The organism is Actinomadura sp. WMMA1423 (assembly GCF_006547145.1).
Lineage (GTDB): Bacteria > Actinomycetota > Actinomycetes > Streptosporangiales > Streptosporangiaceae > Spirillospora.
The window spans coordinates 2751567-2807583 of the sequence record NZ_CP041244.1 but is presented as its reverse complement, the minus strand read 5'-3'; the positions used below and the strand labels follow the sequence as shown (position 1 = coordinate 2807583).

Below are 56017 nucleotides of genomic sequence, written 5' to 3'. Positions count from 1 at the left end.
GCGGCCGACGCTGCCGCTGCTGAAGCCGGAGGAGGCGCGGTCCTACATCGGCACGGTCCGCTCCAAGGTGCTGGACACGCTGTCGTCGGTGCGCTTCGACACGCCGGATCCGCTGACGTCGGGCGGGTTCGTGTACGGGATGGTCGTCCAGCACGAGCACATGCACGACGAGACCATGCTGGCCACCCACCAGCTGCGTCGCGGTGCGCCCGCCCTGCTCGACCCCACGGCGGAACCGCTCCAGGTCCCCGGCGGCGGCGCCGGAGAAGGCGCCGACGAGGTGCTGATCGAGGCGGGCCCGTTCCAGATGGGCACGTCGGACGAACCGTGGGCGTACGACAACGAACGTCCCGTCCACATCGTCGACCTGCCCGCCTACTACATCGACGTGGAGCCGGTCACCAACGCCGCCTACACCGCGTTCATCGAGGCGGGCGGGTACGACGACCCGCGCTGGTGGCACCCGGCCGGATGGGAGTGGCGCAGCACCGGCGGCAAGCGCGCCCCCGCGTTCTGGGAGCGGGACGGCGGGCAGTGGCTGCGGCGCAGGTTCGGGCGGACCGAACCCGTCCCGCCCGGCGAACCCGTCCAGCACGTGTCCTGGTACGAGGCCGACGCCTACGCGCGGTGGGCCGGGAAGCGGCTGCCGACCGAGGCAGAGTGGGAGAAGGCCGCCCGCTGGGACCCCGACGCGGGACGGTCCCGCCGCTACCCGTGGGGTGACGTCTACGAGGAGGGCCGCGCCAACCTCGGGCAGCGCGCGCTCCACCCGTCTGAGACCGGCTCCTACGCGGCCGGTGCGTCGGCGTACGGGGTGAGGCGCCTCCTGGGGGACGTGTGGGAGTGGACGTCGTCGGACTTCCACGGCTACCCCGGCTTCCGCTCCTTCCCCTACAAGGAGTACTCGGAGGTCTTCTTCGGCCCCGACTACAAGGTGCTGAGGGGCGGGTCCTGGGCGACGCACCCGCTCGCCATACGCGGCTCGTTCCGCAACTGGGACTACCCCATCCGGCGGCAGATCTTCTCCGGGTTCCGCTGTGCCCGATCAGTGGCCCGGTCGGCGGCGGGGGAGGGCCGCTGAATGTGCCGCCACCTCGGCTACCTCGGGCCTGAGCGGACGCTGCACTCCCTCATCTACGAGGGGGAGCACTCCCTTGAGACCCAGTCGTACGCGCCGCGCATGACGCAGGGCGCCATCCTCAACGCCGACGGGTACGGCGTCGGCTGGTACCAGGACGGCGGGCCCGTCCGGTTCCGGCGCGCCCAGCCCATCTGGACCGACCAGTCGTTCCGCGAGGTCGCCGGGGCCGTCCGCGCGTCGTGCGCGGTCGCGGCCCTGCGGTCGGCGACCGTGGGGTTCCCCGTGGACGAGTCGTGCGCCCAGCCGTTCCGCGCCGGGCCCTGGCTGTTCAGCCACAACGGGAAGATCGAGGGCTACGGCGGCGTCGAGTCCAAGCTCCGCGAGCTGGGCGGGGACATCGCCGAGATACCCGACGCCCGCGCCCCGGTCGACTCGGCGCCGCTGTTCGCCCTCGCCGTGCGGAACTGGCGGGAGGGCGCGCCGCTCGGCGAGGGGCTCGCCGCCGTCGTCACCGCGATCACGGCGCTCGCCCCCGGCCGCTACAACCTGCTCGCCTCGGACGGGACGTCCCTGGCCGCCACGACCTGGGGTGACTCGCTGTTCGTCCGCGAGGCCGGGGACGCGGTCCAGATCGCGTCCGAGCCGCTGGACGGGGACGCCGCGTGGCGCCCCGTCCCCGACCGCTCGCTCGTCACCGCCGGACCCGCCACCGGCGTCCGCATCACCTCGCTCTGAGATCGCCCAGCTCCGAAGGAGAACCACGTGGACCGGTTCCTGACCGCCGACGACCTCGCCAAGACGCTCCGCCAGGACGTCCGGGCCGGGCTTTCCGGGACGCCCAAGACCCTGCCGCCCAAGTGGTTCTACGACGAGCGCGGCAGCGCGCTCTTCGAGGAGATCACGAAGCTGGAGGAGTACTACCCGACCCGCCGGGAGCGGGAGATCCTCGCCGCCCGGGCACCGGACGTCGCCGCCGTCACCGGCGCCCGGACGCTGCTGGAGCTCGGCGCGGGCTCGGGGGAGAAGACCCGGCTGCTGCTGGACGCGCTGGCCGGCACGCTGCGCACCTACGTGCCGGTGGACGTCAGCGGCGAGTTCCTGGAGCAGGCCGCGGCCGGGATCGCCGCCGACCACCCCGGTCTGGCCGTCCGGGCCGTCGCCGCCGACTACGAGCAGCACCTGCACCTGCTGCCCGGCGGCGGGCGGCGCCTCGTCGCCTTCCTCGGCGGGACGGTCGGCAACATGCCCCCCGCCGAGCGCATCGGGTTCCTCGGGGGCCTGCGCGCCACCATGGACGAGGGCGACTTCCTGCTGCTCGGCGCCGACCTGGTCAAGGACACCGGGCGGCTCGTGCGCGCCTACGACGACGCGGCGGGCGTCACCGCCGAGTTCAACCGCAACGTCCTGTCGGTCATCAACCGGGAGCTCGACGCCGACTTCGACCCGGAGGCGTTCGAGCACGTCGCGGTCTGGAACGAGGCCGAGGAGTGGATCGAGATGCGGCTGCGGTCGCTGCGCGCCCAGGACGTCCGCGTCGGCGGCCTCGACCTCGGCGTGTCGTTCGCGGAGGGGGAGGAGATGCGCACCGAGATCTCCGCCAAGTTCCGGCGGGAGCGGCTGGAGGCGGAGCTGGGCGCCGCCGGGATGGAGCTCGCCGAGTTCTGGACGGACGAGGCGGGCGACTTCTCCCTCACCCTCGCGCGGCCCGCGTCCCGCTGACGCGCCCCGGGCCGGGCCCGCACGGGCCCGGCCGGGCTCAGTCCTTGCGGGCGGGGTGGTCGAGGCCCACCCTCTTCAGGTCCGCCGCCAGGCGGGTCGCCACGTAGAGGTGGCCCGCCGGCGTCGGATGGGTGCGGTCCCTCTTGATGAGGCGGGGCGCGTTGCCCTCGCCGGTCAGCAGGTCGCCCGTGATCCACTGCTCGCCGATCGGGTCGACGAACGGGATGTCGAGCTGCCCGGCGAGGTTCTTCAGCGCGTCGCGGACGGCGACCGCGCCGGGGATCGGCGTCCCCGTCCCCCAGAGCGGGCCCACGATCACGAGGCGGGTGCCGGGCCAGCGCTGCCGCACGCGCTGGACCAGCACGTGCGCCGCCGCCGCGACCTGCGGCGCGGGGGTCCGCCAGTCGTTGTGGCCGCCGGACAGGACCAGCATGTCGGGCGCCGGGCGCCAGCCGAGCTGGCTCTCGAACAGGCCGAGGAAGTTGCGCGGGCCGCGGCCCGTCGCGACGTAGCCGGTGCCGGAGCGCCCGCCCACGACGACCTGCCAGCCGAGCAGCCGCGCGGTGGCGGAGGCGTAGGTCGACTCCGGCTCGACGCCGCGGTCGCCGACCGTGTAGCTGTCGCCGAGGAACATCACCACCGGCGGGGCCTTGCGCGCCCGGTCGCCGTCCGGGCCGTCCGCCGCGGCGGGCTTGTGCACCGAGCCCGCGAGCAGGGAGCAGCCCGTGAGCGTCGAGCAGGCGGCGAGCGACAGGACCGCCGCCAGGCCGAGGCACAGCATCCGGGTCGCCGCGCCGCGTCGGGCGCGGCGAGATGTCATGGAGTACCACCAATGAATCAGGGGGACGCCTCCGTATCCTACTGACCTCGCACCCGTGACGCGGGCACTCCGCGACCATGTCGTCACCGTGCCGTCACCGTGCCGCGGCCGATCGTGGCCTTCCCTCCATCCCCCGTTCACCCCGCGGATCGGACCGGGCCACCTGGCGACGGGAGGGTGCCGCGGTGACTGGACGGGAACGGCTTCGCGAACTCGATCTGCTGCGCTTCACAGCCGCGCTGGCGGTGGTGCTCTACCACTTCACGGGATTCGGCGGCGCCGGGGCGTGGCCGTCGCCCTCGCAGGAGGTGTTCCCCGAGCTCGCGCCGGTCACCCGGTTCGGCTACCTCGGCGTCGACCTGTTCTTCGTCATCAGCGGGTTCGTGATCCTGATGAGCGCGTGGGGGCGCGGCCCCGGGGAGTTCGGCATCTCCCGGCTCGTCCGGCTGATGCCCGCGTACTGGGTGAGCGTGCTGCTGGGCGCCGCCGTCTACGCGGTGTTCCGGATGGGGAACGGCGTCCCCGGCCTCGTCATCCCGAACCTGACGATGCTCCAGGGCGGGCTCGGCTTGCGGAACGTGGACGCCGTCTACTGGACGCTCTGGGTCGAACTGCACTTCTACGTGCTCGCCGCCGTCCTCGCGGGCATCGGGATCACCTACCGCTCCTGCCTGATCTTCATGGCGGCCTGGATGCTCGGCGGGCTCTTCGCCGACGAGGCCGACAACAAGCTGCTCCAGGTGATGCTGGTCCCGACCTGGAGCTGCTACTTCATCGCGGGGATGGCGCTGTTCATGATCCACCGGTTCGGGCCGACGCTGCTGCTCTGGGGGTACGTGGCCGCGTCCTACCTGGTGGCGCTGCACTGGGGGGCCTGGCGCGCGGAGCACGTCTTCAGGGGCGCCGACGAGACCGTGGTCAGTGTCGTGATCACCTGCATCTTCGCGGTGATGATCCTTGTCGCGACCGGGCGGCTGAGCCGGCTGCGCTGGCGGGGCCTGACCGTCCTCGGGGCGCTCACCTACCCGCTCTACCTCGTCCACTCCCAGCTCGCCCTCCCCCTGCTGGACGCGGTGTACCCGGCGCTCGACCGGTGGACGGCGCTGGCGGTGGTGGTCGGGACGTCGCTGCTGGCCGCCTACGCGGTGCACCGCCTCGTCGAACGTCCGGGCGCGGCGTGGATGCGGGCCCGGCTCAAGGCGTCGCTGGCGCCCATGCGGCTGCCTGAAAGCCTTACATTTGTCGCTCATGGCGACAGGGGTGGACGGGGCGGTCCTGGCCTCGACGGCGGTGAGCCTCGCGATCGCGCCCCGGTGGACGCGGCGCGAACCTGACCCCCCGCCCGCCTCCACGCGCCGCTGGGCTCGACCAGAGACGTTCCTCTGCCTCGTGGTGGGGCTCGTCTACCTGAACCAAGTGCTCTTCAACGTGTACATGCTGCGCGTCCACGGCGGGGACGCCTCGTTCATCGCGAAGTACCTTCCCGAGGGGTATTTCGCGCTCGAAGACGGCGCGGCCATGCGCGGTCTCGCGGAGCACTTCCCGATGCCCGGACTGCTGGCGCCGTCCCTGCTGCGCGTCCAGGCGTTCTTCGAACTGCCCTTCGCGCTGCTGGCGTACATGACGGTGCTGCGGTGGCTGGACCGCGGCCTCTACCGGCGCATGGCGCGATCGTGGCCGGTGTGGGCCGCGTCCCTCTCCTACACGCTCGTCTTCTGCATGGTCGAGTGGGAACTGCGCAACCCCTACACGATGGACGACATCGCGGTCCGGGTCTGCTCGGCCGTGGTGACGCCGTTGGTGCTTCGATGGCTGGCAGGGCAGGAGGACGGTTCCTCAGAGGACGTGTCGTTCGCGCAGATGCTTCTCTTCGCCGCCTCTGTGTGGGGGTTGGGCCAACTCGTGTTGGCCGTCTACGACACCGCTCTCCTGTACAACCTCGGTCATCTGGGCGGGCGCCTACCGGGGGCGGCGGTCGCCCTGGCTGTCATCGCGGGTGCGCGCTGGGCGTCCTCCCGCCTGAGACCAGGCGAAGCGGGGGTCGCCCTGGCATCGGTCGTCAGCGGCCTGCGCTGGGGCCTGCTCCTCTTCTTCGTCCCGGCGCTCGCCGTCCGCTACGGGGTGAACTTCGGCACCCCCCTCGTGGCGGGGGCGGCCGGGCTGCTGGTCTGCGCGACCGCCGCCGCGTGCGCCCTGCGCAGCGCGCTCGCCGGCGCGGGGGCGACGCGCATCGCCTTCTGGGCCCTCCAGGTGGCGGCGGCGCTCCTCGCCGGCGCCGCGGCCGGGTACGCCGCGGTCCACCTGGTCACGGACGCCTACTACGAGGCCGGGCTGCTCAGGGGAGCCGTCTCCTGCTTCGCCGTCGCCATCGCCGTCTGCGCGCTGAGCGACCGCTTTTTCGTCCGATGGCGGGATACATCCGAGACGGTGTGACACATCCGATATCGCATGCGCTGAGGGAGTATGAGCGTCCGGCCGCTGGGAGCGGGCTACGGCCGGGCGCGCCGCCTCTGGCGGGCCCGTCGCCCCCGGTCGGGCCCGCCAGAGCATTTCGGGCCGGCAGAGCATTTCGGGCCGGCAGAGCATTTCGGGCCGGCAGAGCATTTCGGGCCGGCAGAGCATTTCGGGCCGGCAGAGCATCTCAGGCCGGCAGAGGACTTCAGACCGGTTCGTCCGGCGACTGGAGTTCGTCGGTGTAGCTGACCGGCAGACGGCGCATCACGCCCGACTCGTCGACCGAGTACTGGCCGAGCCGCCACAGCGGCGGCGAGTAGGCGTGGATCGAGACGCTGGCGTCCTCCACCCCCGTGAGCCGGTGGATGTGCTCGGGACCGAAGCAGAACGACGCGCCCTCCCGTACGACGGTCCGCAGGGGCTCGCCGCCCATGCGCGGATTGTTCTCCTCGATGGCTCCGGCGACGACGCGCACCGCCCCCGAGGAGACGTCGTGGTCGTGCCAGCCGGTGTCGTTCTGGGGCGTCCAGCACAGCAGCCAGACGTCGACGTGCTCGTCCCTGTGGAGGGAGGCGTAGTGGCGGCGCCCCTCCGGGAACGCGACGTGCGGCCGCCACAGGCCGGGGCGCTCGGCCAGGTCGTCGACCAGCTCCCGCAGCTCCCTCTTGTCGAGGGGGCGGCCGGGCAGGCGCTCCAGGCCGCTGGGGCGGGGCAGGACCTCGGAAGACACGGGTTCGCTCCTCTCCGAAACCGTCGGCGGGCACGGTCCGCTGCACCCGTGACCCGGGGCGAACCGGCAGGCCAGGGCTTCTGAACCGCATCAGTTAACCGTTTCAGTGAACCGCTTCAGTGACGATCTCGTCAAGGTGTGGTGCGGTGCTTTGTCGGCGGCGGCCTCTAGGGTTGGAGGGATGTCGGAGAAGCGCAAGCGCGCGACCATCCGCGAAGTGGCGCAGGCGACGGGGCTGTCGCCCGCGGCCGTGTCGTACGCGCTGCGCGGCATCCAGACCTCGGAGGAGACGCAGGAGCGCGTCCGCGCCGCGGCGCGGGAGCTGGGCTACGAGGCCCACCCGATCGCGCGGGCGCTGGCCAGCGGCCGCACCGACCAGGTCGGCCTGCTGTGCGGCTCCCTCGAGGACTACTGGCAGCAGTCCCTCGCCGTCGGCATCGGCCGGGCGCTGCTCGCCCGCGGCCGCTACGCCCTGATCGTGGACGCCGGCGGCGACCCCGAGCGGGAGCTGGCCCTCGCCCGGCGGCTGCGCGACCAGCGGGTGGACGGCCTGATCGTCCAGCCGCTCGACCCGTCGGCCGCGCTGTGGTCGGAGCTGGCGGCGGCGGTCCCCGTCGTGTCCATCGGCGACGTCCTGCACGGCGGGCAGGCGCAGGGCGAGGTCGTGTTCGACAACCGGCGGGGCGTCACGCTCGCGCTGGAGCACCTGCGGGCGCTCGGGCACCAGCGCCTCACCGTGTTCACCCCCACCCTCGCAAGCACCCCCGACCGCCCCGCCGACGTCTACGTCAACGCCGAGGCCGAGCGGCTGGGCCTGCGCGTCGACGTGGTGGTCGTGCCGCAGTCCCTTCCCGAGTCCACCGAGGTCGCGCTGCGGGTGCTCGGCGGCCCCGACCGCCCCTCGGCCGTCTTCTGCTTCGCCGACTCCATCGCCTACGGCGTCTACGCCGCCACCCGCGAGCTGGGCCTCGCCGTCCCCGGCGACGTCGCCGTCTGCGGCTACGACAACCACCCGATGTCGGCGCTGCTGACCCCGCCGCTCACCAGCGTCGAGTGGGACATCGACGGCATCGTCCACTCCGCCGTCCGCCTCGTCGTGGACGTCATCGACGGCAAGCCGCGCAAGCGCCGCGTCGTCCGCGAACCGTCCCTGCGCGTCCGCGCCTCCACCGGCGAACCCCCGGCGGACGGGTAGCGACCGGCGCCCGCGCCACCGGTGTACCGAGGTCTCACGGGGACCGGGCCCACCGGCCTGCGTCCACCGGCGGGCTGAGATCACCGGCCGGGCTCAGGGGTGGAGGCGGGCCAGCTGGGGGAGGAGGTCGGCGGCGGCGGCGATGTCGGTGTCCAGCGGGCGGTCCTCGATCCGCGGGTCGAGCACGGCGCCCGCCAGGTCCCACGCCGAGCGCAGCGGCCCGCCGGACGGCGCCCGCCCCTGCATCCGCAGCGCGCGGACGGCCGCCACCAGCTCGCAGCCGAGGCCGAGCAGGTAGGCGGCCACCGCGTCGGTCGTCGCGCGCGCCGACTGGGTCGAGAAGCCCGCGTGCTCCTCGACGCCGCGCGACAGCACCGCGCTGCCGAGCGCCGCCGGGGTCGCCAGCCGCCGCACGTCCGCCAGGCACGAGTGCGCCACGTACTCCAGGATCATGATCCCGGACGAGGCCTCCGTCTCCCCCTGGAACGGGTAGAGGCCGGTGAACGACGGCTCGGCGAGCGTGCCGAGGCGGGCGGCGGCCAGCGCCATCGTCTGGAACAGGGCGGCGCGGGCCGCGTCCAGGGCGAGCCCGACGTAGGCGGTGTGGAAGTTGCCGTTGTGCCAGACCGCCCGGCCGGGGACGTCCACCAGCGGGTTCTCGGCGGCGGCGTTGATCTCCCGCGTGACGACCTCCTCGGCGTAGCCGGCCGCCTCCAGCGCGGGACCGTGCACCTGGGGGAACGCCCGGTAGCCGTACGGGTCCTGGATGCGCGTCGGGGCCGACCGGTCGAAGGCGAGCAGTCCGCGCATCGCCGCCGCGGCCTGCTGCTGGCCCGGATGCGGGCACGCGTCCTGCACCGGCTGGGCGTAGGGCTCCTCCGAGCCGCGGACGGCCAGGTGCGACAGCGCCGCGACGACCGTCGACGCGCGCAGCGCCTGCCGCAGGTCGGCGACCGCCAGCGCCGCCTCGCCGAGCGTGGCCGCGTTGGAGCTGATGAAGGCCAGCGCGTCGGCGGAGCGGAGCCGGTAGCCGGGACCGCGCTCCTGCCCGCCGTCCGGGCCCGGCAGCCACGCCCGCTCGCCGAGCAGGCACAGCGCGGTCGAGGCCAGCGCGGTCAGGTCGCCGGTGCCGATCGCCCCGTACACCGGCACCGGGGGATGCAGGCCCAGGTTGAGCACGTCCGCCAGAGCCTGCAGCGCGCCCGGGTCCACGCCCGAACCGCCCGCCGCGATCTGGTTCAGCCGGACGGCCAGCATCGCCCGGACGATCTCCGGCGCGACCAGCGGCCCGGCCCCGGCCGCGTGGCTGCGCAGCAGCCGCAGCCCGTGGGCGTCGGCGTCCTCCCACTCGACGTCCACGACGCGGTTGGCGCCGACCCCCGTCGTCCGCCCGTACACCGGCCGCGCCTCGGTGATCTCGCGGACGACCTGAGACGCGGCGCGCGCCCGCTCGACGCCGGCGGGGGCGACGGCGACCGCCACGTCCTCCCGGGCGGCACGCGCGACCTGCGCGCATGTGAGCGAGGTCCCATCGATAACGATTCGGCTGTTCTCCACGCCGACACGCTACTTTCCCTGCATTACCGATAGATATGCTCGGTTGCCCGATGTTCCGGACATGCTGGGACACTTAGATGACGGTACCTATTGATTACGGTTGGGTAGTAGGTCGAAATCGATCATGGCGCCACGGGGGGCGCCCGGCGAGGACGTGATTCGTTGATCACCTTTGAGGGCGTCACCAAGCGCTATCCCGGGGGCACCGTCGCGCTGGACGACGTCAGCCTCGAATGCCCCACGGGCCGCATCACCGTGTTCGTCGGCACGTCCGGCGGCGGCAAGACCACCGCCCTGCGGACCATCAACCGGATGGTGGAGCCGACGTCGGGGCGCGTGCTGATCGACGGGAAGGACGTCCGCGAGCGCAAGCCCGCCGAGCTGCGGCGCGGCATCGGCTACGTGATCCAGCACGCCGGGCTGTTCCCGCACCGCACCATCCTGGACAACATCGCCACCGTCCCGTACCTGCTGTCCTGGAACAAGAAGAAGGCGCGGGCGCGGGCGCTGGAGCTGATGGAGCGGGTCGGGCTCGACCCGGCGATGGGCAGGCGGTACCCGTTCCAGCTGTCGGGCGGCCAGCAGCAGCGCGTCGGCGTCGCGCGGGCGCTCGCCGCCGACCCGCCGATCATGCTGATGGACGAGCCGTTCAGCGCCGTCGACCCGGTCGTGCGCGCCGAGCTGCAGGACGAGTTCCTCCGCCTCCAGGAGGAGCTGCACAAGACGATCGTGTTCGTCACCCACGACATCGACGAGGCCATCAAGCTCGGCGACCGGATCGCGGTGTTCCAGACCGGCGGCAGGCTCGTCCAGATCGACAGCCCCGAGAACCTCCTCGCCCACCCGGCCGACGACTTCGTCGCCGGCTTCATCGGGCAGAACCGCGGCATCCGCACCCTGTCGTTCGCCGACACGGGCGGCCTGGCGCTGAGCGACGGCGCGATCCGCGCCGCGGGCGCCGACGCGGCGGAGGCCGCCGGGGCGGAATGGGTGCTCGTCGTCGACGACGACCGGCGCCCCCTCGGCTGGGCCCGTCCCGCGCAGGCGGCCGGCCCGCTCGGCAAGGCGAGGCTGAGCCCGGTCGGCCCGACGTTCCAGGTCGGCGGCGACTCCGTCCGGACCGCGCTGGACGCGGCCGTGCTGTCCCCGTCCGGGCTGGCGGTCGGCGTCGACGAGACCGGCGCGGTCGTCGGGACGGCCAGCGGGACCGACCTGCTCGCCGTGTCCACCCACGACCGCGCCGGGGCCGCCGACGCGCCCGCGAGCGTCGCGAGCGACCCCGCGGACGACCCGGACGAGGCCGACGCCGAGGGCGCCGGCTGATGGACATCGACTGGGGCTGGATCGGCGAGCACACCGACACGCTGACCGAGCACGCCCTCATCCACCTGCGGCTCGCGCTGCTGCCGGTGCTGTTCGGCCTGGTCATCTCGCTGCCGGTCGGCATGCTGTGCCGCCGCTGGGGCTGGCTCTACCCGCCCGCGCTGACGGTCTCGAACATCTTCTACGCGATCCCGTCGCTCGCGCTGTTCATGGTGTTCATCCAGTACACCGGCCTGACGGCGGCCACGGTCATGATCCCGCTGACCCTGTACAGCCTGTCGGTGCTCGTCCCGAACGTGGTGGACGGGCTGGCGTCGGTTTCCGAGCCCGTCCGGCAGGCGGCCACCGCGATGGGCTTCGGCCCGCTGCGTCGCCTCCTCCAGGTGGAGCTGCCGATCGCCGTGCCCATCGTCATCGCCGGGACGCGCGTCGCCGCCGTCTCCTCCATCAGCCTCGTCGCCGTCGGCCAGCTGATCGGCCAGGGCGGCCTCGGCTACGACATCATCCGCGGCTACCAGCTCCAGTTCCAGACGCAGATCGTGGCCGCCACCGTCCTGATCGTCCTGCTGGCCCTGGTCACGGACGCGATCCTGGTCACCGTCCAACGCCTGCTCACCCCGTGGGCCCGAGCCCGGATGACCTCATGAACGAGCTGTGGAACCAGATCGACCTGTTCTGGACGTGGCTGACCACGTCCTCCCAGTGGCACGGCGGCGACGGCATCCCGCACCGCCTGCTCCAGCACGTCTACTACAGCGGCGTGGCGCTGGTGTGCGCCGCGGTCATCGGGCTCGCGCTCGGGCTGCTCGTCGGGCACACCGGGCGCGGCGGCTTCCTCGCGATCAGCCTGGCCAACGTCGCCCGCGCCGTCCCCACCTTCGGCCTGGTGCTGATCGTCGTGGTGATCGAGTACAGCATCACGCCGGTGCTGATCGCCCTGGTGGCCCTCGCCGTCCCGCCGATCCTCGTCAACACCTTCGAGGGGATCCGCGGCGTCGACGCCGACGCCAAGGACGCGGCGAGCGGCATGGGCATGACCGGCTGGGGCGTACTGTGGCGGGTCGAGCTGCCGATGGCGCTGCCCCTGATCCTGCTCGGGCTGCGCACGTCCGCGATCCAGGTCGTCGCCACCGCCACCATCGCCGCCTACCCGGGCTTCGGCGGCCTCGGCCGCTACATCATCGACGGCCTGGCCCGCAACGACTACCAGCTGGTCGTCGGGGGCACCGTCCTGGTGGTGCTGCTCGCGCTGATCGTCCAGGTCACCTTCGCGGCGCTGCGCCGCCTCCTCGTCTCACCGGGCCTGCTCGGCTCCGCCCGATCCTCCTGAAACCGAAGGAAGAGCACATGAAGAAAATCATCAGGGGCGCGGTCGTCGGCCTCGTGGCCGCCCTTTCGCTGTCCGCCTGCGGCAGCGGCGACTCCGGAGACGACTCCAACCCGCTCTCCGGCGGCGGCGGTAACGGCACCGTCACCGTCGGCGGCGCGAACTTCCCCGAGAGCAACCTCCTCGGCGAGCTCTACGCGCAGGCGCTGGAGGCCAAGGGCGTCAAGGTCACCCGCAAGTTCAACATCGGCGCCCGCGAGATCTACTACGACCAGGTCGTCAAGGGCGGCATCAGCGTGATGCCCGAGTACAACGGCGCCCTGCTCACCACCTCGGTCGACAAGACCAGCACGGCCGCCACCACCGACGAGATCAACGCGGCCCTCAAGTCCAAGCTGCCGTCGAGCGTGGAGATCCTGGACTCGGCGAAGGCCGAGGACAAGGACTCCGTGACCGTCAACCCGCAGACGGCCGCAAAGTACAAGCTGAAGTCCATCGCCGACCTCAAGCCGGTCGCCAAGGACCTCGTGATCGCCGGGCCGTCGGAGTTCAAGACGCGCCAGCAGGGCCTCGTCGGCCTGAAGAAGACCTACGGCCTGGACTTCAAGAAGTTCCAGCCGTTCGACGCCGGCGCCCAGGCCACCCTGGTGAAGCTGCTCACCGAGAACAAGATCCAGGCCGCCGACCTGTTCACCACCGACCCGACGATCCAGCAGAACAAGCTCGTCGTGCTGGAGGACCCGGAGAACGTCTTCTCCGCGCAGAACGTCACGCCGCTGGTCAACAAGTCCGCGGTGGACGAGAAGGCCAAGGCGGCGCTGAACGCCGTCTCCGCCAAGCTCACCACCCAGGACCTCCTCGACATGATGAAGCGCGTCGCCATCGACAAGGACGACCAGGAGAAGGTCGCCGAGGAGTGGCTGAAGAAGTCCGGCCTCGCCTGACCCGCACAACCCGCGGCCGCACCGACGGCGGCCGCTGAGACGGCCGAACGGCCGGGCCCCGCGCGGGCCCGGCCGTTCGCCGTCCGGGGCGGGGTCAGCTCCGGAAGGCGAGCCGGGCGATCACGGGGTCGTGGTCGGACGGGTAGAGCCCGCCGGCCCGGTAGGGGTCGATCTCGGCCCGCGCCGTCCTGATCCGGCCCCGGACCAGGATCCAGTCAATCCGCCTGCCGCCCGGTTCCGGCGGCTCCCAGTGGTTCTCGGTGCGGTACTGCGGTCCGTGCCGGTCGGCCGCCGTCCAGGTGTCGCGGAACGCGTCCGGGCCGGTGAGGATCGTGTACGCGGGGGACGCCCCGGCCGTGTCGTTGAAGTCGCCGGTGAGCACGACCGGCGCGCCCGCCTGGAAGCCGCGGACGCGGTCGAGGATCAGGCGGGCGCTCTTCTCCCGCGAGCCCGCCGACATGTTGTCCAGGTGGGTGTTGGCCTGGTAGAACACCGTGCCGGTGCGGCGGTCGCGGAACTTCGCCCACGTCACCATCCGGACGTAGCGGTTGCCCCACGTGGCCGAGCCGATCACGGCGGGGGTGTCGGAGAGCCAGAAGTGGTCGAAGTCCAGCACCTCGAACCGCTCCTTGCGGTAGAAGATCGCGAGGAACTGGTCGCGGGTGCCGCCCTGGCTGCCGAGGCCGATCCAGGCGTACTCCGGAAGCGTCCGGACGAGGTCGCGCACCTGGTGCCAGCGCGCCTCCTGCACCCCCAGAAGATCCGGGTCGTGCTCCCGCAGTAGGCGCCTGACCAGCGGCAGCCGCGTCCTCCAGTCGCGGGGCGGGGGGTCGTTCACGCCGCGCAGGTTGTAGGTCATGACCCGCAGGGCCCCGTCGCCGGACGCCCTGGGCTCGGCCAGCACGAACCCGGAGATCAGCAGGATCGCCGCGCCGGCGACCACCGGCCAGAACCACCGCCGGCGCAGCAGGCGCCCGGCCGTCCCGGCGCTCACCGGCCGCCGCGGGCCCCCGGCGCGGGTGCGCGCCGGAGCAGACCGCCCTGTTGCGTCACCATGCCGCCCCCGCCGCCGTGCCATGCCGCTGCCGTCGCCATGCCGCCACCCGCCCAGTCCAGCCGACGCTTCGAGCATAGATCGCGCGGCTGCGCTCGGAAATGGTGGTCGAGCGCCGGAGGCGTGGCCGCCACGTCCGGCCGCCACGTCCGGCCGCCGCGCGGGCAGCGGCCCGGCGGCGGTCAGACCCGGACGGGGAGGGAGACCAGGCCCCGGACGATCGAACCCGTGCGGTGGTGGCGCAGCTCGGCGGCCGGGACTGCGAGGGCGAGATCGGGGAACCGCTCCAGCAGGCCGCCGATGGCGATCTGGCCTTCCAGCCGGGCCAGCGGGGCCCCGAGGCAGAAGTGCGGGCCGTGGCCGAAGGCGACATGGCCCTTGGGAGCGCGGGTCACGTCCAGCCGGTCGGGTTTCTCGAACACCGCCGGATCGCGGTCGGCGGCGCCGAGCGAGACGTGCACCCAGGCGCCCTTGGGGATCGGCGTCCCGGCGATCTCCATGTCCTCCAGGGCGATGCGCTGGCTCGCCCGCTCGACCGGGCCGTCGAACCGCAGCAGCTCCTCGACGGCGGACGGCAGCAGCTCGGGCCGCGTCCGGAGCAGTTCGAGCTGGCCGGGGTTCCGCAGGAGGGCCAGCACCCCGTTGCCGATGAGGTTGACCGTGGTCTCGTGCCCGGCGATGAGCAGCAGCGCGATCGTCCCGAGCATCTCCGCCCCGGTGAGGGCCGACTCCCCGTCGCGCGCCGTGATCAGTCCGCTGATCAGATCGTCCTCGGGACGGGCCCGCCGCTCGGCGATGACCTGGAGCAGGTAGTCGTTGAACGCCCGGGCCGCCTCCCGGCGGCGCTCGCGGGCCTCGGCGCTCAGTGCGGGCACGGTCAGCACGGCCGTCCACTCGCGGAACCGGGCCCGGTCGGACGCCGGCACGCCGAGCAGCTCGCAGATGACCTGGATCGGCAGCGGGACGGCCAGCTCCTCGATCAGGTCGGCCTCGCCGCGGGCGGCGATGCCGTCCAGCAGCCCGTCCGCGATCTCCTGGACGCGGGGGCGCAGCCGCTCGACCCGCCGCCCGGTGAACGCCTTCGCCACCAGCCCGCGCATCCGGGTGTGGTCGGGCGGGTCCATGGCGAGCATCGTGCCGCCGAAGAACAGCTCGGAGTTCACGGGCACGGTGCTGTAGGAGCTGTCCTTGGACAGGCGCGGATCGGACAGGGCCGCCCGGCCGTGCTCGTGGTCGACCACGAGGAAGGCGGTGGCGCCGGGTGGGAAGTCGATCGGATGGACGGGCCCGGACTCCCGCAGCTCGGCGTAGACCGCGCAGGGGTCCTCGCTGAAAGCCCGGCTGAACAGCAGGTCCAGTGCCAGCATCAGATCACCCTTCCGACGCCGGCGAGGAAGCCGGGCCTGGACATGTCGGGCGCGGACGGCTCGGCGTCAGGCCGCCAGTCGGCCACCTGGACCAGGCCGGGGCCGACCAGCTCGGTGCCCTCGAAGAACGTCATGACCTCGTCGATCCCGCGCGGGACGATGTCGCCGGCCCCGGTCCTGCCGTACGCGCCCCTCACCTGCCGCTCGACCTGCGGGGAGATGTCACCGGCGTGGCCGTGCGTGATGGCCACGTGGCTGCCGGGGGCCAGCGCCGCGCGGAGCCTCGCCACGATCTCCGCCGGACGCGCCTCGTCCGGGACGAAGTGCAGGATGGCCAGCAGCAGGAGCCCCACCGGCCGGTCGAAGTCGATCCGGGCCTTGACCTCGGGATCGTCCAGGATGCTCTCCGGCAGGCGTAAGTCGGCCTGGATGACCGTCGTCAGCGGGTTGTCGGCCAGCAGCGCCCGCGCGTGCGTGAGCACGATCGGGTCGTTGTCCACGTAGATGACGGTGGAGCCGGGAGCGGCGCGCTGGGCCACCTGGTGCACGTTCTCCTGGGTCGGCAGCCCGGAGCCGATGTCGAGGAACTGCCGGATGCCGCGTTCGGCCATCATCGTGACGGCCCGCGACAGCAGCAGGCGGTTGGCGCGGGTGAACTCCAGCACGTTCGGCATCGCGGCGACCACCTGGTCGGCGGCCTCGCGGTCCGCGGCGAAGTTGTCCTTGCCGCCGAGGTAGTAGTCGTACATCCGGGCCACGCTGGGAGTGTGGGGATCGATCACCCATTCCGGATGGTGCTCACCGCTCACGGACGGACCTCCCTGCCCGGGTACCCGATCGCCCGATTGTAGGGGCGGACGCCCGACAATTTTGATCATTTCGCCGAAAGACCCCGGAGCACCGGCTCCGGGGTCCGCGTCCTCGCCGGGCGCGCCGGCGCAGGGCGCGTCAGCGCGGGGCGGTGTCGGTCCATCCGGAGGCCAGGTTCACCACCGAGTTGATCAGCGACCCGGGTGCGCGTCCGGCGTTGCGGCCCGCGGGTTCGAGCGCGAGCCGCTCGTAGGCCAGGGCGGTCCCGGACGCCTGGTCGATGATGAGGCGGTGCTCCAGGACCCCGTCGGGGGTGTCCTCGTCGATCGCGACCGCCGTGCCCCGGCGTCCCTCCGCGTCCCGCACCGTGCCGATCGTCCGGACGGTGGGCAGGTCGGCGATCATCCGGAAGGCCGCCGCGCGGACCCGGGGGGTCACCGGCATGTAGAGGATGATGTCGCGGGCGACCGAGAACATCCAGGAGTCGCCGGTCTTCTTCCTGGTCAGCGGTTCGGTGTCGGCGCCGGGACTGCCGAACGACTTGAGCAGCAACAGCCTCAGGCGGTCCGGGTCGGCGGGCAGCGCGCGCAGGCCCCTCATGGTGATGTTCTCGCCGAGCGAGAAGATCGCCCCGCCGGGCGGGAGCGGCTGGCAGGTGGTGGCGGGCGGGCCCGCCGCCAGTTCGCGCCTCATCGGTACGCGGCCTTTTCCGTCGACAGGGATCTCGAAGGCGCCGGGGGAGCCCGCGCGCCGCCAGGCCGCCCTGTCGGCAGGGGCGGCGGGGCGCGTGCCGAGGTCCTGCATGCGGCCGCAGCCGCGCCCGGTGGGGCTGCTCGGCGTCCAGCCCTCGGAGCGCCGCGTCCAGACCACGGTGTAGTCGCCCGTCGGCGCGTGCAGCCGGTAGTAGAGGCGCGAGACACTCGTGTCGTGCCAGTACCCGCGCATCGTGTCCTCCTGCCGGTCGGCGCTGTGCGCCGCCGCGAGCAGGACCGTCCGAGCGTCCGGGGGAGGGGTGGTCGAGTGCCGCGGGCCGGCTTCCGGCAACATCCCCCCGACTGACACCGCTACGGCCGCCGCGGCCGCCGCGGCGACGACGGTGAGGCCAGAGCCCCCTATCCGCAGGCGTTTCGAAGCGGCGGCGAGGCCACGCGAGCGCCGGGGGCCGTCCCCGCCGGCGATGTCCCTCTCCACCTGGGCGAGCGCCGCGGCGGTCTTCTGATCGGTGGGACGCGGCTGGTCGAGGAGACGGCGCACCAGGTCGATCTCGTTCATCGGTCTGACTCCTCGGTGATGAGCGTGGGGTCCACCCCGCCCAGGGCGTCACGGAGCCTGCGGCGGGCGCGGTTCAGCCGGGAGGCCACCGTTCCGGGGTTGAGGCCCAGAGCCTCGGCGACCTCGGGGTAGGTGCAGTCGCCGAGCGCGACCAGCAGCAGCACGTCGCGGTCCCCCCGCGGCAGGCCGCGCAGTGCCTCGGCGAGCCTGCCCCGCACCAGACCCGCGCTGACCTGGGCCACGACCCGCTCCTCGTGCCCCGCCTGCGGGGCGCCGGCGGGGGCCTTGGAGAGCGTCCGCAGGTACCGGGCCTCGCCGCGCCGGTGCATCGCCACGAGCTTGGTGGCGATGCCGAACAGCCACGGCCGCAGGGCGCCGCGCGCCGGGTCGTACCTGTCGCGCCTCCGGTAGGCCGTCAGGAACGTCTCCGCGGCGATGTCGTCGGCGGCGTCGGGGCCGAGCCGTCCCGCGACGTACCGGTGGACGTCGGGGAAGTAGCGGCGGAAGATCTCAGCGAACCGCTCGGGCTCATCCCACGATGCCTCGATCACCACGGCGTCGTCGCGGAGCGGGTCCGCGGCGGCGGGGGTGTGGCTCATCGTCATCTCGTCCTTCGCTGGGGCGGTCGGTCATCCCTTCTCTGCCGCTCGCGCCGAAACCCTTCACCCGGTGCGCTCTTCGCTGGGAATCCGCGCGTCGTCCCGTGGCGGGGCGTCAGCCGGTCCGGGCGCGGAGGCCCCGGGCCAGGGTGGGGATCATCACCGTCGCGGGGACGAGGTGCAACCCGGCGAGAACGGCGATGGTGGTGCCGTCCGCCCCGGAGAGGAAGGGCGGGACCAGCGAGATCGCGGTCAGCGACACCGCCGTCCATACGAAGCGCTCGGCGGGGCGGGCGCTCCAGCGCAGGAGCGCGGCGGCGATGGCGATGCCCACGAGCGAGAAGAAGCCGGTCACCACGGCGAATCCGCCCAACGGGATCGACTCGCCGCCCTCGGGGAGCTCGAAGTCGACGCCGGCCGCCAGGGCGAGCGCGGCGGCGAGGGTGGTGGCCGCGGTCGCCGCGACCGCGCCGATGAGGCCGGCGGCGGCGAGGCCGCGAAGCCGGGGGGCGTAGCGGTTCTGGTCCGATGCCGGGACGGCGCCGGTGTCGTTCATGCTGGTCATGTCGTTCCTCGTCATCCGGTGACTGGCATATGGGGTGTGTTGACCGGTGCGCGACGGTTCTGGGTCGCGGGTGACGATGCGCACCCTGGCCGTGCGGCGGCCGGGGTTGCGCAGGGCGCGGACGCCGGTGCCGCGGAGCCAGAACCCGGCGTCGCGGCCGAGGACCGGCCCGGGCTCGCCGCCGCGCAGCTCCAGCTGCACCCGGCCGCGGGTGACGACGCCGAACGCGTCCCGCCACTCCGCCGCGACCACCGCGACCCGCGCGCCACCGCGCAGCGCGAGCGTCCTCACCGGACTAATCGGTGCCGTCCGCCGACAGGCTCTCCGGCAGCCCGAGCCGCGGGAACCGGTCGGCGCCGAACGTGAAGAGCTCGGTGATCACTCCGCCGGTGATGCGCAGCACGTCGATCGTCAGCGGCAGGAACGCGCTCTCCTGCTCGCGCCAGAGGTAGAAGGCGACGGCGGGCTGCCGGTTCACGGCGGTCTGGACGGCGCGCAGGCCCTCCAAGCGCTCGAAGCCGTCCTCGACCCAGTCGTTCACCACCGCGTCACGGCCTACGAGCAGGCCCGGCGTGGGCGGCATCGAGAAGCGCACGTCGTCCCGCAGCATTGCGGCGAGCCTGTCGACGTCCGTGGCCACGCTGGCCTCGGTGAAGCGGCGCACCAGGTCGCGCGTCCCGGCGTCCTCCTCGCCGCCGGTCCAGTCCTGCCGCTCGGCGGGCAGGTGCTCGCGCATGCCGGCGCGGGCCCGCTGCAGCGCGCTGTTCACGGAGTTGACGGAGTCCCCAAGGAGCTCCGCGACGTCCTTGGCCTGCCAGCCGAGCACGTCCCGCAGGATCAGCACGGCCCGCGGGCGCGGCGCGAGGTGCTGGACCGCGACCAGGTACGCCAGCTCGATCGTCTCCCGCGCGACGGCGACGGACTCCGGCTCGTCGGCGTCGGCGGCGGGCAGCTCGTCGAGCAGCCGGTCCGGGTAGGGCTCCAGCCACGGCACCTCCCCGCCGGTCGCGGGCGCCGGGCGGCGCTTGGCGAGCAGGTCCAGGCAGGCGTTGGTGGCGATCCGGTACAGCCAGCTCCGGAACGTCGACCGCCCCTCGAAGGTCTCCCGCCGCCGCCAGGCGCGCAGGAACGTCTCCTGCACGGTGTCCTCGGCGTCTTCGAACGATCCGAGCATCCGGTAGCAGTGCACGTGCAGCTCCCGCCGGTGCCGCTCCGCCAGCCCCGAGAACTCCGGCTCCCCGACCTCGCCCGAACCGCTCATGCCCAGCCCGCCCCCGCCCGGCTCCTCGATCCGCGTGTCCGCTCTCACCAGGTCATCCTTCCGTCCCGTCGTGTCCGGTCATAGTTGTGACGGGTGCGGACGCGATAACTCATCACTCGGGCCGGGAGGTACCGGCGGACGGCGCGCGGCTAGGGCCGCCCGCCGGTGGGGAGGGTGTAGCGCCATCCTTCCCGCCAGCCGAACGGCGCGTCGACCAGTTCCTCCAGGGCGGCGCCGGCGAGCAGGCAGTCGAGCGCCCACTTGTTGGCCGAATGAGCGATCACCAGGACGGTCCGGCCGTCGTGATCGGTGGCCAGGTCGTGGAGGAACTCCTCGGTGGCGGCGAGGACGTCCCGGTAGCTCTGGCCACCGGGGAAGGGCCGGTCGATGTGCCGTGCGCGTTCTGCGGCCAGGACGCTGACGGCGCAGCCGTTGAGCCGCCCGTAGTCGCACTCCCGCAGCCGCGGGTCCCGGTGGACGGGAATCCGGGTGCCGTCGAAGGCGATCTGGGCGGTCTGGACGGCGCGGTGCAGATCGGAGACGAACACGGCGTGGATCCCGGTGCCCCGCCGGCGGGCGCCGAGCTCGGCGGCGAGGCGGCGCCCCTCCTCGGAGAGCCGCCCCGGAAGCCAACCGGTCGCGATCCCGCGCTCGTTGTCCTCGGTCAGCGAATGCGTCTCGAAGATGATCTCGACGGTCACACGGCTCCTCACGTGGGGCTGGGCCTCGGAGGCCGAGAAGGGCGACAAGCCCCACAGGACGCCCGTGTTCGCGGGCTCGTCCTGTGGCTCGCGCCGTCAGTCCTCCGAACGGAGGGCGGAAATGAAGACCGCCCATTCGCGGGGGGTGAAGTCGAGAACGGGCCCCGCGTCACCTTGCTTGGTGTCACGCACCCCGATGTTGCCCAGTGAAGAACGCCCGACTTCGACGCACTCGGTGTCGGGGTTGCTGTGGCTGGACTTACGCCAGCCGCTGTACTGCTGCTTCACGTATCGTGCCCTGCCCCTTCACTCAGCCGATCGGCCGCGTCCACGAGGAGTGAAAGACTCTCCAGCGCGGGGAGTGCGGTCTCCCGGAGGCGGTCGTGGAGACGTTCATACTTTGCCACCTCCACGGGCGTCGTGTGGATGAGGTCCGTGCTCGCGTTCTCGGCCACGACCAAGGGCGGGTCTGCCGGGTCGGGAAACCCATAGATCATGTACGTGGAGGGCGGCAGGCGACCGGGGGAGAGCCGACCGTCCAAAGGCATTACGAGAAGAGTGAAGCGGGGCTGGCGGGAGACCACATCGACCATGTGGCGGAGCTGGGCCGCCATTGTCTCTGCCGGGACGGCGAGGCGTCGCAGCACGAACTCGTCCAGAATGATCTCGGCTGCGGGGCCCTCGGTCCGAAAGAAGGTGTGCTGCCGTTCGAGGCGAGCCTGGATGGTCCTCTCGGGCACATAATTGAGCTCGGAGCCTTCCGCGAGGTCCAGATCGATGAGCGCCTGAAGGAACTCGGCGGATTGCACGAGGCCGGGAACCGACATCTGGTTGTAGCCGCGGATGGTGGCGGCGCCCGACTCCAAGTCGGCGTACAGGCGCTGCCTCGCGCCCATGGTGTCGCCGTAGGAGTCCCACCAGCCGCGTTCGGAGGCGTCGCAGGCTATCTGGTGGATCTCGTCGAACTTCTCGCCGGTGACGCCGAGGACGCGGAGGATCTTCACGATGTCGCGGGTGTCGGGGCGGCAGCGGGCGTTCTCTAATTTCGACACCGTCATTCGCGAGCGGTAGATGCGGCGGGCCAGTTCGTCGCCCGTCATGCCGCTCTGCTCGCGGAGGGCCCGCAGTTCGGTGGCGAGACGGCGGCGGCGCACGAATGGGCTGGTCATGCAGACCTCCTTGATGGGGGCGGCGCCGACCGGGGAGCGGCGACTCCACTCTGTGTTACCACGTGATCTCCGAGCGTGTCATCGATAGCCGCGCCCTCGAACGAGCAAAGTGGGAGGTCAATGCTTCTTCCGGTGGCGTTCCGCAGGCGAACGCGCGTACGGCGAACCGTTCCGCTCGTTTACGTAAACGAAGGTGAACGTGCGCAGCGGGGGAGTGCCGCACCCTCGGGGGGCCTGTCGGCCTGCCGCTTTTCCCAACCGGAGTGGCGCGGTCGCCGAACATGGAACGGCCGATGACTCGCCGTCCCCGAGAGGTGATCGATGCTGCTGGCCGCTTCCGTTCCCGCCAGGCATGAAGCTCCGATGTACTGGCGACGGGAATTCCGGGGCAGACCGGACCAGATCCGCCGCGTCCGGGCCTTCGCCGCGCACCTCCTGGCCGACTTCCCGGCCCTGGACGACATCCTCCTCGTCTTGGACGAGCTGGCCGTCAACGCGATCCAGCACACCCGCTCGGGCGCGGACGGCGGCCGCTTCACCGTGGACATCAGCATGGACGTCGCCGGTGTGATCGTCTACGTCACCGACCAGGGCGGCCCCGGAGAACCCAAGCTGCGTCCGCTGGCCGAACTGGAGGAGGGCGGTCGCGGCCTGCTCACCGTGGACGCCATAGCCGCCACCTGGTCCTGGACGGGCACCCCGGAATCGCGCACCCTCCGCGCCACCTTTCCCCGCACGTACGCCTCAGTCGGCCGACATCGCTAGCTCCCTTCAGGGCGTAGGCCGGCCGCCCAGGCGGGTCATTGGTCGTGGATCTGGGCTTTGGGGAGGTCGGTGAGGATCGCGTCCACGGTCTGGTCGGGTGTCTGGGTGGAGGTGTCCATCCAGAGGCCGCGGCGCGGGGTCTCCCGGCGCAGGCCGGCGTCGAGAGCGCGGACCGTCCAGGCGTCGCCGTAACCGCGCTTGCCGCGGCCCGCTTCGCGGGCTGCGACCACCTCGGGGTCCGGTGCCAGGACGACCACGTACATCGGGCGCGTGGTCACCGCGGCGACGTAGTCGTCAAGGAATCCGCCGAGAACGACGTCCTGGACTATGACGGTCCATCCGGCCTGCGCGTACAGGTCCGCGACCGTGGCGGACGCCCGGTAGCGCAGGCGCAGCTGCTCCACGGCCTCGGGAGTGGGCTCCGACGTCATCTCCTCGCGGCCCGACACGATCATCCGCCGGAAGGAGTCCCCCCGCAGGTGGACGGACCGCGGGAGCCGCTCTGCCAGCAGTTGGGCGACGGTGGACTTCCCGGACGCCATGATGCCCGTGACGAGCATGACCGCGGATTCGAGCTGTGGCACCGGTTCCATGACAGGCCATGATGCCCGCTCACCGCGGGCGCCTCGGCCGCGCCGGTTCGGAGGAGCCGGTGCCGGAGAGAGCCGGTGCCGGGAAAGGCGGGGTCAGTTCTGTTCGAGAATGGTGCCGAGCCGGTCCACGGTGGCCCGGGACTGGAGATGCAGGTCGGCGATGTCCAGCCCCTCGTCGCCCAGTACGACGAGCAGCCCCGTGTGCCGGATGGCATAGACCACGATGTGGCCGCTCTGGCACCGGGTGACGACCTCGCGCAGTTCACCCATGCCGACCTCGTTCCCCGCGCTGCGGCCGAGGCCGAGCGAGGCCGCGGCCAGCGCCGCCAGCACGTCGGGCCGGACCTCGTCGGTGTCGGACGCGACCAGCATGCCGTCCACCGACGCCACCGCCGCGTCCGTGACGCCCACGACCTTTCCGCGCAGTGTCTGGAGTTCCGCCAGCACGGATTCGCGCATTCCCGTTCCCCCTCAAACGCCCCGTGTCGGAGACGCGCTCAGATGCTGAGTTCGGCCTCGATGCGCCGCAGGTGGTGGCGGGCGAGGGCCAGGTTGGCGCGTTCCCGGGTGAGGGCGAGGTAGAGGAACAGGCGGCCGTGGCCGCGGCCGAGGATGCGGATCAGGTGGTACTGCCGCTGCAGGGTGATGAGGATGTCCTCGATGGAGTCGTCGATGGCCAGCGACTCCAGGGTGCGGACCTTCGCCCGCACGACCTCGGTGTTGCCGGCGGCCGCGACGTCCAGGTCGAGGTCCTGGCCGCCTCCCAGCGCCCCCAGGGACATGCCGCTGTCGTAGTCGACGAGGGCCACGCCGATCGCGCCGTCGATGGCCATCGCTTCCTTGAGCGCCGTTTCGATGTTCATCCCACTCCCGACATATTGCTTGTTTCGGACGCTAATGTATCCCGCGATCGGGCTTCCACAACCGGGAAACCTCGGATTCCGCCGATCCGATGGCGCGGCCAGACTCAAAAGGGGCATCCGGCGCCGTCAAAGAAGGTGAGAAGGGACAGATGGCAGCAGATACGCAGCCACCGGGTGAAGACGGGCGTGACCACGCGGGGGTGCTGATCTCGGCACTGACCCGGCGCGGGCGGCAGGGATTCACCGGAACGCTGCGGATGGACGGGACGCCGGGAGGCTCGGTGAGCATGCGCGACGGTCTGGTGGTGGCCGCCTCCACCCCCGCCGCGCCGGGGCCCGAGCCGCTGCTGCTGCGATCGGGGCGGGTCAGCGAGGCCGAATGGAGCGCCGCCTTCACCGCCGGAGCGCCGGAGGGCAGGCTGGAGCGCGAGCTGGTCGTGCGCGGCCTGCTCGGCGACGCCGGGGTGCAGGTCGTCACCCGTGCCGCGGTCGCCGACGCGCTCTTCGCCATGGCCCTGTGCGGGGTCCGCACCTGCACCGCCGACCCCGGCGATCCCGCGCCGCTGCTCGCGGCCGACCCCGGGCTGGACGCCGAACGGGCCGCCCGGGAGATCCGCCGCCGGCTCGACCTCGCCCGGTCCTGGACCGCGCTCGGCCTGTCCGTGCGGTCGAGGCCGCGGAGCAAGCAGCCCGTCGAGTCCGTGCACGTCAACGCGCAGCGCGGGGAACTGCTCGCCAAGGTCAACGGCCGCCGCACGCCGCGCGACATCGCCTTCGCGCTCGGACGCGGCCTGTTCCCCGTCATGAGCGACCTGGCCACGCTCATCGTCGACGGCCTGGCCACCCTCGAACCGCCCCTCGTCGGAGGGCCCGAGGACGTCCTGCCCCCGGCGCCGGAAGGCGACCCCGCCCCCGCCCCCGCGCCCGGATCCCCGGGCGAAAGCCTCCCCTCTCAGGCTCCGTCCCCGCCTCCGGTGTTCGGAGGGTCCTTCCAGGAGCCGGCCGGGCTGCCTCGGCGCCACCGGGCCACCGACGCCGAATCCTGAGGCGCATCGTCCCGCTGCCGGGAGAAGGCGACTCGACACAATAGGTAGACCGGTCTAGTTTTTCGACATGGCGTTCAACGAGGGCGGGTCCGCCGATGCCCTGGTCTTCGGGGCCACGGGGTTCATTGGGCGGTGGCTGGCGGCGGAGCTGCTGGGCCGGGGGCGGACGGTCGCCGTGGCCGTGCGGGACGGGGCCGAGCGCGGCGGTGAGCTGCGCGAGTGGTTGCGGGAGCGCGGCGTCGACGACCGGAGGCTGCTGGTCGTGGACGCCGACATCACCCGGCCGGATCTGGGGCTGGCCGGGGAACGCGGCGAACCCCTGGAGAGCGTGCGGGACGTCTTCAACGCCGCCGCCCTGTTCCGGTTCGGGCTGGAGCGCGATGAGGCTCGGCGAGCGAACGTCGATGGCGCCGTGAACGTCGTGCGGTGGGCGGCCGAACGCCCCCGGCTGCAGCGTCTCGTCCACGTCTCCGGCTACCGCGTCGCCTCTGCCGGCGTGCTCACCCATCCGGTGCCCGCGAGGGAGCTGGACGCGCTGTACCGGCGCCTCGGTGCGTACGAGGCGTCCAAGCTCGAAGGGGACGCGGCGGTACGGGCGGTCGCGGACGAGGTGGGCGTCCCCCTCACGGCGGTCCATCCGGCGACCGTGATCGGGCACTCGGCCACCGGCGAGGCCGGGCAGTACATCGGACTGGCCGGGACGGTGCGCGATCTCCACGCCGGGCGCCTGCCCGCGCTGGCCGGTTCGCGGCGCACGTTCGTGCCCGTGGTCACCGTCGATCACCTGGCCCGGTTCATGGCCGCCGTCCCCGAGCACGACGCGGGGCCGTACCGCGCGCACTGGATCCTGGACGACGCGACGCCGAACCTGCCCGAGCTGGTCGGCCTCCTGGCGCGGCACCTGGGCGTCCGCCCGCCGCGGGTGGTACTGCCGGTCGGGCTGGTGCGGCGGCTGCCGCGCGCGCTCACCGGCGTCGAACCCGAGACGCTCTCCTTCCTGTCGGAGGAGCGGTACGACACGTCCTCGGCCGACGCGCTGGCCAGGGAGGCGGGCCTGAGCCATCCGCCCGTGGAGGAGGCGCTGCGCCGCTGGGCCGACCGGCTGGTCGCCGACCGCTTCGGCGCGTAGCGGTCAGGCCGGGGGACGGCCGGTCAGGCGGGTCGTGAGGGCGGCGGCCGTGGTGCGGACCTGGTCGGCCAGGGCGGGCCACCCGGGTTCGGGGTGGTCTTCACGGCGGAACGTCACCGTGATCGCGGCGGTGGGGCGGCCGGTGTGGTCGAAGGCGCAGGCGGCGATGCTGGCGAACCCCTCGGTGATGTGGCCGTCCTCGGCCGCCCAGCCCCGGCGGGCGTCCTCGGCGAGGGTGCGGCGCAGGTCGCGCAGGGTGGAGGGGCCCCGGCCGGTGCGGTCCACGAAGCGGCCCGGGAACAGGGCCCTCACCTGCGCGGGCGGCAGGTAGGCCAGGATCGAGCGGCCGCTGGCGGTGAGCTGGGCGGGCATGCGGACGCCCACGTCGGTGACCAGCGTGGCGTGCCGGGGCGGCTGCTCCTTCAGCAGGTAGAGGGTCTCCGCGCCGTGCAGGACGCCGAGCTGCGCGATCTCGCCCACGCGGTCGACCAGGCGGCGCAGCAGGGGGCGGGCAAGGCGCTCCAGGGGCTCGTGGCGCAGGTAGGCGGAGCCGATCTCGAAGGCGGCGACCCCGAGGCCCCAGCGGCGCTCCTCGGGGATGTAGGTGACGAAGCCGTCCTCGGCCATCGCGGTCAGCAGGTGGTAGGCGCTGGAGCGCGGCAGCCCGAGGGAGCGGGCGATCGCCGAGGCGGGCAGGGGGCCGGGCGCCCCCGCCAGGAGGCGCAGCACCGCCAGCGCGCGGCGGGCGGCCGGGACCTGGCTCATGCTCCGATTGTCTCGTATACGAGACAAAGAGCGCGGCCGGGGGCTGGGGCCGCGGCCCCGGACGCGCTCCAATGGTGGGTATGGGTTTGGTGGGTAGGGGTTTTGGTATGGGGCACGCAGGCGTGGAGGTCGGGCCGGAACCGCTGGCCTTCGAGCAGGTCGTGGCGGTCGCGCGGGACGGTGCCAGGGTCGCGCTGTCCGGCGAGGCGCTGAAGCTGATCGGTGAGGCCCGGGCCCACATCGAGGAGCTGTCGGCCCGCCCGACGCCGGTCTACGGCGTCTCGACGGGCTTCGGGGCGCTCGCCACCCGGCACATCGCGCCCGAGATGCGGGCGCAGCTCCAGCTGAACATCGTCCGCTCGCACGCGGCGGGGTCGGGGGCCGAGGTCGAGCGGGAGGTCGTCCGGGCGCTGATGCTGCTCAGGCTGCGGACGCTCGCCACGGGACGGACCGGCGTCCAGCCCGTCACCGCCGGGACCCTGGCCGAGCTGCTCAACGCGGGCATCACCCCGCAGGTCTTCGAGTACGGGAGCCTCGGCTGCTCCGGCGACCTGGCGCCGCTCGCCCACGTCGCCCTCGCGCTGATCGGCGAGGGGTCGGTCAGGGACGCCTCCGGCGAGCTGAGGCCGGCGGCGGACGCCCTGCGCGACGCGGGCATCACGCCGGTCGAGCTCGGCGCCAAGGAGGGCCTGGCCCTGCTGAACGGCACGGACGGGATGCTCGGCATGCTCGTCCTCGCCATCAACGACCTGCGGCGGCTGCTCACCGCCGCCGACCTCGCCGCCGCGATGAGCGTCGAGGCGCTGCTCGGCACCGACCGCGTCTTCGCCGCCGACCTGCAGAACCTGCGGCCCCACCCCGGCCAGGCCGCCTCGGCCGCGAACCTGCGGGCGCTGCTGGCCGACTCGGAGATCATGGAGTCGCACCGCGGCCCCGACTGCACCCGCGTGCAGGACGCCTACTCGCTGCGCTGCGCCCCGCAGGTGAACGGCGCCGCCCGCGACACGCTCGCGCACGCCGAACTCGTCGCGGGGCGGGAGCTGGCGTCCGCCGTGGACAACCCCGTCGTCCTGCCGGACGGGCGGGTCGAGTCCAACGGCAACTTCCACGGCGCTCCGGTCGCCTACGTGCTGGACTTCCTCGCCGTCCCGGCCGCCGACGTCGCCTCGATGTCCGAGCGCCGCACCGACCGGATGCTCGACAAGGGGCGCTCCGCCGGGCTGCCCGCCTTCCTCGCCGACGACCCCGGCGTCGACTCCGGCCACATGATCGCCCAGTACACGCAGGCCGCGATCGTGTCGGAGCTGAAGCGCCTCGCCGTCCCGGCGAGCGCCGACTCGATCCCGAGCTCGGCGATGCAGGAGGACCACGTCTCGATGGGCTGGAGCTCGGCGCGCAAGCTGCGCCGCGCCGTGGACGGCCTCGCCCAGGTGGTCGCCGTCGAGATCCTCACCGCCGCGCGGGCGCTGGAGCTGCGCACCCCGCTGCGTCCCGGCCCGGCCACCGCCGCCGTGGTCGCCAGGCTGCGCGAGGCCGTCCCGCCGCCCGGCCCGGACCGCTACCTCGCCCCCGAGATCGCCGCCGCGACCGCGCTGGTCCGGGACGGCTCACTGGTCGCCGCCGCCGAGGCCGTCACCGGCCCGCTGTCCTGAAGGAGTCGAACATGTCCGGTCCCCGTCCCGTCCGCGCGCCGCGCGGCACCTCGCTGACCGCCGCCAAGGGCTGGCCGCAGGAGGCCGCCCTGCGCATGATCCAGAACAACCTCGACCCCGAGGTCGCCGAGCACCCGGACGAGCTGGTCGTCTACGGCGGGTCGGGCAAGGCGGCCCGCAACTGGGACGCCTTCGACGGCATCATCCGGTCGCTGTCCGACCTGGAGGGCGACGAGACGCTGCTCGTCCAGTCCGGCAAGCCGGTCGGGATCTTCCGGACGCACGAGTGGGCGCCGCGCGTGCTCATCGCGAACTCCAACCTCGTCCCTCAGTGGGGGACGTGGGAGGAGTTCCGCCGCCTGGAGTCGCTCGGCCTCACGATGTTCGGGCAGATGACCGCCGGGTCGTGGATCTACATCGGGACGCAGGGGATCCTCCAGGGCACCTACGAGACGTTCGCCGCCGTCGCCGAGAAGCGGTTCGGCGGCACCCTCGCCGGGACGATCACGCTGACCGCCGGGCTCGGCGGGATGGGCGGCGCGCAGCCCCTCGCCGTCACGATGAACGGCGGCGTCGCGATCTGCGTCGAGTGCGATCCGTCCCGGATCGAGCGGCGGGTGGCGCACCGCTACTGCGACGTTCAGGCCGGCTCGCTGGACGAGGCGCTGCGGCTCGCCGAGGAGGCCAGGGCCGAGCGCCGGCCGCTGTCGATCGCGGTGCTGGGCAACGCCGCCGACATCGTCCCCGAACTGCTGCGGCGCGGCGCCCCGATCGACATCGTCACCGACCAGACCAGCGCCCACGACCCGCTGATGTACCTGCCGCGGGGCGTCGCGTTCGAGGACATGGCCGCCGAGCGCGACAAGGACCGCGACGGGTTCATCGCCAAGGCGCGCGCCTCGATGGCCGTCCACGTCGAGGCGATGGTCGGCTTCCAGGACGCGGGCGCCGAGGTGTTCGACTACGGCAACTCGATCCGCGGCGAGGCGCAGCTCGCGGGCTACGCGCGCGCGTTCGAGTTCCCCGGGTTCGTGCCCGCCTACATCCGGCCGCTGTTCTGCGAGGGCAAGGGCCCGTTCCGGTGGGCGGCGCTGTCGGGCGACCCGAAGGACATCGCCCGAACCGACCAGGCGATCCTCGACCTGTTCCCCGACAACGAGCCGCTGACCCGGTGGATCCGGATGGCGAAGGAGAAGGTCCACTTCCAGGGCCTGCCGTCGCGGATCTGCTGGCTCGGCTACGGCGAGCGCGACAGGGCGGGCGAGGTGTTCAACGACCTGGTCGCGCGGGGCGAGATCAGCGCGCCGATCGTGCTCGGCCGCGACCACCTCGACTGCGGCTCGGTCGCCAGCCCGTACCGGGAGACCGAGGGCATGAAGGACGGGTCGGACGCGATCGCCGACTGGCCGCTGCTGAACGCCATGCTCAACACCTCCTCCGGCGCGACCTGGGTGTCCGTCCACCACGGCGGCGGGGTCGGCATCGGCCGCTCCATCCACGCCGGGCAGGTGTGCGTCGCCGACGGCACGGCCCTCGCCGGGGAGAAGCTCCAGCGCGTCCTGACCAACGACCCCGGCACCGGCGTCATGCGGCACGTCGACGCGGGTTACGAGCGGGCCGCCGAGGTCGCCGACGAGCGCGGCGTGCGCATCCCCATGCGGTCGTGAGAGGCGCGGCATGAGCTTCGAGGAGATGTGGGCGGAACTGCTGCCGGTCGGGCGGGACGCGGCGACCGGCGGCTACCACCGGTTCGCGTGGACGCCGCCCGAGCTGGAGTGCCGCGCCTGGTTCGCCGACGAGGCCCGGCGCCGCGGCCTCGACGTCGAACACGACCCCAACGGGAACATGGTCGCCTGGTGGTACCCCGAGGACGGGACCCGCACGGGCGCCGTCCTCACCGGCAGCCATCTCGACTCCGTGCCCGGCGGGGGAGCGTTCGACGGGCCGCTCGGCGTCGTCTCGGCGTTCGCGGCGGTCGACGTGCTCCGCGAGCGCGGCGTCCGGCCCGCGCGCCCGATCGGCATCGGGGCGTTCGCCGAGGAGGAGGGCGCGCGGTTCGGGGTGGCGTGCCTCGGCTCCCGGCTGCTGGCCGGCGCGATCGACCCGGCCAGGGCGCGCGGCCTCACCGACGCGGACGGGCACACCTTCGCCGAGGTCGTGCACAACGCCGGGCTCGACCCGCACGCCATCGGCCCCGACGAGGACCTCCTCGGGCGGATCTCCTGCTACGTCGAACTCCACGTCGAGCAGGGCAGGGCGCTGGAGGAGCCGGTCGGCGTCGCGAGCGCGATCGTGCCGCACGGCCGGTGGCGGTTCGGCTTCGCGGGCGAGGGCAACCACGCCGGGACGACCGGGCTGCCCGACCGGCGCGACCCGATGCTGCCGTTCGCGCACATGGTCCTCGCCGCGCGCGAGGCCGCCGAGCGCAACGGGACCGTCGCGACGGTGGGGAAGGTCCGGGTCGAGCCGAACGGCGTCAACGCGATCCCCTCTGCCGTGACCGCCTGGCTGGACGCCCGGGGCCCCGCCGAGGACGCCGTCCGCCGGACCGTGAAGGAGGTCGACGAGGCCGCGCGGATCGCGGCGCGCCCGCACCGGGTCAGCGTCGACCTTGCCGAGGAGTCCTACACCGAGATCGTCGACTTCGACGTGGCGCTTCGCGACCGCGTCCGCGCGGCGCTGCGCGGCGCCCCCGTCCTGCCGACGGGCGCCGGGCACGACGCGGGCGTCCTGTCGGCGCGGCTGCCGACGGCGATGCTGTTCGTGCGGAACCCGACCGGGGTGTCGCACGCCCCCGAGGAGTTCGCCGAGCCGGCCGACTGCCTGGCCGGGGTCGAGGCCCTCGCCGCGGTACTGGACGACCTGGCGCGCGGGTAGGAAGCCGACCATGCAGTGGCATGCCCAGTTCGCCTGGCTAGGCGACGGCGTCGCGGCCGACGTGCTCATCGAGGCCGACGGCGAGCGGATCACCCGCGTCACCCCCGGAGTCCCGGCCGCGCCGGGCGCCATCCCTCTCCCCGGCCTGACCCTGCCGGGTCTCGCCAACGCCCACTCCCACGCGTTCCACCGCGCGCTCCGCTCCCGCGTCCAGGCGCACTCCGGGACGTTCTGGACGTGGCGCGAGCAGATGTACCAGGTCGCCGACCGGCTCGACCCCGACTCCTACCGCGCCCTCGCCACGGCGGTGTTCGCCGAGATGGCCCTCGCCGGGATCAGCTGCGTCGGCGAGTTCCACTACCTGCACCACCGGCCGGGCGGCGCCCCCTACGGGGACCCGAACGCGATGGGCGAGGCGCTGATCGCCGCCGCGGCCGACGCGGGCATCCGGATCACCCTCCTCGACGCCTGCTACCTGACCGGCGGCATCGGCCGCCCGCTCGCCGGGCCGCAGCTCCGGTTCGGGGACGGCACCGCCGGCAACTGGGTGCGCCGCGTCGACAGCCTGTACGAGCAGACCGGCAAGGCGGAGCGGCTCCACGCCCGCGTCGGCGCCGCGATCCACTCGGTCCGCGCGGTGCCGCGCGAGCAGTTGCACGCCGTCGCGTCGTGGGCGCGGGAGCGCCGCGCGCCGCTGCACGTCCACCTGTCCGAGCAGCCCGCCGAGAACCGCGGCTGCCTGGACGCCTACGGCATGACGCCGGCGCGCCTGCTCGCCGAGGCCGGGGCGCTCGGCGCGCTCACCACCGCCGTCCACGCGACGCATCTCACCGAGGAGGACATCGGCCTGCTGGCGGCGACGACCACCGGCGTGTGCATGTGCCCGACCACCGAGCGGGACCTCGCCGACGGCATCGGCCCCGCCCGCGACCTGGCGGACGCCGGCTCCCCGATCTGCCTCGGCTCCGACCAGCACGCCGTCGTCGACCTGTTCGAGGAGGCCCGCGCGGTCGAGCTGGACGAGCGACTCCGCACCCGGGCCCGCGGCCACTGGACGGCCGGGGAACTGCTCGCCGCCGCCACGTCCAACGGACACTCCGGGCTCGGCTGGCCCGAGGCGGGGCGGCTGGAACCCGGCGCCTACGCCGACCTCGTCACCGTCGCCCTCGACTCGGTCCGCACCGCGGGCGCCGCCCCGGACCACGCCGCCGAGGCCGCCGTGTTCGCCGCCACCGCCGCCGACGTGCGGCACGTCGTCGTTTCCGGCCGCCAGGTCGTCCACGACGGCCGGCACCTGCTGGTCGAGGACGTGCCCGCGGCGCTCGCCGAGTCCATCGCCGCCGTCACCGCCGGCCCGCCCGCCGCGTGAGACCCGTGCCCCGCACGAGACCCGCCCCGCGTGAGATCCTGCCCCGGTGAGCACGGTCATCACCAACATCGGGGAGCTCGTCACCAACGACCCCGCCGTGGGGGACGGCCTGGCCGTCGTCCGCGACGCGGCGCTGGTGATCGAGGACGGCGCGGTCGCGTGGACGGGCCCGTCCTCCCGCGCCCCCGCCGCCGACGAGTCGTTCGACGCCGGGGGGCGGGCGGTGCTGCCCGGCTTCGTGGACTCCCACGCCCACCTGGTCTTCGCGGGCGAGCGCGCCGAGGAGTTCGCCGCCCGGATGAGCGGCGAGAAGTACGCGGCGGGCGGCATCCGCACGACCGTCGAGCGCACGCGCGCCGCGTCCGACGACGAGCTGCGCGCCAACGTGCGCCGGCTCGTGGAGGAGATGGCCCGCCAGGGCGTCACGACGGTCGAGTGCAAGTCCGGCTACGGCCTCACGGTCGAGCAGGAGGCGCGCGCCGTGCGCATCGCCGCCGAGTACGCCGACGAGGTGACCTACCTCGGCGCCCACGTCGTCCCGGCCGAGTACGCGGGCGACGCCGCCGGGTACGCCCGCCTCGCCGCAACCGACATGCTCGCCGCCTGCGCCCCGCACGCCCGCTGGGTGGACGTCTTCTGCGAGGAGGGCGCCTTCGACGCCGACCAGGCCCGGGAGGTGCTCACGGCGGGCGTCAAGGCGGGCCTGTCGCCGCGCCTCCACGCGAACCAGCTCACGCAGGGCCCCGCCGTGCGGCTCGCGGTCGAGCTGGAGGCCGCGTCCGCCGACCACTGCACGTTCCTCAGCGACGCCGACGTGGACGCCCTCGCCTCGTCCCGGACGGTCGCGACGCTCCTGCCCGGTGTCGAGTTCTCCACCCGCCAGCCCTACCCGGACGCCCGCCGCCTGCTCGAAGCCGGGGCCACCGTCGCCCTCGCCACCGACTGCAACCCCGGATCCTGCTACAGCTCCAGCATGGCGTTCTGCGTCGCCGTGGCCGTCCGCGACATGCGCATGACGCCCGCCGAGGCCGTCTGGTCGGCGACGGCGGGCGGTGCCCGCGCCCTCCGCCGCACCGACGTGGGGCACCTCGCGCCGGGAGCCCGCGCCGACGTCCACGTCCTCGACGCGCCGTCCTACATCCACCTCGCATACCGGCCGGGAGTGCCCCTGACACACGCCGTGTGGAAGCACGGGCGCCGGGTAGACGACATCCAATAGTCGACTGTGGAGGCCCCTAGATGGCGGAGTTCCTGACGGACATCAAGACCCTGCGCGAGCGTGCTCGGCAGGAGATCGATAAAGGCCCGATCACCGAGGCCTACGGCGCGGACCTGGAGCGCGTGATCCAGGTCTGCAACGAGGCCCTGGCGACGGAGATCGTGTGCGTGCTGCGGTACAAGCGGCACTACTACACGGCCACCGGGATCCACGCCGAGACCGTCGCGAGCGAGTTCCTCGAGCACGCGGCCGAGGAGCAGCAGCACGCCGACATGCTGGCGGAGCGGATCGTCCAGCTCGGCGGGGAGCCCGACTTCTCCCCCGACACCCTCTCCACCCGGGCGCACGCCGAGTACAACGCCAGCCTCGACCTCGTGGAGATGCTCAAGGAGGACCTGGTGGCGGAGCGGATCGCCATCGCGTCCTACACCGAGATCATCCAGTGGCTCGGCGACGGCGACCCCACCACCAAGCGCGTCTTCGAGCAGATCCTCGCGCAGGAGGAGGAGCACGCCGACGACCTGCGCGGCTTCCTGGAGCGCTTCCCGAAGTCGTAGACGGGCGGCCCTAGACGGGCAGATAGCGCCGGGCGACCCTCACGAGGGGGGTCTGCCCGGCGCTGACGTAGTCGGTCGAGACGACCTCGGCGACGAAGAGGGTGTGGTCGCCCGCCTCGACGCTCTGGCGGGTCTCGCACTCCAGGGCCGAGACGCCCTGGTCGAGGACGAGGGCCCCGGAGTGCTCGCCGCGGTGGTGGGGCTCGCTCGCCAGCAGGATGCGGGCGCTCGGGCGGCCCTCGGCGGCGAACCGGCCCGCCAGCGCGCGCTGCGCCCCGGACAGGACCGTCGCGGCCCAGCGCGGGCTTCGGCCCAGCACCTCGGTGAGGTAGGACGAGGTCGCCACGCTCGCCACGACCATCGGCGGCTCCAGCGACACCGACATGAACGAGGTGACCGTGGTGCCGAGGTCGTCGCGGCCGTCGCGGACGGTCAGCACGACCACGCCCGTGGCGAAGCCCGCGACGGCCTCGACGAATCCGGCGGTGCCCGCGCTCAGCGGATCTCCCACGAGCCGGGCAGGGTGAGCGGGCCGGCGGCGGGCAGGCCGAGCCGCGCGGCGAGGCCGCCGAGCGAGCCCCACCCGTCCAGGCGCGCGGACGCGGCGGCGCGGTCCTCGCTCGACTCCGGCGGGCGCAGCCGCTCCAGCGGCGAGGCGTGCGGGTAGAGCCGGACCGGGGCGTCGGAGGCCAGGCCCCCCTTCTTGCGGGCGATCTCCAGGGCCAGGTCGATGCCGCCGAGCTCGTCGACGAGACCGCGCTCGCGGGCGTCGGCGCCCGTCCAGACCCGGCCGCGGGCCAGCTCGTGGACGCGCTCGCGGGTCAGGTCGCGGCCCTCGGCGACCTTGGAGGTGAAGTCGTCGTAGATCTGGTCGAGGGAGGCGTTGACGCGCTCCCACTCGGAGTCGCTGAAGTCCTTGGTGGCGCTGAACATGCGGGCGTGGTCGCCGTCGGCGACCGAGCCGAGGCCGATGCCGACCCGCTCCAGCAGGTCGTTCACCACGGCCTTGCCGACCACGACGCCGATCGAGCCGGTGATCGTGCCGGGCTGCGCCACGATCGTGTCGGCGGCCATCGAGACGTAGTAGCCGCCGGACGCGGCGACGTTGCCCATGGAGACGATCACGGGCTTGCCGGCGCGGCGGGCGAGGACGACCTCGCGCCAGATCGCGTCGGAGGCGACGGCGGACCCGCCCGGGCTGTTGACGCGGAACACGATCGCCTTGACCCGGTCGTCCTTCACCGCGGAGCGGAACGCGGCGCCGACCGTGTCCGAGCCCATCGCGGGGCCCGAGTTCGGCAGCGGGCCGCCGCGGCCGCTGCGGCCGAGCCGGATCGGGCCCTGCCCGTTGATGAACGCGACCACGTCCTGCCTGCCGGGCTGCGGGAGGCGGCCCGCGAGGCCGTGCGCGCGGTTGTAGCGGGAGACGAAGCGCAGCTGCGCCTCCTCGCCGAACTCCTCGCGCAGGCCGCCGTAGACCTCGTCGCGGTAGGCGAGGCCGTCGACGAGGCCCGCCTCCAGCGCCTCGGCGGCCAGCAGCGGGCCGCGGTCGGTGAGCTCGCGGACCTTGTCCTCCGGCAGGCCGCGGGCGGCGGCGATCCCGGCGGTGATCTGCTCGCCGAGCGAGGCGACGAGGCGCTGCGACGACTCCTCGTGCTCGGGCGTGTAGGTCTTCTCCATGAACGTGTTCGCCATGGTCTTGTACTCGTAGCGCTTGGCGAACCGCGGGCGGACGCCCGCCTTCTCCAGCGCCCCGGCGAAGAACGGCTCCTCCAGCGCGACGCCGGTGAGCCCGACCTCGCCGGTGGGCTGGAGGTAGACCTTGTCGAACCCGGTGGCCAGGTAGAAGGGGACGGTGCCGCGGCCGCCCTCGCCGAACGTCTCGGCCCAGGCGACGGTGAGCTTGCCCGCGTCCCGCAGGCCCTGGACGGCCTCGCGCAGCTCCTGGGCGAGCGCCAGCCCGACGGTGCCGGTGACCTTCACGACGAGGGCGCGCACCCGGCTGTCGGAGCGGGCGCGGCGCAGCCCGTCCAGGACGTCGCGCAGGCTCGTCCGGCGCATGGACAGGATCGCCGAGACGGGGTCGGACGGCGCGGTCTCGACGATGCCCTCGGTGAGGTCCAGTTCGAGGATCAGCGGGGCCGTCCGCCGGTCGCGGGCCTGTTTGATCACGTTGACGACTGTGCCGGGATCCACCATGGCCCCCAGCCTATGCGTTCGCCCGCGCCCGTTCCGGACACCCCCGCCGGCCCCCGCTCGTGGCGCGGATCAGCGCGGGGGAGGGGGTCAGCGCGCGAACGCCTTGTTGGGGATGACGCTGGCCGACGCCTGCGCGACCGGGCGGCCGCGCTCGTCGGCGACCACGGCGTTGGAGACCATGCGCGTGCCGCCGGGGTGCACGCACGTCCCGGTCACCGTGTAGGTCTCGCCCGCCCGGACGCCGCGCAGGTAGTCGACGTTCAGGTTGAGCGTGAGCATCGGCATGAAGTGCTCGCCGGTGCTGCTCGCCGCGAGGCAGACCGCGTTGTCGAGGATCATCGCGATGTAGCCGCCGTGCACGGTGCCGCCGGGGTTGCAGAGCCGCTCACCGGGCGTCCACGCGATGGAGACCCGGCCCGGTTCGGCGGAGGTGATGTCCTGCCCGATGAAGTCGTTGATGTCGGTGAGCTGCGGGAAGCGCCCGTCCGCGATCGCCTGGATCAGCTCGGCGCCCGACAGCGCGTTCCACAGGCCGGCGGCCTCCGGGTGGGCCTCGGCCGGCCGGTGGGCCTGCGGGGTCGCCTCGACGCTCACACCATTCTCCCTGATCACGATGACCCCCGAATGCTATTCGGCGAGCGGGGTGAGGACCGGGTGGCGGCGCTGTGCCCTTCGTCACGGCTCCGGCCGCCGGCACGGGTGCGCGGCGCTATCGTCGGACGCATGGGAGACGGGGACGGCTGGGCCGCCTGCGAGTTGGGGCACACGCACTGGGGGCGGTTCGGCGCCGCGGGTCTGCTGGCCTACCACCGCGAGCCCTCCGGCCAGGTGTGGGTGCTGCTCCAGCAGCGCGCGTGGTGGGGCCTCGGCGGCGGGACGTGGGGCATGTTCGGGGGCGCGCTGCATAGCCATGAGGACGTCGTCTCCGGCGCGCTCCGCGAGACGTCCGAGGAATGCACGCTCGACACGGCGACGGTCACCGTCCACGGGACGGCCGTCGAAGACCACGGCGGCTGGTCCTTCACCTCCATCGTGGGATCGCTGCCCGAGCGCGCGCGGGTGCTGCCCGCGTCGCGGGAGACGCGCAAGGCCGAGTGGGTGCGCGCGGAAGAGGTCACCGACCGCAACCTGTTCGAGCCTTTCGCGCGCTCCTGGCCCCGCCTGCGGAACGCGATGCAGGAGCTCGTCCTCGTCGTGGACGCGGCGAACGTCGTCGGCGCCCGCGCCGACGGCTGGTGGAAGGACAGGGCGGGCGCGAACGCGCGGCTCCGCGACGACCTGAAGCGCCTGGACGGCGGCGTGCACGGCCTGCCGAGCGGCCTGTTCCCCTACGACCGCTGCTACCCGGAGGTCGTGCTCGTCGTCGAGGGCGCGGCGCGCGGCGTCGCCGACGAGCCGGCCGACGGCCTGCGCGTCGTGGCCGCGCCCGGCAGCGGCGACGACGCGATCGTCGACCTCGTCCGGCGGGGCGAGCCGGGGGAGGCCCACCTCGTCGTCACGGCCGACCGGGAGCTGCGCGCCCGCTGCGAGGCGGCGGGCGCCGCCGTCACCGGCCCCCGCTGGCTCCTAGACCGCCTCTAGTCTGTGTTTCAACGGTCCCGGCCCACTTCGCTCGCCTGGCGGCTCGCTACGTGACCGTGCCTGGGCGAACGCGGCATCGCTTCGCGATCTGCCCGGTGCCGCTCGCCTCCGGCTTCGCGGCACCGGGCAGGTCACGCGTTCGCGCGCGTGGCCGAGGCCGCTTCGGGACAGGACCTAGTTCTCCACGCGGTGGCCGGCGTCGCGCAGCGCCTCCGTCGCCTCCTTCGAGCGGTGCTCCGGGACCAGCACGAGGTCGGAGTGGTACGTCGAGGCGACGAAGACGGGCACCCCGGCCTCTGCCAGCGGCCCCACGACCCCGGCGAGCATGCCGGGCGTGTCGAGGCCGTGGGCCGTGTCGCCGTAGAAGCCGACCCACCGCTCCGTCTCGGCGAACGGTGACGCGTCCCGGATCACGGTGAGGCCCTCGGGGGCGCGGATGAGCGCGACCCACTCGTCGTCCTCGGGGAACGTCGCGTGCGGCAAGTGCTCCACCATGAACTGTCCGGGGACGATGTGCAGGCGCATTCCGTCACCCTATTCAGGGACGAGCCACACCGCCCCCAGGGGCGGGACGCGCATCTGCGCGGACGCGGGAAGGCCGTGCCACGGCTCGGGGGTCGCCTCCACGACGCCGAGGTTGCCCACGCCGCTGCCGCCGTAGTCGTAGGCGTCGGTGTTGACGAGTTCGCGCCAGCGGCCCACCTGGGGCAGGCCCACGCGGTAGTTCTCGTGCGGGCTCCCTGAGAAGTTGACGACGCACGCCACGACGGGCTGCTCGCCGCCCTCCCGGGGGGTCCCGTACCGCAGGTAGGACAGGGTGTTGCCGCCCGCGTCGTTGCCGTCGATCCAGCGGAACCCGTCGTGGTCGCTGTCGCGCGTCCACAGCGCGGGCTCGGACCGGTAGGCGTGGTTCAGGTCGCGGACGAGCTTCTGCAGCCCGAGGTGGTTGGCGCCCTCGGCGGCGTTGTCCAGCAGCCACCAGTCCAGCGGGCGCTCCTCCGCCCACTCGGCGCCCTGCCCGAACTCCTGGCCCATGAACAGCAGCTGCTTGCCGGGATGCGACCACATGTAGGCGAGCAGCGCGCGCAGCCCCGCGAACTGTTGCCACGCGTCGCCCGGCATCTTGCTCAGCAGCGAGCCCTTGCCGTGGACGACCTCGTCGTGCGACAGCGGCAGGACGTAGTTCTCGGAGAACGCGTACACCAGCGAGAAGGTGATCTCGTTGTGGTGGTAGTTGCGGAACACCGGCTCGTGGCGCAGGTATTCGAGCGTGTCGTGCATCCACCCCATGTTCCACTTGAACCCGAAACCGAGCCCGCCGAGATGGGTCGGCCGGGTCACCCCGGGCCACGCCGTCGACTCCTCCGCGATCGTCATGATGCCGGGGCTGCGCTTGTAGACCGTCGCGTTCATCTCCTGGAGGAAGGAGATGGCCTCCAGGTTCTCCCGCCCGCCGTAGATGTTGGGCGACCACTCGCCCTCCTTGCGCGAGTAGTCGAGGTACAGCATCGAGGCGACGGCGTCCACGCGCAGGCCGTCGATGTGGAACTCCTCCAGCCAGTACGACGCGTTCGCCACCAGGAAGTTGCGGACCTCGGCGCGCCCGAAGTTGAACACGAGCGTCCCCCAGTCGGGCTGCTCGCCGCGCTTCGGGTCCTCGTGCTCGTAGAGGGGGGTGCCGTCGAACCTGGCCAGCGCCCATTCGTCCTTGGGGAAGTGGGCGGGGACCCAGTCCATGATGACGCCGATACCCGCCTGGTGGAGGCGGTCGATGAGGTACCGGAAGTCGTCGGGGTCGCCGAACCGCGCCGTGGGGGCGTAGTAGGACGTCACCTGGTAGCCCCATGACGGGCCGTAGGGGTGCTCGGTGACCGGCAGCAGCTCCACGTGCGTGAAGCCCATCTCGCTGACGTACTGCGTCAGTTCCTCAGCCAGCTCCCTGTAGCCGAGCCCGGGGCGCCACGACCCGAGGTGCACCTCGTAGGCGCTCATGGGTTCGTGCAGCCAGTCGCGCTCCTTGCGCGAGTCCATCCACGCGCCGTCCTCCCACTCGTAGGAGGAGGTGAAGACGCGGGACGCCGTCGCGGGCGGGCGCTCGGTGGCCTGCGCCATCGGGTCGGCCTTGGCGCGCCACACGCCGTCGGCGCCGAGGATCTCGTACTTGTAGCAGGTGCCGGCGCCGACGCCCGGGACGAACAGCTCCCAGACGCCGGTGGAGCCGAGCGACCGCATCGGGTGCGCGCGGCCGTCCCAGTGGTTGAAGTCGCCGACCACGCGCACGCCCCGCGCCGTGGGGGCCCACACCGCGAAGCCCGTCCCGGTCACGGTGCCGAACGCGGAGGCGTAGGAGCGGACGCGGGCGCCGAGCGCGCGCCACAGCTCCTCGTGCCGGCCCTCGCCGATCAGGTGCAGGTCGAGTTCGCCGAGCGTCGGGAGGTGCCGGTAGGGGTCGTCCTGGATCGACTCGGCGCCGTCCCCGTAGGTGACGGCGAGCCGGTAGTCGGGGACGGCGAGGGGCGCCCGCTCCTCTCCGGTGCCCGCGAGGGAGGCCCCGGCGGGCAGCGTTCCGGAGAACAGTCCCTGGTGGAAGTGCCGGAGCGGGTGCCGGTCGCCGTTCGGAAGGACGACCTCGACCTTCTCGGCGAGCGGGCGCAACGCCCGCACCGTCACCCCGTCCCGGCCGGGATGCGCCCCGAGGACGCCGTGCGGATCATGGTGGTCGCCGCCGACGAGTCGATCGATCTCCGCGCGCGTCACCCGTGCCATGACGTCATGGCCTCCCGTCACTGAGCCGTTTTACCCATTGAGGGTGCCCCGAGAAGCGGCGCTCTCACATGAGCGGCCCACCTGTTTTCGCGGGCTGCGCCTCACGTGCGGGAGTCGGCCGCGAGACGGCCGCCGTCCGCCCGGGGGAGCGGTTCGTGTGCGAGTGTTGCGGCCGCACGGACGGCACGACTCTTCGTCGTGGGGTCGCGCCGAATGCGCCGTCCGTGCGGCCACGTCTACCTCGCCCCAGGGGTGACCCCGACCCCACCGCCCAGGGCCTCATTCCTGTGTCACCTGAGCGACACAGGTACCTTCCGTACCGGAATGTCCCAGCCCGGCCCGCCCCCGCACGCGGGCCGGGCGGCCCCGCCTCCCCTGCCTCGCGTCACCGGTCTCCGGCCTCCCCCCGCGTCTGGTCGAGCAGCATCCGGCGGAGTCCCTCCGAGTCGTCCGCGGCCACCGTCATCGCACATCCCGCCTGGAGTTGGGCGTCGGTGAGGTCGCCGCTGCGGGTCGCGTACCAGCGTCCCGCGTCGCTGCGCCACACCTGCCAACCCGGAAACTCGCCCTCGATGGCCGCCTTCAGATCCTCGAAGTCGCCCATCAAGGTCGTCCCTTCCCCGGGGCCGCGCTTCTGTATACAAAAGTCTTACTCGGCCTGAGAGGTGTCAAGCTGTCCGTAAGCGGACCGTGCCCCCGCGGATAGCGCCCGGAAGGTATGGATGACAGGAGGGACGCGCAGGATCGAACGCGGCGTCGAACGCTGTCCGAATGCCGCGGCAGGCCGTGGTCCGGGGGGTGCGCCCGAGGAGAGGGAGGTGACGCCGGTGCCGGAGCGTCCCGCCTACCTGCGCATCGCCGACACCCTGCGAGAGGGGATCCGGGACGGCAGCCTTCCCCCGGGGACGCGGCTGCCGACCATCGCCGAGCTCTGCGACGCCCACGCCGTCTCGGAGATCGTCGTGCGGCAGGCCGTCGCGCTGCTGCGCGGGGAAGGGCTGGTGGAGACCCGCCGCGGCGGCGGCACGCTCGTGCGGGTCGTCCCGCCGGCGCGCCGCGTGGCGATGGAGCGCTACCGCGTGGTGACCGAGCCGATGGCGGTGCCCGAGACCACGTTCACCCGCGACCAGCGGATCAGCTGGGAGGAGTACCGGCTCGACAGGGAGTTCTCCCGCGTCCGGGCCGACGACGACCTGGGCGCGCTGTTCGAGCTGCCGTCCGGCACCGAGCTGCTGCGCCGCCGGTTCGTCTTCTACGCGCGCGACGAGCCGCAGCAGATCTCGGTGAACTACCTGCCGTGGGACGTGGTCGGCGGCACGCCCGTCGCCGACCCGGCGCGCGAGCCGTGGCCCGGCGGGACGCTCGCGCAGCTGGTCTACCTCGGGCACCCGCCCACGCGCGTCGAGGAGGCCGTCCGCTCGCGCATGCCGACCCCGGAGGAGGCCGAGACCCTGAACATGACGGGCGGGGTGCCGGTGCTCGCCATCACCCGCAGGATGCTGACGCGCGCCGGCGTCATGGAGGTCTGCCGCGACATCGTGCTGCCCGCCGACCGGGTCGTCCTCGACTACTCCATCGACCTGTGACCCGCCGGTCAGCCCGCGAGCCGGGCCAGGGAGCGCAGCGGGACGGGCAGCCAGGACGGCCGGTTGCTCGCCTCGTACCGGATCTCGTAGACCGCCTTGTCGAACTCGAACGCCCGGACCAGGGCCGCGTGCGCCTCCGGATCGGGCCCGCCCGCGGCCGCGTAGCCGGCGCAGAACGCCGCCCGGTTCCGCTCGGCCCACGCCTGGGCGCGCAGCTCCAGCGCGTCCGCCGTGCGCGGCGGCAGGTCCGCGTCCCGGACCAGCAGGAACCGCGCGGCGTACTCGAACGAGCGGAGCATCCCGGCGACGTCGCGCAGCGGGTGCGCGGGCGCCCGGCGCTCGGCGGGCGAGCGGGCCGGCTCGCCCTCGAAGTCGAGCAGCGTCCACCCGGAGTCGGTCCGCAGGACCTGCCCGAGGTGGTAGTCGCCGTGCACGCGCTGGAACGGCAGCGGGACCGCCTCCGCGGAGACCCGGTCGAACACCTCGCGGATCGCGGGGGCGTACGGGCGCAGCTGCGGGACGGCCGCGGCGACCTGGTCGAGCTGCTCGTGCATCCCGAAGACGATCCTGCGCATCAGCTCGGGCGGCGCCTGCGTCACGCCGAACGCGGCGGCGAGGTCGCGGTGCACCTCGGCGGTGGCCGCGCCGAGCCGCTCGGCCTCGGCGGCGAAGTCGCCGCCCGCCGCCCCCGGGTCGTCGGCGCCGCCCTCGGACGGCGGTCCCGGCGGCGCCGGCTGCGCGAACCAGTCGCGCACGCTGGTGAGCGCGAGCTGCCAGCCGTCGGTCGCGGTGCGCAGGAACTCCGACAGCAGCGCGAGCGTGACCGGCTCGTCCCAGCCGGGGTCCGCGCCGCCCTCCGGGGCGGCCGCGGCCCCCAGCGCGCCCGGCTCCAGCTCGATCCAGCCGTGCACGCTCGGGACGTGCTCGCAGCCCCGCCGGGAGAGCGCGAGGTTGACCTCCAGGTCGGGGCTGACGCCGGGGGACAGGCGGCGGAACAGCTTGCAGATGTAGGCGTCGCCGAAGATCAGTGAGGTGTTGCTCTGCTCGGCCCCGATCGGCGTGCCCTCCACGTCCGTGCGGATGCCGGTGCCGGGGGCGCGGCAGAAGGTCAGCGGCCCGACCGTCCGGTCGTCCGCCATGAGGGCGAGCAGCGGTCGCGTCAGCTCCGTGTCGTGCGCGGCGTCGTAGACGTATCCGGTGATCCCCTGCTCCGGGTCCTCCAGCCGGCCGATCGCGACGGACGCCAGATGGCCGGGCAGCTCACGGCGGACGCCGAGGAGAAGCTGGTAGTGGTCGGTGGCGCCGTCCTGGCGGACGTCGAGGATGAGGTGGTGCAGGGCGGGGTCGCCGGGGTGGAGTTCGGTGGCGGTGCCGATGGCGAGGTCGTGGATGGGGCCGTCCTTGCCGCCGAACCAGCGCTGCCTGGGCAGCCAGCCGGACAGGAGCCGGACGAGGGAGTCGCCGGTCGGCAGGTCGGACGGCTCCACGGTCACATCACTCCCTCGCCCTGCTCCCGCTCGTCCGGCGGCGGCGGGAGCAGGAACCAGTAGAAGCCGTGGCCGGGCAGGGTCAGCAGGTAGGGCAGGTCGCCGATGGCGGGGAACTGGACGCCGCCCATGCACTCGATCGGCGACGAGCCCCGGAAGCGCCGCAGGTCCAGTTCGACCGGCTGGGGGAACCTGGACAGGTTGTTCACGCAGAGGACCGTGTTCGTGCCGCCCCACTGGTTGGCGTCCCCACCGTTGATCTCGCGGGTGAAGGCCAGGACGGAGGGGTTGGAGGCGGACAGTTCGACGTAGGAGCCGACGCCGAAGACGGGGTGGCGCTGGCGGATCTCGATCATTTTGCGGGTCCAGTGGAGCAGGGATCCGGGGTTGTTGGTCTGGGCTTCGACGTTGACGGCCTGGTAGCCGTAGATGGGGTCCATGATGACCGGCAGGTACAGGCGTGCGGGGTCGCAGGTGGAGAAGCCGGCGTTGCGGTCGGGGGTCCATTGCATGGGGGTGCGGACGGCGTCGCGGTCGCCGAGCCAGATGTTGTCGCCCATGCCGATCTCGTCGCCGTAGTACAGGACGGGGGAGCCTGGCAGGGACAGCAGGAGTGCGGTGAACAGTTCGAGTTGGTTGCGGTCGTTGTCGAGCAGGGGGGCCAGGCGTCGGCGGATGCCGATGTTGGCTTTCATGCGGGGGTCTTTGGCGTATTCGGTGTACATGTAGTCGCGTTCTTCGTCGGTGACCATCTCCAGGGTGAGTTCGTCGTGGTTGCGCAGGAAGATGCCCCATTGGCAGTTGTCGGGGATCTTGGGGGTCTGGGCCATGATCTCGGAGATGGGGTAGCGCTGCTCGCGGCGCACGGCCATGAAGATGCGGGGCATGACGGGGAAGTGGAAGGCCATGTGGCATTCGTCGCCGCCGGCGGCGGGGTCGCCGAAGTACTCCACGACGTCGGCGGGCCATTGGTTGGCCTCGGCGAGCAGGACGCGGTCGGGGTAGAGGCGGTCGACCTCGGCGCGGACCCGTTTGAGGTAGGCGTGGGTTTCGGGGAGGTTCTCGCAGTTGGTGCCTTCGCGGGCGTACAGGTAGGGGACGGCGTCCAGGCGGAATCCGTCGATGCCCAGGTCGAGCCAGAACCGCAGGTTCTCCAGCATGGCGTCCTGGACGTCGGGGTTGTCGTAGTTGAGGTCGGGCTGGTGGGAGAAGAAGCGGTGCCAGTAGTACTGGCCGCGGACGGGGTCGTAGGTCCAGTTGGAGGACTCGGTGTCGACGAAGATGATCCGGGCGTCGGGGTAGCCGGTGTCGTCGTCGGCCCACATGTAGAAGTCCCCGAACGGCCCTTGGGGGTCGGTCCGCGACGCCTGGAACCAGGGGTGCTGGTCGGAGGTGTGGTTCATCACCAGATCCGCGATCACCCGGATGCCGCGCGCATGGGCTTGTTCGATGAGTTCCACGAAATCGCCCAGCTCCCCGAAGTCGGGCAGGATCTTCGTGTACTCGGCGATGTCGTAGCCGCCGTCTTTGAGCGGTGACTGGTAGATGGGCAGCAGCCACAGGCAGTCGATGCCCAGCCACTGCAGATGGTCCAGCTTGGAGATCAGCCCGCGCAGATCCCCGTACCCGTCGTCGTTGGAATCGGCGAACCCCCGGACCGACACCTCGTAGAACACCGCCGTCTTGAACCAGTGCGGGTCTCGCGGGGTCTCCGGGTCGAACGCGTCCGGTACGGGTTCGGAGGGCGCCGGAACGGCGTCCGACGGTATCTCGCTGAGGGGCTCTTCCCGGGGCACCGGGCCAGGAGGGGGCTCCGGCAGGCCGGCCGGGGACTGGGGCTCGTGGGGTCCGCTCAACTCTCGCTGCTCCCGAACGTCAGGACGTGTGCGGGTCGTACGCGGGGATCGAGGTAGACGTAGTTCGATCCCCGCCAGGTGTAGGTGGTGCCGTCGAGTTGGTCTGTGACGGTGTGGGGGTGGTCGGGGTCGTCGGGGAGGCCGAGGGCGGGGAGGTCGAGGTGGACGGTGGCTTCGCGGGGTTGGTGGGGGTTGAGGTTGACGATGGTGAGGACGGTGTCGTCGAGGTGGCGTTTGGAGAAGGCGAGCAGTTCGGGTTGGTCGATGTGGTGGAAGTGCAAATTGCGGAGTTGCTGGAGGGCGGGGTGGGTGTTGCGCAGGGTGTTGAGGGTGGTGATCAGGGGGGCGATGGTGGTGCCGGCGCGGTCGGCGGCTTCCCAGTCGCGGGGGCGGTACTGGTATTTCTCGGAGTCGCGGTATTCCTCGCTGCCGGGGCGCACGGGGGTGTTCTCGCACAGTTCGTAGCCGGAGTAGATGCCCCAGGTGGGGGAGAGCAGCGCGGCGAGGATCGCGCGGATCTCAAAAGCGGCGCGGCCGCCGTGCTGGAGGTATTCGTTGAGGATGTCGGGGGTGTTGGCGAAGAAGTTGGGGCGCATGTAGTGGGCGGCGGGCCCGGTGAGTTCGGTGAGGTATTCGGTGAGTTCGTCGGCGTTGTTGCGCCAGGTGAAGTAGGTGTAGGACTGGTGGAATCCGATCTTGCCCAGGGTGTGCATCATGGCGGGGCGGGTGAAGGCCTCGGCCAGGAACAGCACGTCGGGGTCGGTGGTGTGGATGTCGGCCAGTAGCCGTTCCCAGAACGCGACGGGTTTGGTGTGGGGGTTGTCGACGCGGAAGATCCGCACGCCGTGGTTCATCCAGTGGTGGATGAGGTCTTTGACGGCGTGGTAGAGGCCTTCGGGGTCGTTGTCGAAGTTGAGGGGGTAGATGTCCTGGTATTTCTTGGGCGGGTTCTCGGCGTAGGCGATGGTGCCGTCGGCGCGGGTGGTGAACCATTGGGGGTGCTCGCGGACCCAGGGGTGGTCGGGGGAGCATTGCAGGGCCAGGTCCAGGGCGACTTCCAGGCCGCAGTTGCCGGCGTGTTCGACGAAGGCGTCGAAGTCGGCCAGGGTGCCAAGGTCGGGGTGTACGGCGTCGTGGCCGCCGTCGGGTGAGCCGATGGCCCAGGGGGAGCCGGGGTCGTAGGGGCCGGCGTCCAGGGTGTTGTTGGGTCCTTTGCGGTGCGCGGTGCCGATGGGGTGGATGGGCGGCAGGTAGACCACGTCGAAGCCCATGTCGGCGATCGCGGGCAGCCGCTTGGTCGCGGTGCGGAACGTTCCCGAGATCGGCCCGCGGCGTCCCAGGGGGTCGAAGGTGGCGCCCTCGGAGCGGGGGAAGAACTCATACCAGGACCCGAACAGGGCCCGCTGCCGGTGCACCACCAGCGGGAACCACTCACTCACCGTCAACAGATCCCGCAACGGAAAACGCTCCAGGACGTCCTCGACGTCGGGATCGGCGACGGCCTCCATCCGGTCGGTGACCGGGACGGTCTCGTCCCCGAGCCGCTTGGCCAGCCGCTCCAGGGTCGGGCGGTCCTTGCCGGGGACGGCCTTCGCCGCGCGGGCGAACAGCAGCGCCCCCTCGGCGAGCATGAGCTCGACGTCCTGCCCCCGCGGAACCTTGATCTCCGCGTCGTGCCGCCAGTGCGCGATCGGGTCGCCCCAGGCCTCCACCCGGAACGACCACGTCCCCATCTCCGTGGGCGTCACCTGCGCCGCCCACCGGTCCAGCCCTACGCCGACCTCGCCCATCCGCTGCGGCGCCAGCTCCTCACCCTCCGGCGTCCGCAGCACCACCGCCGCGCCCAGCCGCTCGTGCCCCTCCCGGAACACCGTCGCCGACACCTCGACGGTCTCACCCACCACCGCCTTCGCCGGCCACCGGCCGCACCCCACCACCGGCTCGACGTTGACGATCGGAATGCGACCAAGCCTCGGAATGCCGGGCATGCTGGACGTTCCGGACTCGACGTGCATGTGCCATCTCCTACCCGTGCGAGACTTCCGAAACGTCTTCTGCCCGGGAAGGGCCGGTTACCGTCCTGGTTTTTTGGACAACTTTGTGCGATGGATCGACCGCGCTGGGTAGTACTCGCGCAAGTGCCCTGCACAGGGCCCGCGCGAGGCGGTCACCGGGTGGGCCGCGCCGTCGGGGAGACCGGCGGATCGGCCGGTGTGATCTTGCCGGAGGCGTCCACGCATCTGCTGAACCCGCCCACCACCAGCGTCCCGTCGCCGGTGGTGCCGCTGAGCAGGATCTCCAGGTACATGCCCCGCCGGACGGCGACGAGCTTGCCCGAGTCGTCGCCGAGGGCCCAGCCGCCCAGCCGGAGCCGGTCCTTCAGCGCGGTGTCCCGCCCGGCCGCCCCGTCCGGCCCGCGGTATTCCAGACGCACCGAATACTCCCAGTTGAGGACGGCGGGCGCGCGCCGCGGATCGTCCGGGTCGTGGAAGCGGCACTGGTGCTCGTGGTCGCGCAGCACCGTCCGGCCCGTGCGCCCCTCGGCCGGGACGGCGCCCGTCAGGGCGTCGACGGCGGTCCGCACCGCCGCCGCCTGCCGGTTGAGCAGCGGACGCTTCGCACCGGGGAACGGGCTCGGCGGCAGGTCCGGGGACGCGACGAGGTTCCCGCACGACGCGGCGGCCAGCGCCAGCAGAACGGTCGACGCGGACGCCGCGGCCCGCCGGACACCCCGATGGTCGGTGCGCACCGGCCCTCCTTCCCCCGCTCCGCGCCGCGCGGAGCATCAGTGGTCGGCGGCTTTGACGGCGCCATGACCTGGTGCGATCGCATCTGGCCGACCCCGGCCAGCGGGGAGCCGGTCTGCGGAGGGTCGAGTTCGGGCAAACGGTCGGTCGGGGGTGTTCGGCCACGCCCTGGTGACGACCGGCCGCGGCAACGCGAAAACCCTTGCGGCGACGGGGCTCCGGGGGCCCGCGCGGCCACCGGGACGACCGGTCCGCGAGGTGACGGTGTGGTCCCCGCCGTCGCGCACATGCCCCCGAAGCGCATAGCGTGGCGTTGCGTGAAGGCAATCCGACGTTTCACGGTACGCACCGTCCTGCCCGAGCCCCTCAGGCAGCTCGAGGAGCTGGTCCTCAACCTGCGCTGGTCGTGGCACCACGAGACGCTCGACCTCTTCCGCGACGTGGATCCGGCGCTCTGGAAGGCCGTCCACCACGATCCCGTCCGGCTGCTCGGCGAGGTCGCCCCCGAGCGGCTGGCCCGGCTGGCGGAGGACCGCCGTTTCCTGCGGCGCCTCCAGGACACCGCCGAAGACCTGCACGATTACCTGACGGCCCCGCGCTGGTACCAGTCGCGGTCGGGCGACTCGCCCACGGGCATCGCCTACTTCTCGCCCGAGTACGGGATCACCGCCGCGCTGCCGCAGTACTCCGGAGGCCTCGGCATCCTCGCGGGCGACCACCTGAAGACCGCGAGCGACCTCGGCGTCCCCATCGTCGGGGTGGGACTCCTCTACCGGCACGGCTACTTCTCCCAGTCGCTGTCGCCGGACGGCTGGCAGCTCGAGCGCTACCCCCCGATCGACCCCAACGGCCTCCCCCTGACGCTCCTGCGCGAACGCGACGGGACGCCGGTCCGCGTCGTCATCGGCCTCCCCAAGGGCGGCGGCCTGCACGCGCAGGTCTGGGTGGCGCGGGTCGGCCGCGTCCCGCAGCTTCTCCTCGACTCCGACGTCGAGGAGAACGACCAGGCGGCGCGCGACGTCACCGACCGGCTGTACGGCGGCGGCGGCGACCACCGGCTCCTCCAGGAGATGCTGCTCGGCATCGGCGGCGTGCGGGCGATCCGCGCGTACTGCCGCATCACCGGGCACCCGGCACCGGAGGTGTTCCACACCAACGAGGGCCACGCCGGCTTCCTCGGCCTGGAGCGCATCCGCGAGCTGGCGAAGGAGGAGGGGCTGGGCTTCGACGAGGCCCTGGAGGCGGTCCGGGCGGGCACGGTGTTCACCACCCACACGCCCGTCCCGGCCGGCATCGACCGGTTCCCCCTCGACCTCATCGCCCGCTACTTCGGCGGCTCGAACGAGGAGGAGCAGGTCCCCGTCGAGCGGATCCTCGCGCTCGGTGCCGAGGACTACCCCGGCGGCGACCGCACCGTGTTCAACATGGCCGTGATGGGGATGCGGCTGGCGCAGCGCGTGAACGGCGTCAGCAGGCTGCACGGCGAGGTCAGCCGGGAGATGTTCGGCGGGCTCTGGGGCGGGTTCGACACCGCCGAGGTCCCCATCGGGTCCATCACCAACGGCGTGCACGCCGGCACCTGGGTCGCCCGCGAGGTGCTGGAGTTCACCGCCCGGGAGCTCCCGGCGGTGATGGAGTCCGGGCGCGGCTGGGAGGCGGTGCGGGACGTCCCCGAGCCGGAGGTCTGGCGCATGCGCAACCTGCTGCGCCGCCGCCTCGTGACCGACGCGCGCCGCCGGCTGCGCGAGTCGTGGCGCCAGCGCGGCGCCAGCGAGGCCGAGACCTCCTGGATCGACGACGCCCTCGACCCCGACGTCCTGACGATCGGGTTCGCGCGGCGCGTCCCGTCCTACAAGCGGCTCACGCTCATGATGAGCGACCCCGACCGGCTCCGCTCGATCCTGCTGGACCCCGACCGCCCCGTGCAGATCGTCATCGCCGGGAAGGCGCACCCGGCCGACGAGGGCGGCAAGCGGCTCATCCAGGAGATCGTGCGCTTCACCGGGGCCGAGGACGTCCGGCACCGGATCGTGTTCCTGCCCGACTACGACATGGCGCTCGGTCAGCTCATGGTGCAGGGCTGCGACGTGTGGATGAACAACCCGCTCCGCCCGCTGGAGGCGTGCGGCACGTCCGGGATGAAGGCGGCGCTGAACGGCGGGCTGAACCTGTCGATCCGCGACGGCTGGTGGGACGAGTGGTACGACGGCCAGAACGGCTGGGCGATCCCGTCCGCCGACGGCCTCGCCAGCCCCGACCGGCGCGACGAGCTCGAGGCCGCGGCCCTGTACGAGCTGATCGAGGACCACGTGTCCGTCACGTTCTACGACCGGGACTCGGCCGGGTTGCCGCGCCGGTGGCTGGAGATGGTCAAGCACACCATCGCCACCGTCGGCCCGAAGGTCCTCGCGTCCCGGATGCTGCGCGACTACGTCGACGAGCTGTACACCCCGGCCGCGGTGTCGGAGCGCTCCATGGTCGCCGACAAGTTCGCGGGCGCCCGCGAGCTGGCGGCCTGGAAGCGGCAGGTCCGCGGCGCGTGGCCGCGGGTCGCCGTCGAGCACGTCGAGTCCAAGGGGGAGGACAGCCCGCAGGTCGGCGCGCGGCTGGCGGTCCGCGTCGTGGTCGACCTCGGCGGGCTCGCCCCCGAGGACGTCGCCGTCGAGGTCGCCTACGGCCGGGTGGACGACGCCGACGCCCTCGTCGAACCGTCCTACCTGGAGCTGGCGGACGGCGGTCCGGCGGAGAACGGGCGGCGCCGCTACACCGGCGAGGTCCCGCTCGGGCGCAGCGGCGCCTTCGGCTACAGCGTGCGGGTGGTGCCGAACCATCCGCTGCTGCCCGGACGGACCGAGATGGGCCTCGTCGCGCTGCCCCCCGCGCCGCAGGGCATGACCAACGGCGACCTGCGCTAGCCGTGTTTCAAAGTCCCGGCCCACTCCGCTCGCCTGGCGGCTGTGTTTACAACAGTCCCGGCCCACTCCGCTCGCCTGGCGGCTCGCTACGTGACCGTGCCTGGGCGAACGCGGCATCGCTTCGCGATCTGCCCGGCGCCGCTCGCCTCCGGCTCCGCGGCGCCGGGCAGGTCACGCGTTCGCGCGCGTGGTTGCGGCCACTTCTCGACAGGCCTTAGCCGCCCTTCCCCTCGCCGTCGGCGGGCGGCGGACCTAGCGTCCGCCAGGCCGCGACGGCGAGGGGGAGCGGCGGCGCAGCGGGCATGCGAGTGGGCGGATCCTGGCAGGATGGGCATGTGCGACTTGTTGACCGGCGCGAGCGGCCGATCCCGTGGCTGCCGGCCGGGCGCACCGCGGACGCCGCGCTGGCCGCCGGGTTCTTCGCCGTCCTGACCGCGATGACCCTCATGTCGGTCCACACGGGCCCGCCCGCGCGGATGCACTTCTACAGCTGGGCGCTGCTCGCCGTCGCGTGCGGGGCGCTGTACTTCCGCCGGAGCCGGCCGGTCGCGGTCGCCGCCGTCACGCTGGCCGCCTGCGCCGTCTACTACCCGGTCACCGAGCCGGACGGCCCGGCCGTGCTCACGTTCGTCGTCGCGCTCTACACGGCGGCGGCCGAGGGGCACCTCACCGCGGCCGTCGTCCTCGCCGGTCTCTCGGTCGCCGGGACGGTGGCCGCCGACCGCCGCGACGACGTCAACCACCTCGCCGACGCGGCCGGCTTCCTGCTCGTCGGGTGGTTCGTCGCCGTCGTCGCCATCGGCGGCGTCGTCCGCAACCGCCGCGCCTACCTGCGCGAGGCGGAGGAGCGCGCCCGGGTCGCCGAGCGCGGCCGCGAGGCCGAGGCCCGCCGCCGCGCCATCGAGGAGCGGCTGCGCATCGCCCGCGAGCTGCACGACGTCCTCGGGCACAACATCTCGCTCATCAACGTGCAGGCCACCGCCGCGCTGCACGGGCTGCGCCGCGAGCCGGAACGCGCCGAGGACGCGCTCACCGCGATCAAGCAGGCCAGCAAGGACGTGCTGCGGGAGATGCGCGCCACCCTCGGAGTCCTGCGCCAGGTCGACGAGGCCGCCCCGGTCGCGCCCGCCCCCGGCCTCGCCCGGCTGGAGGAGCTGACCCGGGGCATCGCCGCCGCCGGCCTCGAGATCCGCACCGAGGTCGAGGGGGAGCCGCGCCCGCTGCCCGCCGAGGCCGACCTCGCCGCGTACCGGATCGTCCAGGAGGCGCTCACGAACGTGACCCGGCACTCCAGGGCGGCGTGCGCCGCCGTCCTCATCCGCTACGGCGCCGAACACGTGCTCGTCAGCGTCGAGGACGACGGAGCGCCCGGATCGGCCCCGCCGTCGGCGGACGGCAGCGGCATCCGCGGCATGCGGGAGCGCGCCGAGGCGCTCGGCGGCGACCTCGAGGCCGGGCCCGGACCGGACGGCGGCTTCACCGTCCGCGCCCGCCTGCCGTTCTGAGCCGCCCGGCTACACGACCTTGGATCTCGGCGCGCGGGCCGCGGCCACCTGCGACCAGTAGCGGGCCGCGCCGGGACCGCCGAAAGCGCCGCGGGGCCTGCGGATCGGGATCATGCCGGTGCGGGGCGCGCCGCCCGCCGGCGCCACGGGCCGCCCCCGGTCGACGACGCCGACGCGGTCGGCCCGGCGGGCCTCGGCCGCGTCGCGCGTGGTGAGCAGGACGGTCGTGCCGGCCGCGGCGATCCGGCGCAGCGTCGCCCAGATCTGGCGGCTCGTTCCGCTGTCCAGGCCGGAGGCGGGCTCGTCCAGGAACAGCACGTCCGAGCGGTCCAGCAGCGCCAGCGACAGGTCGAGCCGCCGCCTCTGCCCCGCCGTCAGCCGCTCGAACCGCACCCCCGCGGCGGCCTCCAGCCCGGTCAGGGCCAGCGCCTCCCCGGCGGTCAGCGGATCCAGCGTCCAGCGGTGCCGGCCCTCGACGATCTCGGAGACGGTGAGGCCGGGGAACAGCCCCTCGTCCCGCCACACCGCGGCGATCCGCAATCCGTCCCTCGCCGCGTACGGGTCGGCGCCGAGGATCCGCACCGTTCCGCCGCAGGGGCGGCGCAGCCCCGCCAGCGCCTCCAGCAGCAGGGTCTTGCCCGACCCCTGGTGGCCGAGCAGCGCGTAGACCTCGCCCCCGGGGACCGCGAACGAGAAGTCGCCGACCGTCCGGGCGCCGCAGCGGACGCGCAGCTCCCGCGCCTCCACGACGATTCCGCTCATGCCCCGTCGCTCCCCCCCGTGAGGGGCGGGCCCCGGCCCTCCCGGAGCGCCCGCCTGGCAGGAGGCTACGGAGCGTACTCGCCGGTAGGCCGCCGGGACGGGCCCGCGTTCGCATTCCGTAAGATCATCCGCGACCCGGCGGGCGCCCGCGGATCAGTCGTCGTCCTGGGCGGCGAGCGCCTCGTACGCGGGCGCCAGGACGTCCGGCAGCGCGCGGCGGCGGACCCGGACCGGCGGGGGCGTGGCGACCTGGAGCACGAACCCCGGCGGGACCGGCGGCGCGGGCGGGCGCTCCCGGAGCCGGGCCAGGCCGGTCGGCGGCGTCCAGAACCCCTCGGCGCCGAGGGGCTCGTCCTCCATCTCCAGCGGGTCGGGCTCGGTCGCGGTGGCGCGCCGGAGCGCGCCGAGGAGCTGGTCGCGCCGCCGGCCGTTCCAGTGGAGGATGAGGAACGGGTCGTCGTCGAACGCCTCCGCCAGCAGGTACAGGACGGCGGCCGCGTGCTTGCACGGATCGCCCCAGTCGGGGCAGTCGCACATCAGGTGCAGGTCGGACGCCGCGCCGGGGAACAGCGACAGCCCCAGCTCGGCGAACACCCACTCGATCTCCGGCGGCATCTCCCCGGCCAGCAGCCGGGCCCGGAACAGCGCACGGGACGCGAGCTCCGCCTCAACCGCGCGCCAGCCGTCCTCGTCGATCGCCTCGATCCCGAGCGCCACCTCGTACGGCTCCGGCGCCGAGCCCCGCACCTTCGCGGTCACCTCGTACGCCTCCACCCGGAGGTCGAAGACGTTGCCCTTGCGGGCATAGGTGCGGCCCCGCTGGAGCCGGCCGGCGTCGGCGAACGACTCGACCAGGTCGATGAAGCGCCGCGACCACCACTGCGCGCCGATCGACCCCCGCTTGTTGCGCGCCCTGATGCCCTCGTCCGCCGGCCGCTCGTCCATCAGTCGCTCACCGCCTCCGGCGAAAGCCGCAGGACGTCGCGCAGCTCGGCGACCGACAGCTCGGTCAGCCAGTCCTCGCCGGTGCCGACGATCGACTCGGCCAGCGCCTTCTTGCGCTCGATCATCTCGTCGACGCGCTCCTCCATCGTCCCGACGCAGATGAACTTGCGGACCTGGACGTCGCGGGTCTGCCCGATGCGGAACGCCCGGTCGGTGGCCTGGTCCTCGACGGCCGGGTTCCACCAGCGGTCGACGTGCACGACGTGGTTGGCCGCGGTCAGCGTCAGGCCCGTCCCGGCGGCCTTGAGCGACAGCAGGAAGACCGAGGGCTCGGCATCCGCCTGGAACCGCTGGACGAGGTCGTCGCGCGCCTGCTTGGACGTCCCGCCGTGCAGCCACAGCACCGGGCGTTCGAGCCGCGCCGCCAGGTAGGGCTGGAGCATCGACCCGAACTCGGCGTACTGGGTGAAGACGAGCGCCTTCTCGCCCTGCTCCATGACCTCGGCGCAGATCTCCTCCAGCCGTTCGAGCTTGCCCGACCGGCCGGGCAGGCGCGAGCCGTCCTTCAGCAGCTGGGCCGGGTGGTTGCAGACCTGCTTGAGCTTGGCCATCGTCGCGAGCACCAGGCCGCGCCGCTTGGCCTCCTCCGCCTCGGCGATCTGCTGGAGCATGTCGTCGACCGTCGCCCGGTAGAGCGAGGCCTGCTCGGTCGTCAGGTTGCAGTAGACCTTGATCTCCTGCTTGTCCGGCAGGTCCGAGATGATCGACCGGTCGGTCTTGAGGCGGCGCAGGACGAACGGCTGCGTCGCCCGCTTGAGCGCCAGCGCCGCCTGCTCGTCGCCCTCCCGCTCGATCGGGATCGCGAACCGCCGCCGGAACGCGCCG

53 protein-coding genes (2 of these 53 only partly in view) are annotated in these 56017 nt (G+C 73.0%); 23 read left to right on the top strand and 30 right to left on the bottom strand.

Annotated elements, in window-relative coordinates:
- The 3 genes in view from egtB to egtD are tightly spaced (at most 27 nt apart) and all read left to right on the top strand, a layout consistent with a single transcriptional unit that may run on beyond the window.
- Positions 1 to 1081, top strand: partial view of an ergothioneine biosynthesis protein EgtB gene (gene egtB / locus FKD65_RS13020; RefSeq protein WP_141577753.1) — the 3' portion only. Its footprint begins 281 nt before the window's first position; 1081 of the gene's 1362 nt are visible here — the last part of the coding sequence; its start codon lies beyond the left edge, outside the window; its stop codon occupies positions 1079 to 1081.
- Complete coding sequence (gene egtC, locus FKD65_RS13015) at positions 1082 to 1816, top strand: ergothioneine biosynthesis protein EgtC (protein ID WP_141577752.1); 735 nt, start codon at positions 1082 to 1084, stop codon at positions 1814 to 1816. It abuts the gene before it with no gap.
- A 27-nt stretch (positions 1817 to 1843) separates the two neighbouring features.
- Positions 1844 to 2800 carry an L-histidine N(alpha)-methyltransferase gene (egtD, locus tag FKD65_RS13010; protein ID WP_141577751.1) on the top strand — a complete coding sequence of 319 codons (957 nt, stop codon included), beginning with the start codon at positions 1844 to 1846 and terminating at the stop codon, positions 2798 to 2800.
- 37 nt (positions 2801 to 2837) lie between these two features.
- On the opposite strand, the gene FKD65_RS13005 is transcribed toward egtD, so the two are convergent.
- A complete protein-coding gene (locus FKD65_RS13005) occupies positions 2838 to 3620 on the bottom strand; it encodes an SGNH/GDSL hydrolase family protein (protein WP_240810120.1) in 783 nt (260 codons plus the stop codon).
- A gap of 185 nt (positions 3621 to 3805) precedes the next feature.
- On the opposite strand from FKD65_RS13005, the gene FKD65_RS13000 reads away from it, so the two are divergent.
- Positions 3806 to 4954 (top strand): acyltransferase, encoded by a 1149-nt coding sequence (locus FKD65_RS13000; RefSeq protein ID WP_168221024.1) that lies wholly within the window; start codon positions 3806 to 3808, stop codon positions 4952 to 4954.
- Positions 4869 to 6053, top strand: a complete 1185-nt coding sequence (locus tag FKD65_RS12995; RefSeq protein ID WP_141577749.1) for a hypothetical protein — start codon at positions 4869 to 4871, stop codon at positions 6051 to 6053. Before FKD65_RS13000 ends, FKD65_RS12995 begins: the two co-directional genes overlap by 86 nt.
- 226 nt (positions 6054 to 6279) lie before the next feature.
- On the opposite strand, the gene FKD65_RS12990 is transcribed toward FKD65_RS12995, so the two are convergent.
- Positions 6280 to 6804, bottom strand: coding sequence for a cysteine dioxygenase family protein (locus FKD65_RS12990; RefSeq protein WP_141577748.1), 525 nt, complete (start codon positions 6802 to 6804; stop codon positions 6280 to 6282).
- Between the two features lie 181 nt (positions 6805 to 6985).
- Between FKD65_RS12990 and FKD65_RS12985 the strand changes: the two genes are divergently transcribed.
- A complete protein-coding gene (locus FKD65_RS12985; RefSeq protein ID WP_141577747.1) occupies positions 6986 to 7999 on the top strand; it encodes a LacI family DNA-binding transcriptional regulator in 1014 nt (337 codons plus the stop codon).
- 93 nt (positions 8000 to 8092) lie between these two features.
- On the opposite strand, the gene FKD65_RS12980 is transcribed toward FKD65_RS12985, so the two are convergent.
- Positions 8093 to 9556 carry an aromatic amino acid ammonia-lyase gene (locus tag FKD65_RS12980; protein ID WP_141577746.1) on the bottom strand — a complete coding sequence of 488 codons (1464 nt, stop codon included), beginning with the start codon at positions 9554 to 9556 and terminating at the stop codon, positions 8093 to 8095.
- A gap of 162 nt (positions 9557 to 9718) precedes the next feature.
- Here FKD65_RS12980 and FKD65_RS12975 point away from each other — a divergent pair, with 162 nt between their 5' ends.
- The 4 genes from FKD65_RS12975 to FKD65_RS12960 are packed head-to-tail and all read left to right on the top strand — an operon-like array spanning position 9719 to position 13150.
- Positions 9719 to 10879 carry an ABC transporter ATP-binding protein gene (locus FKD65_RS12975; RefSeq protein WP_141577745.1) on the top strand — a complete coding sequence of 387 codons (1161 nt, stop codon included), beginning with the start codon at positions 9719 to 9721 and terminating at the stop codon, positions 10877 to 10879.
- Entirely contained in the window at positions 10879 to 11526 is a 648-nt protein-coding gene (locus tag FKD65_RS12970; protein ID WP_141577744.1) for an ABC transporter permease, read from the top strand. Before FKD65_RS12975 ends, FKD65_RS12970 begins: the two co-directional genes overlap by 1 nt.
- Positions 11523 to 12209, top strand: coding sequence for an ABC transporter permease (locus FKD65_RS12965; protein ID WP_141577743.1), 687 nt, complete (start codon positions 11523 to 11525; stop codon positions 12207 to 12209). The genes FKD65_RS12970 and FKD65_RS12965 overlap by 4 nt, the downstream gene beginning before the upstream one ends.
- A 17-nt stretch (positions 12210 to 12226) precedes the next feature.
- On the top strand, positions 12227 to 13150 hold the full coding sequence (locus tag FKD65_RS12960; protein ID WP_205718646.1) for an ABC transporter substrate-binding protein: 924 nt from the start codon (positions 12227 to 12229) through the stop codon (positions 13148 to 13150).
- A gap of 94 nt (positions 13151 to 13244) precedes the next feature.
- On the opposite strand, the gene FKD65_RS12955 is transcribed toward FKD65_RS12960, so the two are convergent.
- From FKD65_RS12955 to FKD65_RS12910, 10 genes are all read right to left on the bottom strand, one after another.
- Entirely contained in the window at positions 13245 to 14144 is a 900-nt protein-coding gene (locus tag FKD65_RS12955) for an endonuclease/exonuclease/phosphatase family protein (protein WP_205718645.1), read from the bottom strand.
- A gap of 242 nt (positions 14145 to 14386) precedes the next feature.
- Positions 14387 to 15571 carry a cytochrome P450 gene (locus FKD65_RS12950; protein WP_141577741.1) on the bottom strand — a complete coding sequence of 395 codons (1185 nt, stop codon included), beginning with the start codon at positions 15569 to 15571 and terminating at the stop codon, positions 14387 to 14389.
- Positions 15571 to 16380 carry an SAM-dependent methyltransferase gene (locus FKD65_RS12945; protein WP_240810119.1) on the bottom strand — a complete coding sequence of 270 codons (810 nt, stop codon included), beginning with the start codon at positions 16378 to 16380 and terminating at the stop codon, positions 15571 to 15573. Before FKD65_RS12945 ends, FKD65_RS12950 begins: the two co-directional genes overlap by 1 nt.
- 139 nt (positions 16381 to 16519) lie before the next feature.
- A complete protein-coding gene (locus FKD65_RS12940) occupies positions 16520 to 17653 on the bottom strand; it encodes a CU044_5270 family protein (RefSeq protein WP_141577739.1) in 1134 nt (377 codons plus the stop codon).
- On the bottom strand, positions 17650 to 18252 hold the full coding sequence (locus tag FKD65_RS12935) for an RNA polymerase sigma factor (RefSeq protein WP_141577738.1): 603 nt from the start codon (positions 18250 to 18252) through the stop codon (positions 17650 to 17652). The genes FKD65_RS12940 and FKD65_RS12935 overlap by 4 nt, the downstream gene beginning before the upstream one ends.
- 115 nt (positions 18253 to 18367) lie before the next feature.
- Positions 18368 to 19108 carry a DUF6069 family protein gene (locus FKD65_RS12930; protein WP_141577737.1) on the bottom strand — a complete coding sequence of 247 codons (741 nt, stop codon included), beginning with the start codon at positions 19106 to 19108 and terminating at the stop codon, positions 18368 to 18370.
- 4 nt (positions 19109 to 19112) lie between these two features.
- The gene (locus FKD65_RS12925; RefSeq protein WP_141577736.1) at positions 19113 to 20126 is read right to left on the bottom strand and encodes an RNA polymerase subunit sigma-70; all 1014 of its coding nucleotides are present in this window, start codon (positions 20124 to 20126) and stop codon (positions 19113 to 19115) included.
- 101 nt (positions 20127 to 20227) lie between these two features.
- Positions 20228 to 20779, bottom strand: coding sequence for a histidine phosphatase family protein (locus FKD65_RS12920; RefSeq protein WP_141577735.1), 552 nt, complete (start codon positions 20777 to 20779; stop codon positions 20228 to 20230).
- Positions 20780 to 20875: 96 nt separating this feature from the next.
- Positions 20876 to 21067: a DUF397 domain-containing protein gene (locus FKD65_RS12915; RefSeq protein ID WP_141577734.1), complete on the bottom strand. Its 192-nt coding sequence runs from the start codon at positions 21065 to 21067 to the stop codon at positions 20876 to 20878.
- A complete protein-coding gene (locus tag FKD65_RS12910; protein ID WP_141577733.1) occupies positions 21064 to 21948 on the bottom strand; it encodes a helix-turn-helix transcriptional regulator in 885 nt (294 codons plus the stop codon). Before FKD65_RS12910 ends, FKD65_RS12915 begins: the two co-directional genes overlap by 4 nt.
- A gap of 363 nt (positions 21949 to 22311) precedes the next feature.
- Between FKD65_RS12910 and FKD65_RS12905 the strand changes: the two genes are divergently transcribed.
- The gene (locus FKD65_RS12905; protein ID WP_240810118.1) at positions 22312 to 22713 is read left to right on the top strand and encodes an ATP-binding protein; all 402 of its coding nucleotides are present in this window, start codon (positions 22312 to 22314) and stop codon (positions 22711 to 22713) included.
- Positions 22714 to 22748: 35 nt separating this feature from the next.
- Here FKD65_RS12905 and FKD65_RS12900 read toward each other — a convergent pair whose 3' ends face one another.
- The 3 genes from FKD65_RS12900 to FKD65_RS12890 all read right to left on the bottom strand — a co-directional run bounded on the left by FKD65_RS12900 (position 22749) and on the right by FKD65_RS12890 (position 24169).
- The gene (locus FKD65_RS12900; RefSeq protein ID WP_141577731.1) at positions 22749 to 23306 is read right to left on the bottom strand and encodes an AAA family ATPase; all 558 of its coding nucleotides are present in this window, start codon (positions 23304 to 23306) and stop codon (positions 22749 to 22751) included.
- A 93-nt stretch (positions 23307 to 23399) separates the two neighbouring features.
- A complete protein-coding gene (locus FKD65_RS12895) occupies positions 23400 to 23765 on the bottom strand; it encodes a roadblock/LC7 domain-containing protein (protein ID WP_141577730.1) in 366 nt (121 codons plus the stop codon).
- Between the two features lie 38 nt (positions 23766 to 23803).
- Positions 23804 to 24169 carry a hypothetical protein gene (locus FKD65_RS12890; RefSeq protein WP_141577729.1) on the bottom strand — a complete coding sequence of 122 codons (366 nt, stop codon included), beginning with the start codon at positions 24167 to 24169 and terminating at the stop codon, positions 23804 to 23806.
- Between the two features lie 149 nt (positions 24170 to 24318).
- Between FKD65_RS12890 and FKD65_RS12885 the strand changes: the two genes are divergently transcribed.
- Positions 24319 to 25215: a hypothetical protein gene (locus FKD65_RS12885; RefSeq protein WP_141577728.1), complete on the top strand. Its 897-nt coding sequence runs from the start codon at positions 24319 to 24321 to the stop codon at positions 25213 to 25215.
- A 67-nt stretch (positions 25216 to 25282) separates the two neighbouring features.
- A complete protein-coding gene (locus FKD65_RS12880; RefSeq protein WP_141577727.1) occupies positions 25283 to 26344 on the top strand; it encodes an SDR family oxidoreductase in 1062 nt (353 codons plus the stop codon).
- Between the two features lie 3 nt (positions 26345 to 26347).
- Here the strand turns inward: FKD65_RS12880 and FKD65_RS12875 are convergent, their stop codons facing one another.
- Positions 26348 to 27109 carry an IclR family transcriptional regulator gene (locus FKD65_RS12875; RefSeq protein ID WP_141577726.1) on the bottom strand — a complete coding sequence of 254 codons (762 nt, stop codon included), beginning with the start codon at positions 27107 to 27109 and terminating at the stop codon, positions 26348 to 26350.
- A 107-nt stretch (positions 27110 to 27216) separates the two neighbouring features.
- Between FKD65_RS12875 and hutH the strand changes: the two genes are divergently transcribed.
- The 6 genes from hutH to FKD65_RS12845 are packed head-to-tail and all read left to right on the top strand — an operon-like array spanning position 27217 to position 34783.
- On the top strand, positions 27217 to 28761 hold the full coding sequence (gene hutH, locus FKD65_RS12870) for a histidine ammonia-lyase (protein ID WP_141577725.1): 1545 nt from the start codon (positions 27217 to 27219) through the stop codon (positions 28759 to 28761).
- Positions 28762 to 28772: 11 nt separating this feature from the next.
- Positions 28773 to 30428, top strand: coding sequence for a urocanate hydratase (gene hutU / locus FKD65_RS12865; protein ID WP_141577724.1), 1656 nt, complete (start codon positions 28773 to 28775; stop codon positions 30426 to 30428).
- 10 nt (positions 30429 to 30438) lie between these two features.
- Positions 30439 to 31638, top strand: a complete 1200-nt coding sequence (locus tag FKD65_RS12860) for an allantoate amidohydrolase (protein WP_141577723.1) — start codon at positions 30439 to 30441, stop codon at positions 31636 to 31638.
- 10 nt (positions 31639 to 31648) lie between these two features.
- Entirely contained in the window at positions 31649 to 33007 is a 1359-nt protein-coding gene (locus FKD65_RS12855; protein ID WP_141577722.1) for a formimidoylglutamate deiminase, read from the top strand.
- A 46-nt stretch (positions 33008 to 33053) separates the two neighbouring features.
- A complete protein-coding gene (gene hutI / locus FKD65_RS12850; RefSeq protein ID WP_141577721.1) occupies positions 33054 to 34226 on the top strand; it encodes an imidazolonepropionase in 1173 nt (390 codons plus the stop codon).
- 20 nt (positions 34227 to 34246) lie between these two features.
- Positions 34247 to 34783: a bacterioferritin gene (locus FKD65_RS12845; RefSeq protein ID WP_141577720.1), complete on the top strand. Its 537-nt coding sequence runs from the start codon at positions 34247 to 34249 to the stop codon at positions 34781 to 34783.
- Positions 34784 to 34793: 10 nt separating this feature from the next.
- Here the strand turns inward: FKD65_RS12845 and FKD65_RS12840 are convergent, their stop codons facing one another.
- The 3 genes from FKD65_RS12840 to FKD65_RS12830 all read right to left on the bottom strand — a co-directional run bounded on the left by FKD65_RS12840 (position 34794) and on the right by FKD65_RS12830 (position 37576).
- Complete coding sequence (locus FKD65_RS12840) at positions 34794 to 35294, bottom strand: flavin reductase family protein (protein WP_141577719.1); 501 nt, start codon at positions 35292 to 35294, stop codon at positions 34794 to 34796.
- Positions 35279 to 36982, bottom strand: a complete 1704-nt coding sequence (sppA, locus tag FKD65_RS12835) for a signal peptide peptidase SppA (protein ID WP_141577718.1) — start codon at positions 36980 to 36982, stop codon at positions 35279 to 35281. Before sppA ends, FKD65_RS12840 begins: the two co-directional genes overlap by 16 nt.
- A gap of 87 nt (positions 36983 to 37069) precedes the next feature.
- Positions 37070 to 37576 (bottom strand): PaaI family thioesterase, encoded by a 507-nt coding sequence (locus FKD65_RS12830; RefSeq protein ID WP_141577717.1) that lies wholly within the window; start codon positions 37574 to 37576, stop codon positions 37070 to 37072.
- A gap of 129 nt (positions 37577 to 37705) precedes the next feature.
- On the opposite strand from FKD65_RS12830, the gene FKD65_RS12825 reads away from it, so the two are divergent.
- The gene (locus tag FKD65_RS12825; RefSeq protein WP_141577716.1) at positions 37706 to 38563 is read left to right on the top strand and encodes an NUDIX domain-containing protein; all 858 of its coding nucleotides are present in this window, start codon (positions 37706 to 37708) and stop codon (positions 38561 to 38563) included.
- Positions 38564 to 38737: 174 nt separating this feature from the next.
- On the opposite strand, the gene FKD65_RS12820 is transcribed toward FKD65_RS12825, so the two are convergent.
- From FKD65_RS12820 to FKD65_RS12810, 3 genes are all read right to left on the bottom strand, one after another.
- Positions 38738 to 39088 (bottom strand): ACT domain-containing protein, encoded by a 351-nt coding sequence (locus FKD65_RS12820; protein WP_141577715.1) that lies wholly within the window; start codon positions 39086 to 39088, stop codon positions 38738 to 38740.
- 9 nt (positions 39089 to 39097) lie between these two features.
- Positions 39098 to 41329, bottom strand: a complete 2232-nt coding sequence (glgB, locus tag FKD65_RS12815) for a 1,4-alpha-glucan branching protein GlgB (protein WP_141577714.1) — start codon at positions 41327 to 41329, stop codon at positions 39098 to 39100.
- Positions 41330 to 41714: 385 nt separating this feature from the next.
- Entirely contained in the window at positions 41715 to 41933 is a 219-nt protein-coding gene (locus tag FKD65_RS12810) for a hypothetical protein (RefSeq protein ID WP_141577713.1), read from the bottom strand.
- Between the two features lie 214 nt (positions 41934 to 42147).
- Between FKD65_RS12810 and FKD65_RS12805 the strand changes: the two genes are divergently transcribed.
- Entirely contained in the window at positions 42148 to 42915 is a 768-nt protein-coding gene (locus FKD65_RS12805; protein WP_240810117.1) for a GntR family transcriptional regulator, read from the top strand.
- Between the two features lie 8 nt (positions 42916 to 42923).
- Here FKD65_RS12805 and FKD65_RS12800 read toward each other — a convergent pair whose 3' ends face one another.
- From FKD65_RS12800 to FKD65_RS12785, 4 genes are all read right to left on the bottom strand, one after another.
- Positions 42924 to 44408, bottom strand: a complete 1485-nt coding sequence (locus tag FKD65_RS12800) for a phosphotransferase (protein ID WP_168221023.1) — start codon at positions 44406 to 44408, stop codon at positions 42924 to 42926.
- Positions 44405 to 46198: a maltose alpha-D-glucosyltransferase gene (treS, locus tag FKD65_RS12795; RefSeq protein WP_141577712.1), complete on the bottom strand. Its 1794-nt coding sequence runs from the start codon at positions 46196 to 46198 to the stop codon at positions 44405 to 44407. Before treS ends, FKD65_RS12800 begins: the two co-directional genes overlap by 4 nt.
- Before the next feature lie 56 nt (positions 46199 to 46254).
- Entirely contained in the window at positions 46255 to 48273 is a 2019-nt protein-coding gene (locus FKD65_RS12790; protein WP_240810116.1) for an alpha-1,4-glucan--maltose-1-phosphate maltosyltransferase, read from the bottom strand.
- A 152-nt stretch (positions 48274 to 48425) separates the two neighbouring features.
- Positions 48426 to 49007 carry a hypothetical protein gene (locus FKD65_RS12785; RefSeq protein ID WP_141577711.1) on the bottom strand — a complete coding sequence of 194 codons (582 nt, stop codon included), beginning with the start codon at positions 49005 to 49007 and terminating at the stop codon, positions 48426 to 48428.
- A 315-nt stretch (positions 49008 to 49322) separates the two neighbouring features.
- On the opposite strand from FKD65_RS12785, the gene glgP reads away from it, so the two are divergent.
- Together glgP and FKD65_RS12775 are read left to right on the top strand one after the other, a co-directional pair.
- Complete coding sequence (gene glgP / locus FKD65_RS12780; protein ID WP_141577710.1) at positions 49323 to 51920, top strand: alpha-glucan family phosphorylase; 2598 nt, start codon at positions 49323 to 49325, stop codon at positions 51918 to 51920.
- 335 nt (positions 51921 to 52255) lie between these two features.
- The gene (locus FKD65_RS12775; protein ID WP_240810115.1) at positions 52256 to 53425 is read left to right on the top strand and encodes a sensor histidine kinase; all 1170 of its coding nucleotides are present in this window, start codon (positions 52256 to 52258) and stop codon (positions 53423 to 53425) included.
- A 9-nt stretch (positions 53426 to 53434) separates the two neighbouring features.
- On the opposite strand, the gene FKD65_RS12770 is transcribed toward FKD65_RS12775, so the two are convergent.
- From FKD65_RS12770 to FKD65_RS12760, 3 genes are all read right to left on the bottom strand, one after another.
- Positions 53435 to 54187 (bottom strand): ATP-binding cassette domain-containing protein, encoded by a 753-nt coding sequence (locus FKD65_RS12770; protein ID WP_141577708.1) that lies wholly within the window; start codon positions 54185 to 54187, stop codon positions 53435 to 53437.
- Positions 54188 to 54340: 153 nt separating this feature from the next.
- Positions 54341 to 55132 carry an SWIM zinc finger family protein gene (locus FKD65_RS12765; protein WP_141577707.1) on the bottom strand — a complete coding sequence of 264 codons (792 nt, stop codon included), beginning with the start codon at positions 55130 to 55132 and terminating at the stop codon, positions 54341 to 54343.
- Positions 55132 to 56017 carry the end of a DEAD/DEAH box helicase gene (locus FKD65_RS12760; RefSeq protein WP_141577706.1) on the bottom strand. It continues 2129 nt past the right edge of the window, so only the last 886 of its 3015 coding nucleotides appear in the window; the start codon falls outside the window, past its right edge; it ends in the stop codon at positions 55132 to 55134. Before FKD65_RS12760 ends, FKD65_RS12765 begins: the two co-directional genes overlap by 1 nt.

Bases quoted from the DNA above. Each gene is read 5' to 3' on its own strand.
- hutU (WP_141577724.1), top strand. From the start codon at position 28,773: ATGTCCGGTCCCCGTCCCGTCCGCGCGCCGCGCGGCACCTCGCTGACC.
- sppA (WP_141577718.1), bottom strand. From the start codon at position 36,982: ATGGTGGATCCCGGCACAGTCGTCAACGTGATCAAACAGGCCCGCGAC.
- FKD65_RS12810 (WP_141577713.1), bottom strand. From the start codon at position 41,933: ATGGGCGACTTCGAGGATCTGAAGGCGGCCATCGAGGGCGAGTTTCCG.
- FKD65_RS12905 (WP_240810118.1), top strand. From the start codon at position 22,312: ATGTACTGGCGACGGGAATTCCGGGGCAGACCGGACCAGATCCGCCGC.
- FKD65_RS12965 (WP_141577743.1), top strand. From the start codon at position 11,523: ATGAACGAGCTGTGGAACCAGATCGACCTGTTCTGGACGTGGCTGACC.
- FKD65_RS12790 (WP_240810116.1), bottom strand. From the start codon at position 48,273: ATGCACGTCGAGTCCGGAACGTCCAGCATGCCCGGCATTCCGAGGCTT.
- egtC (WP_141577752.1), top strand. From the start codon at position 1,082: ATGTGCCGCCACCTCGGCTACCTCGGGCCTGAGCGGACGCTGCACTCC.
- FKD65_RS12885 (WP_141577728.1), top strand. From the start codon at position 24,319: ATGGCAGCAGATACGCAGCCACCGGGTGAAGACGGGCGTGACCACGCG.
- FKD65_RS12855 (WP_141577722.1), top strand. From the start codon at position 31,649: ATGCAGTGGCATGCCCAGTTCGCCTGGCTAGGCGACGGCGTCGCGGCC.
- FKD65_RS12890 (WP_141577729.1), bottom strand. From the start codon at position 24,169: ATGAACATCGAAACGGCGCTCAAGGAAGCGATGGCCATCGACGGCGCG.
- FKD65_RS12985 (WP_141577747.1), top strand. From the start codon at position 6,986: ATGTCGGAGAAGCGCAAGCGCGCGACCATCCGCGAAGTGGCGCAGGCG.
- FKD65_RS12895 (WP_141577730.1), bottom strand. From the start codon at position 23,765: ATGCGCGAATCCGTGCTGGCGGAACTCCAGACACTGCGCGGAAAGGTC.
- FKD65_RS12960 (WP_205718646.1), top strand. From the start codon at position 12,227: ATGAAGAAAATCATCAGGGGCGCGGTCGTCGGCCTCGTGGCCGCCCTT.
- FKD65_RS12900 (WP_141577731.1), bottom strand. From the start codon at position 23,306: ATGGAACCGGTGCCACAGCTCGAATCCGCGGTCATGCTCGTCACGGGC.
- FKD65_RS12880 (WP_141577727.1), top strand. From the start codon at position 25,283: ATGGCGTTCAACGAGGGCGGGTCCGCCGATGCCCTGGTCTTCGGGGCC.
- FKD65_RS12765 (WP_141577707.1), bottom strand. From the start codon at position 55,132: ATGGACGAGCGGCCGGCGGACGAGGGCATCAGGGCGCGCAACAAGCGG.
- hutH (WP_141577725.1), top strand. From the start codon at position 27,217: ATGGGGCACGCAGGCGTGGAGGTCGGGCCGGAACCGCTGGCCTTCGAG.
- FKD65_RS12845 (WP_141577720.1), top strand. From the start codon at position 34,247: ATGGCGGAGTTCCTGACGGACATCAAGACCCTGCGCGAGCGTGCTCGG.
- FKD65_RS12860 (WP_141577723.1), top strand. From the start codon at position 30,439: ATGAGCTTCGAGGAGATGTGGGCGGAACTGCTGCCGGTCGGGCGGGAC.
- FKD65_RS12935 (WP_141577738.1), bottom strand. From the start codon at position 18,252: ATGAGCCACACCCCCGCCGCCGCGGACCCGCTCCGCGACGACGCCGTG.
- FKD65_RS12910 (WP_141577733.1), bottom strand. From the start codon at position 21,948: ATGACCAGCCCATTCGTGCGCCGCCGCCGTCTCGCCACCGAACTGCGG.
- FKD65_RS12950 (WP_141577741.1), bottom strand. From the start codon at position 15,571: ATGCTGGCACTGGACCTGCTGTTCAGCCGGGCTTTCAGCGAGGACCCC.
- FKD65_RS12940 (WP_141577739.1), bottom strand. From the start codon at position 17,653: ATGAACGAGATCGACCTGGTGCGCCGTCTCCTCGACCAGCCGCGTCCC.
- FKD65_RS12970 (WP_141577744.1), top strand. From the start codon at position 10,879: ATGGACATCGACTGGGGCTGGATCGGCGAGCACACCGACACGCTGACC.
- FKD65_RS12820 (WP_141577715.1), bottom strand. From the start codon at position 39,088: ATGCGCCTGCACATCGTCCCCGGACAGTTCATGGTGGAGCACTTGCCG.
- FKD65_RS12995 (WP_141577749.1), top strand. From the start codon at position 4,869: ATGGCGACAGGGGTGGACGGGGCGGTCCTGGCCTCGACGGCGGTGAGC.
- FKD65_RS12770 (WP_141577708.1), bottom strand. From the start codon at position 54,187: ATGAGCGGAATCGTCGTGGAGGCGCGGGAGCTGCGCGTCCGCTGCGGC.
- FKD65_RS13005 (WP_240810120.1), bottom strand. From the start codon at position 3,620: ATGACATCTCGCCGCGCCCGACGCGGCGCGGCGACCCGGATGCTGTGC.
- glgB (WP_141577714.1), bottom strand. From the start codon at position 41,329: ATGGCACGGGTGACGCGCGCGGAGATCGATCGACTCGTCGGCGGCGAC.
- FKD65_RS12825 (WP_141577716.1), top strand. From the start codon at position 37,706: ATGGGAGACGGGGACGGCTGGGCCGCCTGCGAGTTGGGGCACACGCAC.
- FKD65_RS12875 (WP_141577726.1), bottom strand. From the start codon at position 27,109: ATGAGCCAGGTCCCGGCCGCCCGCCGCGCGCTGGCGGTGCTGCGCCTC.